This is a genomic window from Leptothoe sp. LEGE 181152 (assembly GCF_032906605.1).
Classification (GTDB): domain Bacteria; phylum Cyanobacteriota; class Cyanobacteriia; order Phormidesmidales; family Phormidesmidaceae; genus Leptothoe; species Leptothoe turfae.
Genome location: NZ_JASATU010000062.1, coordinates 230,686 through 288,356 on the forward strand (window position 1 = coordinate 230,686; position 57,671 = coordinate 288,356).

General features: G+C 47.3%; 48 protein-coding genes and 1 pseudogene (2 of these 49 only partly in view). 34 read left to right on the forward strand and 15 right to left on the reverse strand.

Features of this window, described 5'->3' with window-relative positions:
* The 13 genes from QGP82_RS28515 to QGP82_RS28575 all read left to right on the forward strand — a co-directional run.
* A protein-coding gene (locus QGP82_RS28515; protein ID WP_499061714.1) for a globin family protein crosses the window boundary here: on the forward strand, positions 1-39 show its 3' end. Its footprint begins 537 nt before the window's first position; the window shows 39 of its 576 coding nt (coding positions 538-576); the start codon falls outside the window, past its left edge; it ends in the stop codon at positions 37-39.
* A 13-nt stretch (positions 40-52) separates the two neighbouring features.
* On the forward strand, positions 53-742 hold the full coding sequence (locus QGP82_RS28520; protein ID WP_163670403.1) for an ankyrin repeat domain-containing protein: 690 nt from the start codon (positions 53-55) through the stop codon (positions 740-742).
* A gap of 510 nt (positions 743-1,252) precedes the next feature.
* Entirely contained in the window at positions 1,253-2,113 is an 861-nt protein-coding gene (locus QGP82_RS28525) for a phycobilisome rod-core linker polypeptide (RefSeq protein WP_163670405.1), read from the forward strand.
* 114 nt (positions 2,114-2,227) lie between these two features.
* Positions 2,228-2,968, forward strand: coding sequence for a phycobilisome rod-core linker polypeptide (locus QGP82_RS28530; protein WP_163670406.1), 741 nt, complete (start codon positions 2,228-2,230; stop codon positions 2,966-2,968).
* Positions 2,969-3,118: 150 nt separating this feature from the next.
* Positions 3,119-3,886, forward strand: coding sequence for a phycobilisome rod-core linker polypeptide (locus QGP82_RS28535; RefSeq protein WP_163670408.1), 768 nt, complete (start codon positions 3,119-3,121; stop codon positions 3,884-3,886).
* A 204-nt stretch (positions 3,887-4,090) separates the two neighbouring features.
* A complete protein-coding gene (locus tag QGP82_RS28540; RefSeq protein ID WP_499061715.1) occupies positions 4,091-4,846 on the forward strand; it encodes a phycobilisome rod-core linker polypeptide in 756 nt (251 codons plus the stop codon).
* Between the two features lie 202 nt (positions 4,847-5,048).
* The gene (locus tag QGP82_RS28545; protein WP_163670411.1) at positions 5,049-5,573 is read left to right on the forward strand and encodes a phycobiliprotein lyase; all 525 of its coding nucleotides are present in this window, start codon (positions 5,049-5,051) and stop codon (positions 5,571-5,573) included.
* 209 nt (positions 5,574-5,782) lie between these two features.
* The gene (locus QGP82_RS28550; protein WP_163670413.1) at positions 5,783-6,412 is read left to right on the forward strand and encodes a chromophore lyase CpcT/CpeT; all 630 of its coding nucleotides are present in this window, start codon (positions 5,783-5,785) and stop codon (positions 6,410-6,412) included.
* Positions 6,413-6,461: 49 nt separating this feature from the next.
* Positions 6,462-6,767: a CpeR family transcriptional regulator gene (locus QGP82_RS28555; protein WP_163671845.1), complete on the forward strand. Its 306-nt coding sequence runs from the start codon at positions 6,462-6,464 to the stop codon at positions 6,765-6,767.
* A 200-nt stretch (positions 6,768-6,967) separates the two neighbouring features.
* Positions 6,968-7,522 (forward strand): phycoerythrin subunit beta, encoded by a 555-nt coding sequence (cpeB, locus tag QGP82_RS28560; protein WP_499061716.1) that lies wholly within the window; start codon positions 6,968-6,970, stop codon positions 7,520-7,522.
* A gap of 72 nt (positions 7,523-7,594) precedes the next feature.
* Positions 7,595-8,089, forward strand: a complete 495-nt coding sequence (gene cpeA, locus QGP82_RS28565) for a C-phycoerythrin subunit alpha (RefSeq protein ID WP_006515445.1) — start codon at positions 7,595-7,597, stop codon at positions 8,087-8,089.
* Positions 8,090-8,345: 256 nt separating this feature from the next.
* A complete protein-coding gene (gene cpeY / locus QGP82_RS28570; RefSeq protein ID WP_499061717.1) occupies positions 8,346-9,629 on the forward strand; it encodes a C-phycoerythrin alpha-cysteine-82 phycoerythrobilin lyase CpeY in 1,284 nt (427 codons plus the stop codon).
* A 130-nt stretch (positions 9,630-9,759) separates the two neighbouring features.
* On the forward strand, positions 9,760-10,368 hold the full coding sequence (locus QGP82_RS28575) for a HEAT repeat domain-containing protein (RefSeq protein WP_163703355.1): 609 nt from the start codon (positions 9,760-9,762) through the stop codon (positions 10,366-10,368).
* A 74-nt stretch (positions 10,369-10,442) separates the two neighbouring features.
* Here the strand turns inward: QGP82_RS28575 and QGP82_RS28580 are convergent, their stop codons facing one another.
* Positions 10,443-10,745 carry a hypothetical protein gene (locus tag QGP82_RS28580; protein WP_499061718.1) on the reverse strand — a complete coding sequence of 101 codons (303 nt, stop codon included), beginning with the start codon at positions 10,743-10,745 and terminating at the stop codon, positions 10,443-10,445.
* A 77-nt stretch (positions 10,746-10,822) separates the two neighbouring features.
* A complete protein-coding gene (locus tag QGP82_RS28585; protein WP_163671551.1) occupies positions 10,823-11,068 on the reverse strand; it encodes a DUF8630 family protein in 246 nt (81 codons plus the stop codon).
* A 256-nt stretch (positions 11,069-11,324) separates the two neighbouring features.
* Between QGP82_RS28585 and cpeB (QGP82_RS28590) the strand changes: the two genes are divergently transcribed.
* The 3 genes from cpeB (QGP82_RS28590) to QGP82_RS28600 all read left to right on the forward strand — a co-directional run bounded on the left by cpeB (QGP82_RS28590) (position 11,325) and on the right by QGP82_RS28600 (position 13,226).
* Complete coding sequence (gene cpeB, locus QGP82_RS28590; protein ID WP_499061716.1) at positions 11,325-11,879, forward strand: phycoerythrin subunit beta; 555 nt, start codon at positions 11,325-11,327, stop codon at positions 11,877-11,879.
* A gap of 72 nt (positions 11,880-11,951) precedes the next feature.
* Positions 11,952-12,446 (forward strand): C-phycoerythrin subunit alpha, encoded by a 495-nt coding sequence (gene cpeA / locus QGP82_RS28595; RefSeq protein ID WP_023072362.1) that lies wholly within the window; start codon positions 11,952-11,954, stop codon positions 12,444-12,446.
* A gap of 171 nt (positions 12,447-12,617) precedes the next feature.
* Positions 12,618-13,226, forward strand: a complete 609-nt coding sequence (locus QGP82_RS28600; protein WP_163667232.1) for a HEAT repeat domain-containing protein — start codon at positions 12,618-12,620, stop codon at positions 13,224-13,226.
* Between the two features lie 132 nt (positions 13,227-13,358).
* On the opposite strand, the gene QGP82_RS28605 is transcribed toward QGP82_RS28600, so the two are convergent.
* On the reverse strand, positions 13,359-14,156 hold the full coding sequence (locus QGP82_RS28605) for a phycobilisome rod-core linker polypeptide (protein WP_163667235.1): 798 nt from the start codon (positions 14,154-14,156) through the stop codon (positions 13,359-13,361).
* A gap of 281 nt (positions 14,157-14,437) precedes the next feature.
* On the opposite strand from QGP82_RS28605, the gene QGP82_RS28610 reads away from it, so the two are divergent.
* Positions 14,438-15,733 (forward strand): HEAT repeat domain-containing protein, encoded by a 1,296-nt coding sequence (locus QGP82_RS28610; protein WP_499061719.1) that lies wholly within the window; start codon positions 14,438-14,440, stop codon positions 15,731-15,733.
* Between the two features lie 185 nt (positions 15,734-15,918).
* Here the strand turns inward: QGP82_RS28610 and QGP82_RS28615 are convergent, their stop codons facing one another.
* Positions 15,919-16,638 carry a phycobilisome rod-core linker polypeptide gene (locus QGP82_RS28615; protein WP_163667241.1) on the reverse strand — a complete coding sequence of 240 codons (720 nt, stop codon included), beginning with the start codon at positions 16,636-16,638 and terminating at the stop codon, positions 15,919-15,921.
* 587 nt (positions 16,639-17,225) lie between these two features.
* Between QGP82_RS28615 and cpeB (QGP82_RS28620) the strand changes: the two genes are divergently transcribed.
* Both cpeB (QGP82_RS28620) and cpeA (QGP82_RS28625) read left to right on the forward strand, forming a co-directional pair.
* Entirely contained in the window at positions 17,226-17,780 is a 555-nt protein-coding gene (gene cpeB / locus QGP82_RS28620) for a phycoerythrin subunit beta (protein ID WP_163667244.1), read from the forward strand.
* Positions 17,781-17,963: 183 nt separating this feature from the next.
* On the forward strand, positions 17,964-18,452 hold the full coding sequence (gene cpeA, locus QGP82_RS28625) for a C-phycoerythrin subunit alpha (protein ID WP_163667246.1): 489 nt from the start codon (positions 17,964-17,966) through the stop codon (positions 18,450-18,452).
* Positions 18,453-18,631: 179 nt separating this feature from the next.
* Here cpeA (QGP82_RS28625) and QGP82_RS28630 read toward each other — a convergent pair whose 3' ends face one another.
* The 3 genes from QGP82_RS28630 to QGP82_RS28640 all read right to left on the reverse strand — a co-directional run bounded on the left by QGP82_RS28630 (position 18,632) and on the right by QGP82_RS28640 (position 22,476).
* On the reverse strand, positions 18,632-18,841 hold the full coding sequence (locus QGP82_RS28630; RefSeq protein ID WP_163667249.1) for a hypothetical protein: 210 nt from the start codon (positions 18,839-18,841) through the stop codon (positions 18,632-18,634).
* A 153-nt stretch (positions 18,842-18,994) separates the two neighbouring features.
* Entirely contained in the window at positions 18,995-19,909 is a 915-nt protein-coding gene (locus QGP82_RS28635) for a HEAT repeat domain-containing protein (RefSeq protein ID WP_163667252.1), read from the reverse strand.
* Between the two features lie 227 nt (positions 19,910-20,136).
* Positions 20,137-22,476, reverse strand: a complete 2,340-nt coding sequence (locus tag QGP82_RS28640; protein ID WP_499061720.1) for a phycobilisome rod-core linker polypeptide — start codon at positions 22,474-22,476, stop codon at positions 20,137-20,139.
* A 264-nt stretch (positions 22,477-22,740) separates the two neighbouring features.
* On the opposite strand from QGP82_RS28640, the gene QGP82_RS28645 reads away from it, so the two are divergent.
* The gene (locus QGP82_RS28645) at positions 22,741-23,979 is read left to right on the forward strand and encodes a hypothetical protein (RefSeq protein ID WP_499061721.1); all 1,239 of its coding nucleotides are present in this window, start codon (positions 22,741-22,743) and stop codon (positions 23,977-23,979) included.
* A 29-nt stretch (positions 23,980-24,008) separates the two neighbouring features.
* On the opposite strand, the pseudogene QGP82_RS28650 reads toward QGP82_RS28645, so the two are convergent.
* Positions 24,009-24,251 (reverse strand): annotated as a pseudogene (locus QGP82_RS28650) (Ppx/GppA phosphatase family protein); the annotation flags it as partial.
* 322 nt (positions 24,252-24,573) lie between these two features.
* Between QGP82_RS28650 and glgP the strand changes: the two are divergent.
* The gene (gene glgP, locus QGP82_RS28655) at positions 24,574-27,201 is read left to right on the forward strand and encodes an alpha-glucan family phosphorylase (RefSeq protein WP_499061722.1); all 2,628 of its coding nucleotides are present in this window, start codon (positions 24,574-24,576) and stop codon (positions 27,199-27,201) included.
* A 100-nt stretch (positions 27,202-27,301) separates the two neighbouring features.
* Here glgP and QGP82_RS28660 read toward each other — a convergent pair whose 3' ends face one another.
* Positions 27,302-28,228, reverse strand: a complete 927-nt coding sequence (locus QGP82_RS28660) for a histone deacetylase family protein (protein ID WP_499061723.1) — start codon at positions 28,226-28,228, stop codon at positions 27,302-27,304.
* Between the two features lie 310 nt (positions 28,229-28,538).
* On the opposite strand from QGP82_RS28660, the gene gyrA reads away from it, so the two are divergent.
* From gyrA to QGP82_RS28685, 5 genes are all read left to right on the forward strand, one after another.
* Positions 28,539-31,256: a DNA topoisomerase (ATP-hydrolyzing) subunit A gene (gyrA, locus tag QGP82_RS28665; protein ID WP_499061724.1), complete on the forward strand. Its 2,718-nt coding sequence runs from the start codon at positions 28,539-28,541 to the stop codon at positions 31,254-31,256.
* 310 nt (positions 31,257-31,566) lie between these two features.
* Complete coding sequence (locus tag QGP82_RS28670) at positions 31,567-33,189, forward strand: mechanosensitive ion channel (RefSeq protein ID WP_499061725.1); 1,623 nt, start codon at positions 31,567-31,569, stop codon at positions 33,187-33,189.
* 215 nt (positions 33,190-33,404) lie between these two features.
* Positions 33,405-33,611, forward strand: coding sequence for a hypothetical protein (locus QGP82_RS28675; RefSeq protein WP_163667274.1), 207 nt, complete (start codon positions 33,405-33,407; stop codon positions 33,609-33,611).
* Between the two features lie 35 nt (positions 33,612-33,646).
* The gene (gene ppk1 / locus QGP82_RS28680) at positions 33,647-35,824 is read left to right on the forward strand and encodes a polyphosphate kinase 1 (protein ID WP_163700989.1); all 2,178 of its coding nucleotides are present in this window, start codon (positions 33,647-33,649) and stop codon (positions 35,822-35,824) included.
* 827 nt (positions 35,825-36,651) lie between these two features.
* Positions 36,652-37,743: a response regulator gene (locus QGP82_RS28685; RefSeq protein ID WP_163667279.1), complete on the forward strand. Its 1,092-nt coding sequence runs from the start codon at positions 36,652-36,654 to the stop codon at positions 37,741-37,743.
* Positions 37,744-37,885: 142 nt separating this feature from the next.
* Here QGP82_RS28685 and QGP82_RS28690 read toward each other — a convergent pair whose 3' ends face one another.
* On the reverse strand, positions 37,886-38,836 hold the full coding sequence (locus tag QGP82_RS28690; RefSeq protein WP_250565074.1) for an ion channel: 951 nt from the start codon (positions 38,834-38,836) through the stop codon (positions 37,886-37,888).
* A 563-nt stretch (positions 38,837-39,399) separates the two neighbouring features.
* Here QGP82_RS28690 and QGP82_RS28695 point away from each other — a divergent pair.
* Together QGP82_RS28695 and QGP82_RS28700 are read left to right on the forward strand one after the other, a co-directional pair.
* The gene (locus tag QGP82_RS28695) at positions 39,400-40,257 is read left to right on the forward strand and encodes a peptidoglycan-binding domain-containing protein (protein WP_163667282.1); all 858 of its coding nucleotides are present in this window, start codon (positions 39,400-39,402) and stop codon (positions 40,255-40,257) included.
* 171 nt (positions 40,258-40,428) lie between these two features.
* Positions 40,429-41,037, forward strand: coding sequence for a peptidoglycan-binding domain-containing protein (locus QGP82_RS28700; RefSeq protein ID WP_499061726.1), 609 nt, complete (start codon positions 40,429-40,431; stop codon positions 41,035-41,037).
* A 30-nt stretch (positions 41,038-41,067) separates the two neighbouring features.
* On the opposite strand, the gene QGP82_RS28705 is transcribed toward QGP82_RS28700, so the two are convergent.
* Together QGP82_RS28705 and QGP82_RS28710 are read right to left on the reverse strand one after the other, a co-directional pair.
* Positions 41,068-43,629 carry a DUF3536 domain-containing protein gene (locus QGP82_RS28705; RefSeq protein WP_499061727.1) on the reverse strand — a complete coding sequence of 854 codons (2,562 nt, stop codon included), beginning with the start codon at positions 43,627-43,629 and terminating at the stop codon, positions 41,068-41,070.
* A gap of 435 nt (positions 43,630-44,064) precedes the next feature.
* Complete coding sequence (locus tag QGP82_RS28710; protein WP_163667291.1) at positions 44,065-44,451, reverse strand: Nif11-like leader peptide family natural product precursor; 387 nt, start codon at positions 44,449-44,451, stop codon at positions 44,065-44,067.
* 568 nt (positions 44,452-45,019) lie between these two features.
* On the opposite strand from QGP82_RS28710, the gene QGP82_RS28715 reads away from it, so the two are divergent.
* Complete coding sequence (locus QGP82_RS28715; protein ID WP_163667294.1) at positions 45,020-45,706, forward strand: HEAT repeat domain-containing protein; 687 nt, start codon at positions 45,020-45,022, stop codon at positions 45,704-45,706.
* Between the two features lie 39 nt (positions 45,707-45,745).
* Here the strand turns inward: QGP82_RS28715 and QGP82_RS28720 are convergent, their stop codons facing one another.
* The 3 genes from QGP82_RS28720 to QGP82_RS28730 are packed head-to-tail and all read right to left on the reverse strand — an operon-like array spanning position 45,746 to position 48,752.
* Complete coding sequence (locus QGP82_RS28720) at positions 45,746-47,101, reverse strand: cytosine deaminase (RefSeq protein ID WP_499061728.1); 1,356 nt, start codon at positions 47,099-47,101, stop codon at positions 45,746-45,748.
* Between the two features lie 57 nt (positions 47,102-47,158).
* Positions 47,159-47,962 carry an ABC transporter permease subunit gene (locus QGP82_RS28725; protein WP_163667301.1) on the reverse strand — a complete coding sequence of 268 codons (804 nt, stop codon included), beginning with the start codon at positions 47,960-47,962 and terminating at the stop codon, positions 47,159-47,161.
* Between the two features lie 28 nt (positions 47,963-47,990).
* Positions 47,991-48,752, reverse strand: coding sequence for an ABC transporter ATP-binding protein (locus QGP82_RS28730; protein ID WP_163667304.1), 762 nt, complete (start codon positions 48,750-48,752; stop codon positions 47,991-47,993).
* Positions 48,753-48,931: 179 nt separating this feature from the next.
* Here QGP82_RS28730 and QGP82_RS28735 point away from each other — a divergent pair, with 179 nt between their 5' ends.
* The 5 genes from QGP82_RS28735 to QGP82_RS28755 form a co-directional block, all read left to right on the forward strand.
* Complete coding sequence (locus tag QGP82_RS28735) at positions 48,932-51,604, forward strand: two-partner secretion domain-containing protein (protein ID WP_499061729.1); 2,673 nt, start codon at positions 48,932-48,934, stop codon at positions 51,602-51,604.
* Positions 51,605-51,691: 87 nt separating this feature from the next.
* A complete protein-coding gene (locus QGP82_RS28740; protein WP_499061730.1) occupies positions 51,692-54,265 on the forward strand; it encodes a CHAT domain-containing protein in 2,574 nt (857 codons plus the stop codon).
* Positions 54,240-54,425, forward strand: coding sequence for a hypothetical protein (locus QGP82_RS28745; protein ID WP_163700962.1), 186 nt, complete (start codon positions 54,240-54,242; stop codon positions 54,423-54,425). Before QGP82_RS28740 ends, QGP82_RS28745 begins: the two co-directional genes overlap by 26 nt.
* Before the next feature lie 305 nt (positions 54,426-54,730).
* Positions 54,731-55,627, forward strand: coding sequence for a DUF928 domain-containing protein (locus QGP82_RS28750; protein WP_499061731.1), 897 nt, complete (start codon positions 54,731-54,733; stop codon positions 55,625-55,627).
* Positions 55,628-55,848: 221 nt separating this feature from the next.
* Positions 55,849-57,671: the 5' portion of a CHASE2 domain-containing protein gene (locus tag QGP82_RS28755; RefSeq protein WP_348918717.1), read on the forward strand. Its footprint extends 913 nt past the window's final position; only the first 1,823 of its 2,736 coding nucleotides appear in the window; the start codon lies at positions 55,849-55,851; its stop codon lies beyond the right edge, outside the window.

Below are 57,671 nucleotides of genomic sequence, written 5' to 3' on the forward strand. Positions count from 1 at the left end.
CTAATTCAGGCCCTGAGCCAGTTTCAATCTGCCACTTAGTTTTACGAACGCCATGTCATCTACCCATGAACCCTTGGTTAATGCCTGTATCCGTGGTGATGTGGCAACGATCAAAAGGCTTTTAGTGAAAGGTACCGATATTGAAGGTATCTGGCGGAGTTGCACAGGATTAATGTGGGCGGCAGCTGAAGGACATCTATCTATTGTTGAGCTGTTGCTGGACGTGGGAGCCAATGTCAACGCTCGCAACGAAGTTAACTACACGGCCATTCTGTATGCAGCTGAAGCCGATCAACGAGATATTGTGCTCACGTTGCTTGACCATGGGGCACAAACTGATGCCAGTGTCTGCAATCGCTATCAAGAAACCATCCTGCTGCTCATGGCTCGTCAAGGTCATGCCGATATTGTGGAGCGATTGGCCCAGATCGGGGATGATGTGCACCACACCAACAAGATTGGCGACACGGCATTATATCTGGCCGCTAGTAATGGTCATGCCCCTACCGTGGCGAGTTTAATCCGGTTGGGTGCAGCTGTGAATACTGCCAATGTAGGGGGGTGGACACCTTTGATGATGGCTGCCGCCCGAGGTGACATTGACATTATTGAAATACTTCTGGCAGAAGGTGCTGATGTAACGTCCCAAAACCGTTGGGGAGGTACGGCTCTCAGTGAAGCTCAGCAGTCATTTCGTTCAAGCCAGGCCGTTACTATGCTGCGTAAAGCAGGGGCTGAATAGTGCATTACTGAGGGAATAAATGTAGAAATGTAAACTTTGAAGATCTGAGTTGCTAGAAGGCTTGAAATCTCGTTTGTGAAAATCCCCTGATTTAATGCTTAATATATACTTTTGTATCTTTCGGGCTGCTAGTTAAGTCAAACTGATAGGTCATATCAGGGGGGTGTCAATGGACGTTAAAACGTATATATAAATAGGGTTTTCATCCTCTGTTTGATGGTCGTGATCATCAGTTTTGTATCCCCTGTACCAGTCTGGATGCCGAGTTTATAATTCTTGATGATTAGAGGCTGCTTTTATATACGAAGATGGGTTCTAGTGAGTGTTTATGCCTGGTTTCAGTATGATTTGTCAGAGCTGTCTAAACTAACTTGTTAGAGACTAGTCAGCAGTTCTAACAAGTTACATAGAAGATTCAGCAATGCTTGGAGGGTATTGTTACCCTTAAGCTTCTTAACATTCCGAGATAAAATTATTTAGACCATTGTTGTCGTCTAGGAGATAGCATTAATGGCTTTTGGACCAGCTTCACGATTGGGCGTGAGCCTTTTCGACGAGACCCCTCCAGTCGAGTGGGTTCCTGGCCTTGATAGTGAGGGCCTCGAGTCTATTATCAAAGCCGTCTATAGACAGGTTTTAGGTAACGCATATGTGATGGAGAGCGAGCGCCTTGCGGTGCCCGAGTCCCAGTTTAAGCGTGGTGAGTTGACGGTACGTGAATTTGTCCGCTCAGTGGCTAAGTCTGATATGTATCGTGCGCGCTTTTTTGAGAGCTGCCCTCGTTACCGCAATATTGAGCTTAACTTCCGCCACCTACTTGGCCGAGCTCCCAATAGTTTTGAAGAGATGAAAGCCCATAGTGCCATTCTGGATACTGAGGGCTTTGAGGCTGAGATCGATTCTTATATCGATAGCGATGAGTATCAGGATGTTTTTGGACAAGATTTTGTCCCCTATATTCGTGGCTATAAGACCGAAGCTAGTAATATGGTTGGCTTTACCCACACCTTTGAGCTAGTACGTGGCGCTTCTAGCAGCTCTTTAAAGGGCAGCGTTAATGGTAAGAAACCTCGTCTGAACTCGTTGGTAATCAACGCTATTCCAGCACCTGTTCTATCTCCGTTGTCTGCTGGCGGCACCTTCCAGACTCCCCCCGATTCTTCTCGTACTCGCCACGGTGTTGGTGCCAGTTCTAATGGCAAGATTTATCGTGTTGAGGTTACCAGCTATCGTTCCAATGCCTTCAACCGCGTGTCCAAGTTCCGTCGCGCCAATAAGGTGTATATGGTTCCCTTTGACAAATTGTCTGATGAGTATAAGCGGATCCATAAACAGGGTGGTGTGATTGCCAGTATTACCCTGGTTTCCTAGGTAACGGTTATCTGCAATGGTCAGAAAATGGGTTGTATCAGCCTTTTTCTGATCATTGCTTCGGATGACTTATGTGTTGAGAACGTCTTTTCAAAAAACAGTAGGAGATTTCCAATGACAACGTTTGAGTTGTGGCCTGTTAGCAGCAGCGAAGATAAGCAATCCATCATTCGTGCTGTATACCGCCACGTTTTGGGTAACCCCCATGTGATGGAAAGCGAGCGTTTGGTAAGCGCTGAATCTCAGTTTTGTGATGGCTCTCTCTCTGTTCGGGACTTTGTCCGTGCTGTTGGTAAGTCTGACTTTTACCGCAGCCGTTACTTTGAGTGCTGTGCTCCTTATCGCTTTGTAGAGCTAAACTTCATGCACTTTTTGGGGCGTGCTCCTGAGAGCCAGGCTGAGCTTTCTGAACACATTCGTCGCTGTGTAGAAGAAGGCTACGATGCTGAAATCGATTCCTATATTGATAGTGACGAGTACCAGTCTCGCTTTGGTGAGAATGTAGTGCCGTTCTACAACGCTAGTGTTACTCAGGTGGGGCAATCCCAGGTAAGCTATAACCGCATCTTTGCCATTGATCGTGGTCCTGCTCAGGTTAGCAGTGCTGTGAAGTCCGCTCAACTTGTGTCTCAGGTGGCTGGTGCTGAGAAAGGTAATAAGGTTAAGCGTGCAGCAACTAACTTGAACTCTGGAACAACCAAGCGGTTCAAGATTAAGACCACTGCAGCTAAGTTTGATTCTCCCCGTCGTGTCAGCATGAACGAGTACATCGTGTCAGCTGATAAGATGACGCCTCAGATTCAGCGCATCCATCGCACAGGTGCCAAAATTGTCAGCATCACTGAGATTGTTTAATTCATTCAGCTGTTTTTGAGTAGAGAATTCTCACAGTTAGAGAGGATTCTCTACTCAAGCTGGCGTTTGAAGTATCAACATTTGGGGGTGTTGCAATTTTTGCGGCACTCTGTTCTTAAAAAAATAACTTAATTGTTGGAGGATTTTTTCATGGCACTTTGGGTTGCAGATGCAGCACCGATTGAGCTTCGTCCTAACGCTACTGAGGACGATCTCCAGGTTGTAATCAATGCCGTTTACAGGCAAGTTTTAGGCAATATGCATGTTATGGATAACATGCGTATTGCTAGCGCTGAGTCTTTCTTGCGTGATGGCAAGATTACTGTCAGAGGGTTTGTTCGTGCTGTAGCTAAGTCCGACCTTTATCGCACTGCATTTTTTGAAACGTCATCTCCCTATCAGTTTATTGAGCTGAACTTTAAGCACCTTTTGGGGCGTGCTCCTCAAGATCAGACTGAGATTGCTGAGCATGTTGCCACCTACAACGGTCAGGGCTACGATGCTGAAATTGATTCTTATCTGGATAGTGCCGAGTATCTAGCTAGCTTTGGTGAAGATATTGCTCCCTATGTGCGTGGTGCTCAGAGCTTGCCTGGGTATAAGAACGTAAGCTTCAATCGTACATTTGCTTTGGTGCGTGGTGATGCGACGAGTGATCGCGGTCGTTCTGCTCGTTTGATTGGTTCTGTTGCGGGTAATCTGACTAGCAAAATTGCAGCGCCCCGTGGTGGCTCAGGCACTTACACCAATACTGGTAAGCGTTTCCGTATAGCAGTATCCACATCTGCTGCTGCTGCCGCTATTAACCGCGTTAGCAACCAGGAGTACGTGGTTTCCTACAGCCAAATGTCTAAAACCATTCAAAATGTGTTGAAGCGTGGTGGCAAAATCGTCAGCATTACTGAAGCCGGTTACTAGGCTTCTTTTCAAGGCAGCCCCTGCCTTAGACAAGGGCTGCCTCTTTTATTGACTATTGGCTTTGCTTTTGTCGTTGCTGATTTAGTGAATTCTTCAGTCTATTAAATGTGCTATCGCTCAATCCTTGACTGATAAAATCATCCCGATGATCAGCAACGCTTTGATTTTTAAATTCAATCATCACTAAATAGGAGAATAATAGCCATGGCACTTTGGTTAGAGAGCCTTGAAGCCACTGAGTTGCGTACTAATGCAACTGAAGATGATCTACAGGTTGTCATCAGAGCTGTTTATAAGCAAGTTTTGGGTAATCAGCACGTGATGGACAGTCAGCGTCTGACTAGTGCTGAGTCGATGCTCAGAGATGGTTGTATCACTGTTCGAGGATTTGTTCGTGCAGTAGCTACGTCTGATCTATATCGCTCCCTATTTTTTGAAAATTCTTCTTCGTACCGCTCTATTGAACTGAATTTTCAACATTTGTTGGGTCGTGCTCCTCAAGACCAAACTGAGATTGCTGAGCACGTTGCTATTTACAACACTCAAGGTTTCGAAGCAGAAATTGATTCCTACATCGATAGCGATGAGTATGATGCTGCTTTTGGTGAGAACACTGTGCCCTATGTGCGTGGTAACTCCAGTCAAGCTGGTTTGAAGAATGTTGCGTTTAATCGTACATTTGCTTTAGATCGCGGCTATGCAGCTAGCAATGTCACCAGCACATCTCTGGTTAGCGACATTGCTGGTAACCTGGGTACTAAAATCAAAGTCCCAACGTCAGCTTCTGGTGCTTATAGCAATACCGGTAAGCGTTTTCGCATTACTGTTTCTAAGGCAAACTTTGGGGCACGGGTTACTAAGAGTAATTACAGTGTAGAAGTGGGCTTTGCTCAGCTTTCTAAGCGTATTCAGACTGTACAGCGCTCGGGTGCAAAAATTGTTAACATCTCAGAAATCTAGTTTTGATTTCAGTGACTTTCAGGTGATAGCTAGTGAGCTTTTAAACAAGCTAGCTTAGTTATCTTTGAAGCCTCCAGCAAGATGTGTTGGGTAAACCGGACACATCCTGCTGGAGGTTTTGTTATGGGCTTTTACTTTTGGTGGAGTTAAGGGTTACTTTAGATAAGCAGCAATAAAATTTTTAAGCTTTTGTTCTAACTAAATGGATATTGAAACTTTTGTGCAACGTTCGTTAGGTGAATGGCGATCTCAACGTAGTGCCCATCACCTAGCATTTGCCCATTTTGAAGAAGTGCGTTCTACCATCAATATTGAGCCTCTCACAGTAGATGAGCCAGGGGTATTAGAACTGTGCAAACGCTATGATGTTGCTCCAGAAATTGTAGTGAGCCCTTTCAAAATGAGCTGGGAAGGTGAATCTGACTGGGATGAAGATGAGGTCATGGCAGGGTCTACCATTCTTGTGCCCGTGCCTGATAGTGCAACTACAGGGAAGCTATTGCGAGAGCAGGGGTATGCGGAAACAATGGAAGCCGTTGGTACCTATTCTTTAGGCGAAGATGGCACCTTTGTGCTGACTACCTCCTATGATCGGGCGGCTGCAGAGGAAAAAATTTGGTTTGCCACTCCTAACCTAAGGTTTCGGGTGTCCTTGATTAAGACCAGTAGTGGCAAGGGGGTGACTACTGCTAGTTTTTCATCAGAAGTTCGACGTAATCCTGGGTAAGAAATAAGTAAGGTGAGTCATCGAATGCTGATAACCTGTGGGGCAATATGCTCCTAATGCTGGCACTTTTACCCGTTGCTTGCGTACACTAAATCAAGTGGGTGATATTGGTTGTGTGAGATCTCAAGAGATCGGCAACGCCTCAAAATAAAACTGTTGTCCTAGTTAATCTGTGGGCAACGTTGAAAAAATAAACATTTATTACAAGAATGGTGCTTACTGGCAATGCTGATGTCTCTTCTTCTACAGAGTCTTATTCTCAAGACTTTATAACTCTTGTTCGGTGGATGTCTGGGGATTTTAGCAATCAGCAACAAGCCTTTGACGAACCCACAAAATTTGCCCACATTCGGATTTTTTTTCGACCACTGCCTTACGACTTTTTTTCAGGAGTAGGGCTATATTCAGAACAAACCTATGACTATGACCTGTGGACTCCCTATAGGCAGGGGGTACACCGTCTAGTTGATAAGGGGGATCATGTTTATATCGAGAATTATGGCTTGAAAGATCGCCTGCTTTACGCAGGGGGCGGTCATAATTTGGAGATCCTTAAAACTGTTACTCCTGAGTGTATTGAGCGTCGTGAAGGCTGTTCAATGGTGTTTAGGCGTGAGGGAGATACGTTCATTGGCAGCGTAGAACCTGGTAAGGCTTGCATTATTCCTAAAGAAGGCAAAATTACCTATCTCACTAGTCATGTGGAGCTTACTGAAAGCACATGGATGAGCATCGATCAGGGTATGGATATTGAGACAGATGAATATGTGTGGGGCTCAACAGAGGGGATTTTGAAATTCCGAAAGCGCGCCAGTTTTAATAATGAACTACCTTTCTGAAGAATTTAAAACGAACGTTGATATAGACCTTAGAGCGGTTCAGATTTCCATGCTTCCTCCTCAAGCACAAAAGAAGATGAAGACGTGGATCCGCAGTCGTCACCTGATTCGTTCAGGTAACTTCTTCATTTTTGAAACCGTAGAATACTCGACGATAGAAAAGTTTCAGGACTGCCTTAAGGCTTTGGGGGGCACTTTAATATGTGTTGATCCAGTCAAAAAAATTTGGATTGGGCAGCATCGACGTGTTGTTCTGTATCGGGCTAAGGCCAGTTTGCATACCCCCCACCACGATTTACAGCAATATTGGATCAAGTACGGCAGTTTCCATACTCGATTTGATGAACGAGTTTAAGTAGATTATTTCTTCATTTCCTCTAACCGTTGCCATCAGGCTGTTTTGAATGATTTTGTGCCTTATGTAACGGAATATTGCTTTCTCCTCACTAAATGAGACTTGGGTAACCATGATTCATTATTGTTTCGTTAGTGGTTGAGCCAAACGAAACGGGCTTATCACTAACGAAAAGTTTTTAACAAAACAAGGAGAGCTCAATGCTTGACGCTTTTTCTAGAGCGGTAGTATCCGCTGATGCCAGCACTGCACCTGTCGGTGATCTATCTGCCCTTAAGGCATTTGTTGCAAGTGGCAACCGTCGTCTGGATGCTGTAAATGCCATTGCATCCAACGCAAGCTGCATGGTATCTGATGCTATTGCTGGCATGATTTGTGAGAACCAGGGTCTCATCCAAGCGGGTGGTAACTGCTACCCCAACCGTCGTATGGCTGCCTGCCTACGTGACGGCGAGATCGTATTGCGCTATGTAACTTACGCGCTACTAGCTGGTGATGCATCCGTTCTAGATGATCGTTGCTTGAACGGTCTAAAAGAGACTTACGCTGCTCTAGGCGTACCTGCAACGTCCACTGTACGTGCCGTACAGATCATGAAGGCCCAGGCCACTGCTCACATTAAGGATGAGCCTAGCGAAGCACGCGCTGGTGCACGTCTACGTAAGATGGGCTCTACTGTAACTGACGATCGTTGCGCTTCTTTGGTTGCAGAAGCTGGCAGCTACTTTGATCGCGTTATCTCTGCTCTAGGTTAGTCATTGCTTGACGACTAAGCGAGATTGTTCTGATTGTTCACGATCAATTTAACTACTGGAGAAAATTACGAAATGAAATCTGTTGTTACCACTGTGATCGCTGCAGCTGATGCAGCTGGTCGTTTTCCTTCCACTTCCGACCTAGAGTCTGTACAAGGTAGTCTTCAGCGTGCAGCCGCACGTTTAGAAGCTGCTGAGAAGCTAGCAGGCAACTTGGATAACGTAGCTAAAGAAGCTTACGATGCATGCATCTCCAAGTATCCCTACTTGAACAATGCGGGTGAGGCAAACTCCACTGACACGTTCAAAGCTAAGTGCATGCGTGACATTAAGCACTACATGCGTCTGATCAGCTACAGCCTAGTAGTGGGTGGTACTGGTCCTCTTGATGAGTGGGGTATTGCAGGTCAGCGTGAAGTATACCGTGCGCTAAACCTACCCACCGCACCTTACGTAGCGGCTCTAAGCTTTGCCCGTAACCGTGGTTGTGCTCCTCGTGACATGTCTGCTCAGGCTCTAACTGAGTACAACGCTCTGGTTGACTACGTAATCAACTCCCTTTCTTAAGGGACCCTTTCCTAAGGGACCCTTTCCTAAAGGACTCTTTCCTAGTCATCTGACTACGATTAAGAGCTTGACTGCATTTAGGTAGTCAAAACCTGGAGATTCTTTGGAGTCTCCAGGTTTGTTGTCGTTTGTTGGCTTCGACTGTGCTCAGCCAACGAGATTTATAAAACGATTGCACAATGCTTCGTTTTCCTGGCCATCTTTCCCTGAGCGGAGTCGAAGGGAATGTTCACGATTTTTGTCGCTCAACCGTCCTATGGATAAGCGTTTTGCCAATATTTTCGGTTTAACAGAAGAACAATCGATTGCTCTTCTGGATACGCCTCCTGAACAGGCCGCTGATGAGAGTGAGCGCTATGTTGCGGCGTCTCAATTGGCAAATTATCCATCAGAGGCATCGATTGACGCGCTTATTCGAGCGGTGAATGTTACCCACGACTCGCTGGATAATCGGATTACTCGACGTAAATCGGTTGAGTCTTTGGGTAAGTTGAAGGCGACCCGTGGTTTAGAGGTCATTCGTACCTGTTTGGCAGATGAAGATCGCTACACCGTAGAATCTGCTGTATGGGCGATTGGTGAAATTGGGACAGAAGATGCAGAGATTTTAGAAGAGATTACTCAACTGCTGGCAAAACCAGATCAGACCTATCGAGTGATTATTCATACGTTGGTGAAGTTGGACTATGATGCAGCGGTGGATCGGGTGCGGCCCTTTATGGATCATGGAGATGAGCCGACGGCTAGTGCTGCGATCGCAGCCGTCTGCCGTTTTGCCCGAGATTTTAGCCAAATTGATCGAGTCATCTCATTTCTCCAAAGCGATAACATTAATGCTCGCCGGGCCTGCCTCGAAGATCTGATTAATTCTCAGTATTACGCAGCGATTCCGGCGATTGCGCGTTGTCCTATTTCTCTAATGTTTCGCTTAAGGGCTGTTCGCACATTAGCAGAGAGCGGTATGGCCTCTGGCGAGGTGGGCATTGATGATGCGTTACCCGTGATTGAGCAGATTTTGCGAGATCATCCCCAAGATTTGGAGCTAGTGCACGAATATGATCAGCCCCCTGCCCTAGACTTTCTTATTCGGGAGCTGTACCACACTGACTTTGGCCGCACTTATTTGGCGATTCAAACCTTTATTGATCAGCAGCTTGACACTGCGCCAGCGGCTCTGTTTGCCACCTATGAGGATGAGGCCCATAACGACTATGGTGCTCACTACCATGTGATGAAGCTCATGGGCTGGCTTAAGCATCAACCGGCTTACGATTTACTGCTTGAGGCTTTGAACAATACATCTCCCCAATTTATGAAATCTCGAGCTGGAGCTGCTCTATCTTTGGGAGAACTGGGCGATCAGCGAGCGATTACCCCATTACAAACCAGTGCCCACAGTAAAATTTGGATGCTTCAATATGCTTCTTTAATGGCCTTAGAAAAATTAGGCGATTACAGTCAGCATAAACTGTTATTAGAAGCAAATGATTGGGCTGTAAGAGCCAAGGCCCATCGTTCGATTCAAATGGCGCAGGCTTAAGCTGGTGCAGAAAATCTGTTGACTTCGACTTCACTCAGGCAACGGATTTTTTGCCAGTGTGCCCCGAGCGGAGTCGAAGGGTACGTCTACAATCTATTCTTCTTTAGTTAAAAATTCTTGTTACCAACCCATGGACGCTTTTTTTGAACAGCTTAAGCACCCGAATCCCAATATGCGCAATCGCGCCATGGTGGATATTATCGACAATCGTGATGAGACTACGATTCCCCGCCTGATGAGTGCCTTGGATGCCGAAGACACTACTTACCGCCGGGCGGCTGTCAAAACGTTAGGAGCTGTTGGCTTAGATGCCGTACCTGCTATTGTTGAGGCCCTGGCTAATAGTGAAAATGTCACTGTGCGGGGTAGCTGTGCTAAAGCTCTAGCACAAGTAGCCTTAAACTATCCTGATGAGCCATTTCCAGAGTTAGGGCTACAGGGTCTAAAACAATCTCTCAATGATCCGAATCCAGTGGTTCATATCGCCTCGGCTATGGCCCTAGGGGAGATTGGTAATGCAGCTCTGGATATCTTGCTAGAGAGCCTGCAAACTACCGATAATCTTGCTCTATCGGTTTCTATTGTGAATGCGTTAGCCTCTGTCGGTGGAGATCAGGCTTCAGAGGTGCTGGCCAACCTGGCCGACGATGACTCGGTGGATGGCTATGTGAAGGAAACAGCCATCAGCGCTTTATCACGTATGGAAATGGTACAAAATTTCTCTCGTCCTAAAGAGTAATGCTGCTGTGATTTCGCAAACGAGTGAAGGGTGCTTGGAACTGTCAAAAACTTTTGACAGTTCCAAGCACAACTTTAACCCTTTAAAATAAGGGGTTCTTGGTCGGCCTGTACCAAGGTAATACGGTCCGCATAGCTTGCTATGGCAATAATTTTGGATCGCTGTGCTTTGAGTCGTTCTTCAATCTCCATCGAAGGACAGTGAATAATTAACCCATTGCTACCTGTATCCCATTTAAGGTCACAGGCGGAAATATCAGCAATATCAGCTTTTAAGGTGTGCAGTAATTGGTTGATAGCCTTGAACTTTTGTAGCCATTCTGAGCTGTTGAGCTCATCTTCTAGCTGACTACGCAACGGATTTTGATTATCCAACATGACTGTGCCTGTGACGTTTTACTGAGGTCAAGACCTGCAGTTATGGCTGGCTAGGCTGGACCTCAGAAATTTGAAGACTATTCGGCTGTAGTGTCAGGTGTGAGGGCTGCTAGCTGTGCATTGAGTTGAGCCAGGGCCGCATCAATTTTGGCAAGCTCGGGCTCTAACTTGGCCATGGTCTCTTTCTTCGACATTTTTGCTTTTTTAGCAGCATCCAAAGTTTCGTTGGTTAAACGCTCACGATACTTCTCAAACTCAGTGATGAGTTCAGTGATTTCTTCAACGGTAACTTGGGGGGTGGCAGTATCAGTCGAGCTAGTCATGATGAGGGTCCTTTCAGTTTTTCAAAAAAATAGTTCATCTATATAGCTATATTTTTACGGCTGAGCTGTCGTTTGTCATTAGTTGCTGCCATCTAATATGAATTAAATGAGGCATATGTAACGGAATATTGCTTTGTTGTTGATATTAAGGACTTAGGTAAGGTCTGTTGCATATGGTTAGTTCGTGGCACACCGAACTGCTGTGGCGGTTGCCCGAAGAATTTGCCCAATGTGTTTTTGAAGTAAGGAGAGCTCAATGCTTGACGCTTTTTCTAGAGCGGTAGTATCCGCTGATGCCAGCACTGCACCTGTCGGTGATCTATCTGCCCTTAAGGCATTTGTTGCAAGTGGCAACCGTCGTCTGGATGCTGTAAATGCCATTGCATCCAACGCAAGCTGCATGGTATCTGATGCTATTGCTGGCATGATTTGTGAGAACCAGGGTCTCATCCAAGCGGGTGGTAACTGCTACCCCAACCGTCGCATGGCTGCCTGCCTACGTGATGGTGAGATCGTTCTTCGCTATGTAACTTACGCGCTACTAGCTGGTGATGCATCCGTTCTAGATGATCGTTGCTTGAACGGTCTAAAAGAGACTTACGCTGCTCTAGGCGTACCTGCAACGTCCACTGTACGTGCCGTACAGATCATGAAGGCCCAGGCCACTGCTCACATTAAGGATGAGCCTAGCGAAGCACGCGCCGGTGCACGTCTACGTAAGATGGGCTCTACTGTAACTGACGATCGTTGCGCTTCTTTGGTTGCAGAAGCTGGCAGCTACTTTGATCGCGTTATCTCTGCTCTAGGTTAGTCATTGCTTGACGACTAAGCGAGATTGTTCTGATTGTTCACGATCAATTTAACTACTGGAGAAAATTACGAAATGAAATCTGTTGTTACCACTGTGATCGCTGCAGCTGATGCAGCTGGTCGTTTTCCTTCCACTTCCGACCTAGAGTCTGTACAAGGTAGTCTTCAGCGTGCAGCAGCGCGTCTTGAAGCTGCTGAGAAGCTAGCAGGCAACTTGGATAACGTAGCTAAAGAAGCTTACGATGCATGCATCTCCAAGTATCCCTACTTGAACAATGCGGGTGAGGCAAACTCCACTGATACGTTCAAAGCTAAGTGTCTTCGTGACGTTAAGCATTACATGCGTCTGATCAGCTACAGCCTAGTAGTGGGTGGTACTGGTCCTCTTGATGAGTGGGGTATTGCAGGTCAGCGTGAAGTATACCGTGCGCTTAACCTACCCACTGCACCTTACGTAGCTGCTCTAAGCTTTGCCCGTAACCGTGGTTGTGCTCCTCGTGACATGTCTGCTCAGGCTCTAACTGAGTACAACGCTCTGGTTGACTACGTAATCAACTCCCTTTCTTAAGGGACCCGTTCCTAAGGGTTTGATGCGATTCAGAGCTTGACTGCATTTAGGTAGTCTAAACCTGGAGATTCTTCGGAGTCTCCAGGTTTGTTTATAGGAGAGACTGATCTATCCGTCCTGTCTCTAGATATTGTCATAACAACATACTTCCCTAAATCTGCTAAAACTACGATGACAGTCGATTCTCTCTTTGAGCAACTCAAACATCCTAATCCCAATCTGCGTGAACGAGCCATAGTAGAGTTGGCCGAGTCCTATGATGAGCAGACGATTGCTCGATTGATGGCTAATTTGCTTGAAGACGATGTTGTTTATCGGAGAGCATCGGTTAAAGCCTTGGGTTATATTGGCCCAGACTCTGTACCTAGTTTGGTGCAAAGATTGCAGAGTAGTGAGAGTCCAACTGAACGGGCAAGCTGTACTAAAGCCTTGACGCAAGTGGCTGTACGTCATACTGATACACCATTCCCAGAAGAAGGATTGCAGGCATTGCAACAGGCCCTTGAAGATCCTGCCCCAGTGGTTAATATCTCTGCGGTGATGGCATTGGGACAGGTGGGTGAGCCTGCTTTAGATATTTTGCTTAATGCTCTCAAAACTACAGAGAATATAGCAATATCAGTTGCTATTCTCAATGCACTAGGGTCTGTTGATAGTGAGAAAGTTGTGACTGTGTTGACTGAGTTTAGTCAGAATGCTGATGTGGATACGTACCTGCGCGAGTCAGCTACTAGTGCCTTATCTCGACTAGAGCTAGTTAAACAGTATTCTCCTGACTAAAGGCATTACCTTTATCAAAGACTAATGTCAAAGACTAAGAAAAACACAGTATCGAATGAGCGTTTGCTGTTCAATACTGCGTTTAAGTAGTGCTACCCAGATTTAATACCAAGACATTTTGAATTAGCTTAATTAGGATGCTAATTCAGTAATGCTTGAAATTTTGCCCCCAGACGTATGAATGTTCTGTACAGCTTGGGACATTTGAGCGTAGGTCACCACAATGGTTTGCTTGCTGAATCGCTTGAGGCGTGAAGCTGCTGCACCGCTAGAAAATGCAATCTTGAAGCTCTTGCCAAGATTGCTATAGCCAGAAGCATTTCCCTTGGCTAGAGGCTTGATCGGAGTGGCAATATTAGCAGCTAAGGAGGAAATTAGCTGAGCACCTTTATTGCGATCGCTAGTGGCGGAACCCCGTAGAAGGGAAAACATCCGGTTAAACCCTTCATTCTTAACGCCTGCTTGGGAACGAATACTCCGGTGATAGGGCACTGTCGCCTCACCAAAGTTATCGATATATTCGTTGCTGTCGAGATATGAGTTGATTTCGGCGGCGTAGCCCTGCTCATTGTAGAGAGTGACATGCTCTCTAATCTCTGCTTGATCGCGTGGGGCACGACCCAGGAGATGCTTGAAGTTTAATTCGATAAATCGGTACTGAGAATTGCCATCAAAGAAGAGAGAACTGTATAGCGCTGATTGAGCTACAGCCCGGACAAACCCTCGTACAGTGATATCACCATTGCGTAACATAGCTTCGGCACTGGCTAGCCGATCATTATCGAGGATATGAACATTCCCCAACACTTGGCGATACGCAGCACGGATCACCTCCTGTAGGTCTTCTTCATTGGCAAAAGAGCGCAGTTCTACCGGTGCGCCTTCAAACGCATCCAAGCCCAGGGATGCGGAAGCTGTTAAATTTCCCATTAATATGGTCTCCTGACAATCTCAAACAGAGTTTTCGATATATTTTTCTGGTGTTGCTGATCCTTGGAAGGATTTAATCTATAAAATCCTGACAAATGGCATTGAGTCTAGCTCAAGTACAAATCAGCAACGACGTTTCTTTTGGGTCAAGAATCTGGGTAGGTACTTTGGACAGTAGGTGAAAATGAAAGGGGAGATCTTGTATATGAGGAAGAAGTTAACAAATGTTCAATGTTTTGTGTCGTGTTAGTTACAACCTGGGGACCTAAGAACCGCTAGTCATGAAAAAAACGTCGTTTAGTATTTTTCATCTCACCGAAGAGCAAGCTATTGCGCTTTTACATACGCCATCTGATCAGCTTGAGGAGCCGTCAGATCGATATATTGCGGCCTCTCGATTGGTGGAGCACCCATCGGAACGTACGATACAAGCCTTGATCCAGGCTATTCATCAGCCAGGCGATGATCTTGATAATCGGATTGTGCGCCGCAAGTCGGTAGAGACGTTAGGGCATTTGCGCGCTGCCCAGGCACTGCCATCCATTCGTTCTTGTTTAGGGGATGACGACTGCTACACCGTGGAGAACGCAGTGTGGGCCATTGGTGAGATTGCTAGTGGAAAAGATGAGCGGCATATCTCGCTGGACGAGGCGATTCTAGAAGAGATAACAAATGTTCTCACTCGGCCTGGGCAAAATTATCGAGTCGTTATTCAGACGCTGGGTAAACTTGGCTATAAAGCGGCGGCTGATCGGATTCGACCTTGGATGCAAGCGGATAATCTAATGGTGGCAAGTGCTGCGATCGCAACACTATATCGTTTTGGCGACGATATCTCGGCTATGGCTCGCGTTGTCGACATGCTGCAAGATGCCAATGTCAACGTACGTCGCAGCTGTCTACAGGACCTGATCGATACCCATTACTACTCGGCCATTCCTAAAATTGCCCAGTCCCCTATTTCCATGGTGTTCCGTTTGCGGGCAATTCAATCCTTGGCCCTGGTAGGCATAGACGATCAAGCCATCACCTTTACTAAGGATGTCGAACCTTATCTAGACCAAGTCATAGCCGATCATCCCGACACCATAGAACTGGTTCATGAATATGACCAAACACCCACCCTTGAGTTTGCCGTTAATGAACTGTATGAGACAGACTTTGGCCGCTGTTATTTAGCTACCAAAACATTATTGGATGTGTATCCTCAAAAAGCTCCTGAGGCCCTGATGACAGCCTACGAGGATAAAGCCCACCATGATTATGGCGGCTATTACCATGTTATGCGTTTATTTGGTTGGCTGGACTATGAGCCTGCCTACAAGCTTTTGGTCAAGGCACTGCACAACCCAGAAGCTCAGTTTAAGAAAGCGCGGGTAGCGGGTGCGATCGCCCTTGGTAGATTAGGTAACCCTTATGCCATTGATGAGCTGCAGTTGGCGTGGGATACAGCTACCTGGGAACTGCAATACGCCATTCTCATTGCTTTGAATCATTTAGATGGTCTTAACCAGAGCGAGTTGTTGCAGTCAGAGCATCCATTGGTGCAGGCTAAGCTGTCGAGTTTAAAGGGATGAGGTGTAGAGGATTACAAGAGACTGTTGATAGCTTTGATTCTTGAAAATATTGGCTTTGAGACAATCCTCTCGGAGGCCCCCCTTTCCAGAAATAACTACGTTTTCTCAGTTAGGCATACTGGGGGTTTCCCAAATTCTGGGGGCCTCCGGAAACTTCGCCAGGTTCCAAAATACTTTGCCAAAGCCTACATATGACCGCCAGTAATAGCCTGTAGTGCAACAGTCAGCACCACACGACCTACTTCGATAGCACCTGCCACTGTGACTACAGCACCAATCTTGCGAATGATGGCTGGGGGCATATTGCCTTCCCAGAGCGGGTTAATCGAACCGATAAACTTATATTGATTCTCATTGCCTTCTCCTTGATAGCGTTTAATGCTCAGCTCCTTAGGGAGGGCAGGCATATTTTGGTCGCTGGAGAATAGCTTGATGGAACGGCGATGAGGAACTTGGTGAAAACCAAAGGCAGCTACATACTCATCACAGGTTGTTAGCTTTTCAGCAAAAGAGATAATGCCTTCAGAGGCTAAGAGAGAACTCCACTTAAAGACCTCTGATTGAATCGCAGGACGACCCAGTACCCGCTCAAAGCAAAGCTGCACAAATCGATAGTTGCTATTGGTAGCCAAAATAAAGTTAATGAACATGTCGGAGCAAATTAGCTCACGCACCAAATCCTGTGTGGTGATCTCATTGTTGAGATAGGCAGAATCAAGGGCTTCATTGTGGTGAAAATCAATATTACGATTGTCTTTAAAGATGGCACGATATACGGCCTGCAAACAATCTCGCTTATCCATGGCAGATAATGCTTTAGCCTGACCCGACTCAACATTTGCGAGAGAATAGTAACCGTTTTGAGCTGCAGGGATGAATTGATTATCAGTTGCCAGTGTTTGCATGTTTGTTTGTGAGTATTGATTTTATTAAATAGCCTAAGGCTTTAGCATTGATTTACCTAAGCTATGGCCATTCTAGGAAACTCTGCGAAGTAATCAAGAAAAGCGATAAGTATATTTACTTATTTCATTGCGCTGTGTTGCAAAGTTCTCAGAAATGGCCAATTTGGAGAGGTTTAAGATATTAACCCTTTGTCTAGAAACCTTGCTGGGTATGGAGTTTCTAGATCTGAGATGGTTTAGCTGTCTGTCTGTGTAACTCGTAAAGTCATGTAACATGTGATGCTTTTTTGCGTAGGCAAATCAGCAGGAAATACTGGTTTTTATGTTGTGGAGAAAACGCTAAAAGTGCACTTGGCTATAAGGCTCAATCATCTTCGTCCATACTCTACTTTGCACTTTTAGTCGGTAATCAAAGGGCTCAATTTTCTTCTTTGAAAGATGAAGCTTTGTAACTTTGTTTTTCATAAACAGGGTGCTAAGTACATTGCTTCCTGTACTTTAATTCTTGGTTGGTCGCCCTTGATGACGTCAGGGTGTGATCAATCACATAGTAATCAGTCCTTAATTAATAAAGTAAGGAGAGTCTAATGCTTGACGCTTTTTCAAGAGCTGTAGCCTCTGCGGATGCAGGTGGTAAGTTTGTTGGCGGTGGTGACCTCGACGCTCTTAAGTCGTTTGTCGCAGAAGGTAACAAGCGTCTCGATGCTGTTAACGCTATTGCGTCTAACGCTAGCTGCATCGTGACTGATGCTGTTGCCGGTATTGTTTGTGAGAGTCCTGGTCTAACCGCTCCTGGTGGTGGTGTTTACACCAACCGTAAGATGGCTGCTTGCCTACGCGATGGTGAAATCGTTCTACGTTACATCACTTACGCTGTATTGACTGGTGATGCTTCCGTACTTAACGACCGTTGCTTGAACGGCCTCAAGGAGACTTACTCCGCACTGGGTGTACCCATTGGTAACACTACCCGCGCTGTAGCAATCATGAAGGCTTGTGCCGTTGCCCACGTTAACGACACTAACACTGAAGCTCAAGCTGGTAGCAAGTTCCGTACAATGGGCGCTACTAAGGGCGACTGTGCTGCTCTAACTGCTGAAGTTGCTGGCTACTTCGATGCTGTAGGTGCTGCTATCAGCTAGTTAGATGCGTTCTTGCCAGTCCACTGAGACTTGGTGCGCATTTTCTGAATTGAATTTGTTCAAAGTCGTTGCTGATTTGAGCAATCAACCTGTCTGACCAATTTGTCATTCATCTGTGACTAATATTTGGCCTTTGTAGGGGATCAGCAACGCCAAATCAAATAATAGGAGATAACATTAGCTATGAAATCCGTTGTAACTACGGTTGTTGCTGCTGCTGATCAGGGCGCTCGTTTCCCCAGTAGCTCCGACCTTGAGTCCGTACAAGGTAGCCTTCAGCGTGCTGCTGCTCGTATGGAAGCTGCTGAGAAGCTAGCTGGCAACTATGATGCAGTTGCTCAAGAAGCTGTTGACGCTATCTACAAGAAGTATCCTAGCGGCCAGGGCCGTGACATGGATGCTGGTACTCAGAAAGAGAAGTGCAAGCGTGACATCGTTCACTACCTACGTCTTGTTAACTACTCTTTAATCGTTGGTGGTACTGGCCCCATTGATGAGTGGGCTATCTCTGGTGCTCGTGAAGTTTACGGTGCTCTAGGTATCGGTACTGATACCTATGTTGCTGGTCTTAGTGCTCTGCGTTCTCGTGGTTGTGCTCCTCGTGACATGTCTGCTCAGGCTCTTGTTGAGTACAACGGTCTGCTCAGCTACTTGATCAACTCTATGTCCTAGATTTTTAGCGTCGCTCCAGGGGAATATCCTCTGGGGCAATGCTAATCACTAGCAAAGCCATAGTTAACGTCTGACTGTCAAGCCTTACTGGGAAAGACAGTCAGACGTTTTATTGTGTGAGAATTTTTCTTTTTAAGAATCATATTGGAGAGCTTCAATTGCGGTTAAAAGGCCTCTGGTTAATTGGCTTCCAGAGTGTCAAGAACAAACTGTGTATCTGCTAGGACTTTTTTCCATCTAAAAAATGGGGTAATGAGTAAATTCCTCAACCTACGGGCACGTTTGGCTTTTTGAATGAGTTGGTTAACTTGATAGGTATGATGAAAACCAACATTGTTGAGTTGTTTTTGTTGTAAGAGGTCTTCAACCTCTTGACGCCAGTTACTCATGGTAGAACTCAGTATTTTTACTGATGATTGATGCCTTGATTTTAAACGACTCTGTGCCAACCTTGTCAGCATTGCATACAACACTTACAAGACTATGTCTATGAACTGGATGTTAGAGCAACAATGCATCAATTGCTCTCTGGAAAAGATTAACTAATCCCAATCGTTAGCACCCTGCTGTTGTTTTTCCAGTTGTCCAATGGCAAGGGTATAAATGGCTCCACTGCTAGCTTCAGAATCTTTTTCTTTGGAGGCTTTCAACGTTTCAAGAACACTAGCATCGCCAATTTTCATCAAGGATAGAATAGCGGATTTTCGAGTTCCCCATACTGGATGCTCTAAAAGCTGTAGTAACGTAGGTATTGCGGGTTTATGGGCAAGATTTCCAAGTACTGCTGCCGCTTCACTGCGAACGGTTTCTGCTTCGTCGTTGAGGGCATTGATCAGGATAGCAAAGTTGTTTGCATTGGGGTCTTCTTGGGTGACTTTTGCGATCGCAGCCACCACTGCCGCCCTGACCTCTACGTTATCTGTTTCCAACGCCTGATACAGAAGATCCTTAGCTTCAGCCCCAATAAAGGCTAACGCCCAGGCCGCATGACCCTTCATACTTTCAGTAGTATCAGATGATTCTAAGATCTTAATAAGTTCTGGAGCAGCAGCTTCTCCTGTACGGGCCAAGGCTCCCACCGAAGAACCTTTAACAACAGTATCTTCATCGTGGAGAATGGCGTTAATTAATATGGGAATTGCCGTTGGATCACCAATCAATGTCAAACTTTTCGCACAGGCCCGACGCACTACGGGATTTTCATGACTAGATAGAGCCTTTGTCAGGAAAGGTGTGGCGGGTTCCCCAATTTGTCCCAGGGTTTCCGCAATGCGTAGTCGTACCATGCCACGCTTATCGGCAAACCCTTCCACTAGCTCTGTCAGTAATTCACCATCGTTGGGGTCAAACGTGAGGGTATCAATCTGCTCAGTCACCTTGCGAATAATATTATCCACATGGGCCTGGGCTAGAGCAAGCTCAGCTTCAGTTTGGGCGTCTAGGGTGTTGTCAACCATAGTGTGTTAAGACAGAACCAGTGCAGTTCACTTTTTATTCCTTCACTACTTTAGTACGACTGTAGAGCATACGCATAGGGGAGTTGGATCAAGCTGACAGCTTTGGACAGAGTAGTAAGTGATCAGTAGTAAATGGTGAGTGGAGTCTGCCCTCACTACCTGCTCCCCAAACTACACTTGCTATCCAAAACTCCCTATCCAAAGGCTGTCATAGCATCACCTAACTTTTAACGAAAGTTGCGCTGTTGCCATTTATTCAGGCGAGACGCACCGACAGCAGCCAAGGCTTGAGCTTCCATTAGTTCACCCCGCAAGCGTTCGATCAGGGCAGCTTTTTCGTCAGCTTGTTTTGAAGAAATACCCCCACTAAGGACTGCTTTTGGTTGTGCTCCTTTGCGCAGAACAGATTCCCCAACGCTTGCGGTAGAACGTAAGTCGGCCAGCTGTTGTTGAAGCTTGGCGATGAGTATATCTTGTTCGCTTTCCTTGGGCTCTGGGATAACCGGTGTTGCAGCTGGCGTGAAGTTAAAGATTTCTGCCAGAATCTCTTGAGCATCGCGGGGCTTGCTCACTTTGATCGGTTGATAGGGCAACATCGCGTTAGTTACGCGGGGGCGATTATCCGTTAGATCCTTATCACTGCCAGAGGCTCCCTTGAGCAGGTGCAACATATTGGTGAATTCCACCATGGTCTGGCCTGGCGCACTGTTATAGCCGCGATAGTAGGGCACAATGTTCTCGCCAAAGGCATTTTGATATTCATCGCTGTTGATATAACTATCGATGTCGGCTTCATAGCCTTCGGTATCTAGAATGGCACTGTGGGCCTTCATTTCGGCAAAGTTTTGGGGGGCACGACCTAAGAGATGTTTGAAGTGCAGCTCCATGGCCCGATAGCGATAGCAGTTTGTAAACCGAGACTGATAAAGTTCAGACTTAGCAACTTGACGAACAAATTCGCGAACGCTCAAATTACCATTTTTGAGCTGAGATTCAGGGACCACTAAACGCTCACTCTCCATAATGTGAGCATTGCCCATCACCTGACGATAGATGGCCCGGATAACCACTTCACTTTCCTCTGTTGATGCACCCGGCAATAGTTCTATTGGTGATGTTTGACGGAAAGGTGCGTAACCCTGGAATGTTTGCTGGGCAATTTTTTCTTGCTCAGTTAGACGTCTCTCGGGTTCTATCACAGTCAGCTGGCGATTAGCGGGACTATTAACCGCTTCGATTTCGCCAATCTTATTGGTCATGGTGGCCTGGATTAGCCGTGCTTGGGAGAGATAATAAGCCGGGTTGCTATCATTGCTCGCTCTGCCCCGCAGTAATTTTAGTAGGTTCGCAAATCCGGCTACTTTTTGTCCGATAGGAGACTGGTGTCCTCGATAATAAGGCACTGTGTTTTCCCCAAACACCTGGAGATATTCATCGCTACCGAGGTAAGCGTCGATTTCGGTTTCATACCCTGCTGAATCTAGGATCTGGCTATGGTCAGCAATATCACTGTAGTTATTGGGAGCACGGCCTAACAGGTGCTTAAAGTTCAATTCAATGAACCGACTGCGGGAGCAGGGTTCAAAAAAGCGAGACCGATATAGATCTGATTTGGCGACTCTGCGAATAAACTCGCGCACGGTGATGGTTTGACTTTGTAGCTGTGCTTCTGCATCCGCAACGGCAGCCCGCTCACTTTCCATCACATGGGCATTGCCCAAAACCTGTCGGTAGACTGCCTGAATCACCACCTCAACGGCTGCCAATGAATCGTTGGGGCGTAGTTCAACTGGGGCTGTTTCATCAAAGGCTTGAGTCCCTAACTCGATGGCAGGTCTATCGGGTGAGATCTGTGCAGCAGCATAGGCCGCATAACGTGCCTCTAACTCCTGGGTGGCTGGAGATTTCCAGAGTGTGGTGGGACGAGTGACAGGGGCGATCTTACCAATTTGATTTGCCATGAGGGCCTGATTTAACCGGGACTGTTGATTGTGGGCTAAGTTGTTGTCATGGCTAGCCGCGCCGCGCAGTAGTTTTAGTAGATTGGGAAATCCGGATACCTGCTGGCCTGTCGGGGATTTGTGCCCCCGATAGTAGGGCACTATGCTTTCACCAAAGGTTTGTTGGTACTCATCGCTATCTAGGTAGGAGTCAATGTCTGCTTCAAATCCTTGTGCCTCTAAGAGATAACTATGGTCAGCAATATCGCTATAACTATTGGGTGCTCGCCCTAATAAATGTTTAAAGTTAAGTTCAATAAAACGATTGCGAGAACAAGGCTCAAAAAACCGAGACCGATACAGTTCTGATTTAGCAATCTGGCGAATAAATTCTCGGACGGTGATAGCATGACTTCGTAATTGTGATTCTGCGTCTGCCACGGTGGCCCGCTCACTCTCCATCACATGGGTATTGCCCAAAACCTGCCGGTAAACAGCACGAATAACGACCTCGACGGTTTCTAAAGAGTCATTGGGCCATAGTTGAACGGGATCTGTTTCATCAAAGGCTTGGGTGCCCAAACTAATGGCAGAATTAACAACAGGATTTGCAAATGTGCTGACCATTCACCGTCTCCAATTTTTATAGCTGTATAAGTTGAACCGGGTCTGTGAGCCGTTTTGCTCAACAAAGGCAGAAATCCAGCCCATTTTAAACAGTGTGTATTGTTACCATTTTATTAAGATTAGGGTCTGTAAACTTTGAGGAATTGTTACAACTCAATGGCAACTCCCAGCGCTGGCGCTTCACATCTGTTTGCAAGACGTTTCATAATGTATTGGGTGGTCTGATTGGGTATTCCTTCAATCAGCTTTTGTGAGGCTAGCAGCATGAATGTGCAGAACAGAAACATAGAGACGCTATGGGATCACAGGATAGAGCTGCCGAGTGTGGATACTGGGGGTGCCTTACCCCAAAAGAAAACGCCAGGTGGTCGGACAACGGTTTTGCATATGAACTTTACGCGAGGCCAAACCGAGGTATCTGCCGAAACTGAAAGAGAATATTTGAGATTCTTTGCGAAAATAGCCAATGAGCTGGGGGTATACCTGGAAATCTTGACGGACGGTGGCTGTCGAGAAGAGATTCAGCAGGAATTCGCAAAAGATTGCTATAAGGCGCTTAACTATACAATTACCGAAAACCTAAAGCCTGTATCAAAGTGGGCTGAGGATAGTGTGGAATATCTGGCAAATGGTTGTGTGGCCGTGCTGAGACAGTTTGATGATGATCTTCTGGCAAAGGCGATGACCGCAGGGCGACGACAACGGTGGCAAGGAAAACTGACCCCAGATATTTTGGAGGAAGTGCTACAGGATGACCACTTGTGGATTCCCTTGGGAATCAGGGTGAATGAATTCAAAATGGCGGTGGAACGAGAGCTGGTTGCCCAGGTAAGGGGACAAACTGTCGGTCACATTCGAGCCTATATAGAAGGGGGAAATATGATTACGGGGGAGGATGCCACTGGCAAACCCGTGATTTTGGTTGGCAAAGATGCGATCGCAACCACAGCCCATCTCTATCAGCTCAATGATCATGAGGTGCGCCATGTGATCTGTGAGGATTTTGGACTAGCCAGTATTGATCAGCTGGTCTGTGTGGAGCAGCCCGGACAATTCCACTTAGATATGGGCATGCTGTTTATTGGTAAGGGAGTTGTCATTGTCAATGACAACAGCCAAGCGCTTAAAGACGCCATTGAGATGGCAGAAATGGTGCCTTGTATGACAACAAAAACCATGGCAGCGAAGCTGAAACTGCAATGCAGTTTAGAAGAAGATGCAGCCCAAGACCTATTAGAAGCAGGGATGGAGGTACGACGAGAGAATCTAGAGAAGGCCATGCTCTATAACTTCTTCAATGGAGAGTTTGTGGAGGGGGCGGATGGCTGTTGTTACTACATTACCAATGGTGGACCCAACGAGCAAGAGATGTTGTTTGAAATGTTGATGGTAAGAGACTGGCAGATTGTAGAAAAAGTGTTCTTTAGCCCTCAAGAAGTCGCCCAAACAAGTCTCCAAGATCGAGGAGGCGTCGGCTGCCGACTGAAAGGTGCGAGTAAGTGATTTTAGTTCTTGGTTATTGGTTCTTAGTATTAGAAGCCTTTTGTTATCAAGTGTTTTACTTTCTTTTGTAGGGCTACTACTTCTGATGTAGAAATCTTTTTCGTCAGCTGAAACTTTTCTTTGGCAACAACTGTACCTGTCGGGAAAGTTTGTTGATACTCAATGGTATTGTTGGCTCCATAAACAATTTTGGTGCTGCCACCACCAATGTCGATGACTAAGGTGGTGTTCTGTTGTATGGAGGGCACAAGGGAACTAACGGCTCCTTGAAGCGTGTAATAAGCTTATAGAATTGGTGTCGATATCGATTGCAAATCGATTGCAATATGAGTGGTTGCGTTGGCCATGATCGATTTCTATCATTAATGTTGCGTCTAAACATAAAATGCAATAAAAGGCAATTGAACGCAATCAAAATATACGGGTCTTGTTGAAATGAAGAAAAATTTTAGCTTTCGGGCGATGCCTTGATTCTGGTTGGTTTGTCCGCAGACAAGCCAAGCTGGGGAGCGAAAACAGTGTTAAGGGTTTGGTGCCAAACTAAATTTCAGGGCCAGAATGTTCGTGGACTTGAAGCATTCGCATCAAAAATCTATGCGCCCGATTCGTACCTTTAACGTTACACCCACACTACCCGCTTCGTTAGCTCCTTTGCGTCAGCTTGCTGAAAATATCCATTGGGATTGGGATGTGGGGACGATTGACCTGTTTAAACGTCTGGATCCCGACCTTTGGGCATCTAGTCGCTACAACCCCATCTTAATGCTCAGCACCATTAGTCAGGATCGGCTCCATGCCGTTGCTGAGGATGGTGGATTTATTGCCCAGATGAACCACGCTGTAGAGCGTTTAGAGCACTATTTGAATGCCCAGTCATGGTACGACGTAAATCGGGCAAATCCTGTGGATAACGAGTGTTACGCCTACTTCTCTATGGAGTTTGGTTTGACGACGTGTCTGCCGGTGTATTCGGGAGGTTTGGGCGTTCTAGCGGGTGATCACTTAAAGACGGCTAGCGATTTAGGGCTGCCCTTAGTTGGCGTTGGTTTGCTCTATCAAGAAGGCTACTTTGCCCAGTATCTCAATGCTGATGGCTGGCAGCAGGAACGCTATCCTATCAACGATTTTTACAATATGCCCCTGGCTCTGGAGCGGGACAGTGAGGGGAATGAATTGCGCATTTCTGTAGATTATCCGGGGCGTAAAGTCTATGCACGTATCTGGCGGGTGACCGTAGGGCGTGTGCCTCTGTATCTGTTGGATACCAACATTGAGCCGAATGCCCCCCACGATCAGGACATTTGCGATCGCTTGTACGGTGGCGACATTGATATGCGAATCCAGCAGGAGATGATGCTGGGTATTGGCGGTGTCCGTATGCTCCAGGCCTTGGGGTTAAAGCCATCGGCCTATCACCTCAATGAAGGTCACTCAGCCTTTTTGGCTTTAGAGCGCATTCGTATGCTGATGGATGCCCAGGAACTCAGCTTTAGTGAAGCGCAGCAGATGGCCCAGGCAACTCAGCTATTTACTACCCACACCCCTGTCCCGGCAGGTATTGACCTCTTCCCCCCAGAAAAAATATTCCATTACTTAGGTCATTATGCCGCGCGCTTTGGTCTGTCCCATGAGCATTTCTTGGGGCTGGGACGAGAGGATGACGTCGATCATGATGCTCCGTTCAGTATGGCGGTGTTGGCCATTAAGATGGCCTCATTTGTCAACGGTGTGAGCAAGCTCCACGGTGCTGTATCCCGTAAGATGTTTGGTGGTCTATGGCCCAGTCTGCCAGTGGATGAAGTGCCGATTACGTCCATCACCAATGGCGTCCATGCCCGCAGCTGTGTGGCTAAATCTACCCAGGAGCTTTACGACCGTTACTTAGGACCGAACTGGGATAGCGTCGGTGTGGATGATCCGTTATGGGACAAAGTGGCTGCCATTCCCGATGAAGAGATCTGGCGCAACCACGAAAGTTGTCGTTCTCACCTGGTTGTGTCTGTTAGAGACCGGCTACACAAAGCGGTGAAGGAGCGAGGCGGTTCTCATTTAGAAATGGAACGGGCCCAAGAAGTGTTAGACCCGGGTACTCTTACCATTGGTTTTGCTCGCCGATTTGCCACCTACAAGCGCGCCACACTCTTTTTGAGAGATGTTGAACGTCTGCGGAAGATTGTTTCTAACACCTTGGGGCGGCGGGTGCAGTTTGTGATTGCCGGTAAAGCTCACCCTAAGGATATTCCAGGCAAAGAGCTGATTCGCAACATTATTCACTTTACCCGTGATGAAGGCTTAGATCGCTCCATTGTGTTTGTTCCTAACTATGACATTCACGTCGCCCGCTGGATGGTATCAGGCTGTGATGTCTGGTTGAATAACCCCCGTCGTCCTCGGGAAGCATCGGGAACCAGTGGGATGAAAGCGGCAATGAATGGTCTTCCCAACCTGAGTGTGTTAGATGGATGGTGGGATGAGGCGGATTATGTACGCACAGGCTGGCCCATCGGTTCTGGTGAAGACTACGATGATCAAGACTATCAGGATGAAGTGGAGGCCAATGACCTCTATGAGCTGTTAGAGACCGCCGTTGTCCCTCTCTTCTACGATCGGAATAGCCATGGCATTCCCCGTGGGTGGGTGGCGAAGATGAAGAATGCTATCCGGTTGAATACCCCGACCTTCAATACGGCCCGCATGCTACAGGACTATGCCAACCAAGGATATTTTGCAGCGTCGGATCGAGGGCGGCAGTTGGTCGCCGAGAGCTATGCTCCAGCTAAGGCTCTAGCCCAGTGGCAGTCAGACTTGTACCAGCACTGGCAACAGATTTCTATCGCCGAAATCTATCTATCCCATGATGTTGGTTTGCAGGTGAATGAACCGCTACAGGTAAATGCTCGCGTTTATTTGGGGCAATTGAAGGCCTCGGATGTTTCGGTGGAGTTTTACCAAGGGGGGATCGACATTGATGGTGAGTTGCAAGGTGGCCAAGCAACAGAGATGGTTTATCGCGGTCAAGATGCCGATGGCAGCAGCTTGTATAACCTCAATGTTGCGTACACCCAAAGTGGTCTTCAGGGCTTCTCTCTAAGGGTGTTACCTAAGCATGAATATCTGAGTAGTTCCTATATGCCGCGCCTCATTCTTTGGGCCGATCCAGACAATGTAAGCATTGTCATTGGCTATTTAGAGGCTATGGAAGCTACCCAGGTAACTGCCTAGCTGGATAAGAGGAGAAGGCAGGCAAACCCCTGTCTCTCTCCTCACGTTTTCGTTGAAGCATGCTCTTCTAGGGCGTTTAGCTGGCCCTGAGATTTCTCGTCTATAGGACTGCTTCAATGGTGGCAATCACTGATTGGCTCAGGGCCTGATAATCGTAGCCCCCCTCCAGTCCAAATAGGACTCGGGGGGCTACTTTGTGACAGGCTGCTGCCAAAAAGCCATAGTCTGCGGGCATTAAATCGATGCCTGCCAGGGGATCAGAGGCGTTGGCATCGTATCCCGCACTGACGAGTAATAAATCTGGCTGAAACTGTTGCAAAAATGGGACCACTTGCTGTTCAAACCGGTGTTTATAATCCTCGACGGTACTACCTGAGGCCATGGGAATGTTGAGCACATTGCTGTGCATCCCTGTTTCCCCTGCTTGACCAGTGCCGGGGTAGGCGGGCATTTGATGTAAGGAGCAGTAAACGATCTGACGTTGATTGCTGATTAGCTGCTGGGTGCCATTGCCATGGTGCACATCCCAGTCAAGAATGGCAACTCGCTCAATGCCAGGTTTTTCTAGGGCGTAGCGGGCCGCGATCGCAACATTGCTGAGCAGACAAAACCCCATACCCTGACCATATTCAGCATGGTGACCCGGGGGACGGGCGAGGACAAACCCAGAGGTACCATGGTTGTCCGTAACATAGTCCACCCCGTCTAACCAAGCAGATACCGCCAGTAGGGCGGTTTGGTAGCTGGCGGTTGACACCGGAGTATCGGCATCCAATCGCCCGCCACCCCGTTCAGCAATGCGTTGCAGGGTCAGGACATAGGCCGGATCATGGACAGCATTAATCCAGTCTAGGGGGTTGCGATCGCAGGGTTCTACCCACTCCAACTGGTTGCCCATGGCATGGGCTTTCAAGGCTGTGACCACCGCCGTTAATCGGCCGGCATTTTCAGGATGGCCCGGTCCTGTATCGTGGTCCAAAAAACGGTCGGAATAGATGATGCGAAAGGGGGCAGTGGTGGGTATCACTAATTTTCTCTCCAGAGTCTTTAAAGGCCATTGCAAATTACTTTTTTCGAGAACTCCTTTTATCGGAACATCCCCATGGATAATTCGTGGGGCTAGACAGTGACATAGGATCCACCTCAAACCCCCTTTTTTATTGGGTTACGGTGACCATCAAGAATGCCAGTAATGTGCTAAAATTTTATGCATTCTTAGTGAAAATTTCCCAGGAAAACTTTCCTAAATATCCCTAAATTTGGGACCTTAAAAAACCTGCTAAGAATTTATCAAGTTAGGTATTGTTTTTCCGGCATTTTTGGAGTCTCTTTTCCGTATGAGTAATCCCCAAGAGCGGATTGTATCCACTGATCTGCGCAACGAGATGTCCCGGTCCTACTTAGAATACGCCATGAGCGTCATTGTAGGGCGGGCCTTGCCGGACGCTAGGGATGGTCTAAAGCCCGTACATCGTCGCATTCTCTACGCTATGCACGAATTGGGCTTAACTGCGGATAGACCTTTCCGAAAATGTGCTCGTGTTGTTGGTGAAGTTTTAGGTAAATACCATCCCCACGGTGACACCGCTGTGTACGATGCCCTGGTGCGGATGGCTCAAGACTTTTCCATGCGGGCCCCGTTGATTGATGGCCATGGAAATTTTGGTTCCATCGACAATGATCCGCCAGCGGCCATGCGATATACCGAGTCAAGGTTGCATGCGCTGACCAGTAATGCACTGCTACAAGATATCGAATCCGAGACTGTTGACTTTGCAGATAATTTTGACGGTTCTCAGCAAGAACCCACCGTCATGCCTGCACGGATACCTCAGTTATTGCTAAACGGGTCTTCTGGAATTGCCGTGGGGATGGCGACTAATATTCCTCCCCATAATCTTGGTGAGCTGGTCGATGGCGTGATTGCCCTGATTCAAAATCCTGAAATCACTAGTCAGGAACTGATGCTGAATCATATCCCTGGACCCGATTTCCCCACAGGGGCTCAGATTATTGGCAGCAATGGCATTCGCGATGCTTATTTGACAGGTCGTGGTTCTGTCACCATGCGTGCTGTGGCCACCATTGAGACCATTGAATACCCAGGTCGTCCTGATCGGGAAGCCATTATTGTTACGGAACTGCCCTATCAAACTAACAAGGCTGGTCTGATTGAGAAGATTGCTGAACTCGTTAACGATCGTCGATTAGACGGCATTTCCGATATCCGTGATGAGAGCGATCGCGACGGCATGCGTATCGTCATCGAACTCAAGCGAGACGCCTATCCTAAGGTGGTGCTCAACAATCTCTATAAGCAAACGCCGTTACAGAACAACTTTGGCGTCAACATGTTGGCCTTGGTCAATGGTGAGCCTCAGTTGTTAACACTGCGACAATTTTTAGAGGTCTTTTTAGAGTTTCGAGTAGAGACAATTACCCGACGGACTCGGTATGAGCTACGTAAGGCTGAAGAGAGAGACCATATTTTACAGGGATATCTGATTGCCCTGGATAATCTGGATGCGGTGATTGCGCTGATTCGCCATGCCGCCGATGTGGGCACTGCGAAACAGGAACTAATGGAATCCTATGAGCTATCGTCTGCCCAGGCCGATGCCATCTTGCAGATGCAACTGCGTCGTTTGACCGCATTGGAAGCTGACAAAATTCAACAGGAGCATGAAGCTCTCCAGGAGAAAATCGCCGATTTGCGTGATATTTTGGCTCGTCGTGAACGCATTCTGGCCATTATTGAGGAAGAATTACAGCAGCTGCGTAATAGCCATGCCAATGAACGGCGCACTGTAATTGAAGCAGCTGAAGACGAGCTGACGGATATTTCGTTAATTGCCAATGAGCAGGTTGTCATTCTGGTGACCGAGCAAGGCTACATCAAGCGTATGCCTGTGTCTACATTTGAGGCGCAGAATCGAGCGACTCGTGGTAAGTCAGGTACCCGGATGAAGGACAATGATGCCATTGAACACTTCATTACCTGTTGCACCCACGACCATATGCTGTTCTTTACCGATCGGGGTGTGGCCTATACGCTGCGGGCTTATCAGATTCCGGAGGGGTCTCGAGTAGCACGGGGTAACCCAATTGTGCAAATGTTGCCCATTCCTCGGGAAGAGAAAGTGACGTCAGTGCTGGGTGTGCAAGAGTTTGCCGAAGATGTGTACCTGGTTATGCTCACCCAGGGGGGCTTTATCAAAAAGACGGCCCTATCTGCCTTTGGCAATATTCGGGCCAATGGTCTGATTGCTATTTCTCTAGAAGAGGGCGACCAGCTGCGATGGGTCCGCTTAGCCCGCGCTGAAGACAGCATTATTATTGGTTCTCAGCAGGGGATGACAATTCACTTTAGGGCTGACAACGATCAGCTTAGACCCTTGGGACGCCCCACCCGTGGTGTGAAGTCAATGTCTCTGCGGAATGGTGATCGGCTGATTAGCATGGATATCTTGCCTGCGGCGGTTACCGCTCAGGTGGCAGCGTCTGATGCGGATGCGGATGAGAATGATGAGGCGACTGTGGCCGAAGGAGATTGTGGTCCCTGGGTATTGATTATTGCGGCTGGTGGCTTGGGTAAACGGGTGCCTGTGGATAATTTCCGCCTGCAAAATCGGGCTGGTATGGGCTTGGTGGGTATGAAATTCCGCAAGGAAAATGATGAGCTAGTCGCCCTTCGAATTGTAAACTCCAAGGATGAGCTCATGTTAGTTACCCAACGCGGCATCATCATTCGTCAGGCAATTGATGCCATTTCAATCCAGTCAAGAATGGCAACGGGCGTGCAACTGCAGCGTTTGGATGGCGATGATGCGATCGCGGCGGTAGCTGTTGTGCCTGAGCTAGAGATTGCGGATGATGTCACAGAGGCTGTGATCGCAGAAGATGACGTCCCAGAGGCTGTGATCACAGCGGAGGTTCAAACGGATGAGTCCCCCGAGCCTGGAGATGAGTCTGTAGCTGATGCGGCTGTTAACGATGAATTAGAAGATGCTAATGGCGATGACGCATCTGGTGATGACGCATCTGGTGATGAATAGTCTGAGGAGTCAGTGTCTGGGGATCAGCAATGCCCGGAATAGCCCATGGACTGAGTAGTCTTCTGCATACGTGAAGTAGCAAAAAATGCCTAAAATCGGCTAATTGTTGCTTGACAACCCCAGGAAATCATGAATTATGGGCGGTTGTACCTAGAAATACAGGGGATTTATTACAAAGTCTGCTATTAATGTAGCTTCCGGGAAAAAAAATTGATATTAGGCGCTAACCTATGGGCAAACATGATTTTTTTTGCCCATAGGTTAGCGCCATGTTCGGCACATGTAGATGTTCAGTAGGCAATAGAGAACAATGACTCAACTCCACGGGGTGGTTGGGTTTGACTGGTTAAGTTTGAACCCTACATTCAATCTTGCTCAGACAAATTCGATTACTGAATTTACGAGTAGCATTAGTAATCAGCTGGGTACGTTTTTGCCTGGTTTGTTCGGTGCATTCTTGCTTTTAATTGTGGGCCTGGTGGTTGCCACAATTGCGAAAGCATTTGTTAAGTTTTTGCTCAGTAAAACAAATCTCGACAATCAGCTAGCTAGTAAGGCTGGGTTAGGGAATGATGTCTCTGTCGAGAGCACGGTCGGTAGCGTCGTGTTCTGGGTGGTGATGCTTTTCTTCTTGATCGCCATTTTGAATGCGCTCAAATTGGATTCGGTTTCACAGCCCATTAGCGGTTTATTGCAAACTGTCTTTGAGTATGTGCCTCGTCTTGCAGGTGCAGCTGTCATCCTATTTGTTACTTGGGTGATTGCTAAGGTAGTTAAGTCCGCTGTTGTTAACGGTCTTGGTCGCTTTAACCTGGATGAGCGGTTGTCTGAACAGACGGGCGTTGATTCTGAAGGCAATTCTTTCCAGGTAAATGACACCCTAGGGAATGTCGTTTACTGGTTTATTTTCCTCCTATCTTTGCCGCTGGTACTGAGTGCTCTACAGCTGCCCGGTTTATTAGGTCCTGTTGAAGAGCTGCTCAGCAATTTCCTATCGGCCATTCCTCAGATCATTACCGCCGGTATTGTCTTTGGCATTGGTTGGTTGGTTGCCAATATTGTTAAAGGAATCGTCACCAATCTGCTGATGGCAACGGGAGCTGATAACTTTGGCGCTCGTTTTGGTCTGGCCTCTCGCCCTGATGATGGCACGTCTATTTCTAGCCTGGCGGGTGTTTTGGTTTACACCTTGATCTTGATCCCAGCTGCGATCGCAGCCCTAAATGAGCTTAACATTGAGGCAATTTCTGGGCCTGCCGTGGAGATGTTGGAGCGAGTGCTCTTTATCATTCCTCAGGTACTTGCTGCTGGTGTAGTATTGGTGGTCTTCTACTTCATTGGTCAATTTGTGTCCGATTTAGTGGTGGGTTTACTATCGGGTATCGGCTTTGACAATGTTACTAGCCTGCTTGGTTTCCCTGAACTCACTGAGACTGAACCTGAAGTGTCTACCTTGGCTGAAGGTGAGCCCATGCCTGCCGTAGAGCCACCTCAAAAAACCCCTTCTGAGATTGTTGGGATAATTGCTCTAGTGGGCATTGTTCTACTCGGTGCAGTGACTGCTACTGAAATTCTTGGTTTTCCCGTTCTAACTGAAATTGTTAGCAATATTCTGGCCGTCTCAGCCCGAGTGCTAACCGGTGTTCTTATCTTTGCCGTTGGCCTATATGCGGCGAACTTAGCCTTCCGTTTGGTTAGCGGTATGGGCATGTCTTCGTCGAATACCCTGGCCCAGACTGCTCGGATTGCCATTATTGCTTTAGTTGGCTCGATGGCTCTACAGCACATTGGTTTGGCCACTAGCATCGTTAATCTGGCCTTTGGTTTATTGTTGGGGGCTGTGGCTGTGGCAATTGCGATCGCCTTTGGTTTGGGTGGACGTGATGTGGCTGCTGAAAACCTGCGTGATTGGGTAAATACCCTGAAGCGTTAATCTGCTCAGGGATACAAGCATCCAAAATACTTGATAGGATGCTAACTTAATTAAAAACCCGCAGAGAGAAGCTAAAGTGCTTCCCCTTCTGCGGGTTTACTCATTAGGACGGTTCACCATAACGAGTCTGGATTTTTCAGTAAGGTAAAGATGGTGTGAAAAAAATATACCTCTGTCAGTGACCTTACCTTACTATTTGCGAGGGCAACAATCCTATGAACAGCCATGAGTTAGCAAAATATATTGAAGCAACTGACGGTATGAGTAAACCTTGGCTGCTTATACAATTACGGCTCAAAAAGCTTCAAGAACGTCGTCATGAGCTATCGGCGGATGACTATGCTAAGCAGGTGGCAGATATCCATGACGACCTCATGAAATTGGGCGAGTGGTGGGTCGGTCGTGAGCGTGATGTTTTCTAGAACAAGTCAGAAATAGACTAGGGATATCTACAAAAATGTTGGATAAAAGCGCTGAGAAAACGGCACCTAAGAGGTCGAAAGATGATGATGTTAATGGCCAAGCTAAAGCAGTATCCTCTGATATTGACTTAACCTCGCCTAACTATTACATCAGTCGAGAATTAAGCTGGCTCTCGTTCAATGAACGAGTGCTCCACGAAGCGCTAGATCCACGTACACCCATGCTAGAGCGGCTAAAGTTCTTAGCGATTTTTAGCAATAATCTAGACGAATTTTTTATGGTGCGCGTGGCGGGGATCAAAAAACAAATTGAAGCCCAGGTCAGTCGTCGTACTGCTGATGGTCGTACCCCTATGGAACATCTGCAAGCCATTGGCAGTAAGCTCAGGCCAACATTTGCTCGGCAACAAGATTGCTTTTTGCAAGTCAGAACTCAGCTCCATGAACACGGCATCTATCTGCTGGACTATGACGATCTCAGCAGCAAGCAAGTGGCTTACCTACAAGCCTATTTCGAAGATCAGATATTTCCGGTATTGACACCACTGGCCGTAGATCCGGGCCATCCCTTTCCCTATATTTCTAATCTGAGTCTCAATCTAGCGGTTGTGGTGCGGGAGGCAGATTCTGAAGAAACTCACTTTGCCCGGATCAAAGTACCTAGGGTTTTACCAAGATTTATCCAACTGCCTAAGTCACAACAACCGAAGGGCGCACTCTGGGCTGCTATACCCCTAGAACAAGTGATTGGCCAAAACCTCGCGTTCCTTTTCCCTGGCATGGTAATCGAAGACTATTACACGTTTCGCATTACCCGTAATGCCGATTTGTTCGTGGAAGAGGATGATGCTGATGATTTAATGTTGGCGCTGGAGCAAGAACTGCGTAAGCGTCGTCTGGGAGGTTCCTTAGTACGTATAGAACTCCAGGTAAATACGTCTCCTGAGGTACGTGCCACCTTGCTTTCAGAGATGGATTTGACCGAGGACGATATTTATGACGTCGAAGGTCTTATTGGTCTAGGTGATTTGATGAAATTAATTGGATTACCTCTGCCAGAGTTGAAAGATCCTGACTGGAATGCTGTGATTCCTTTGCCATGGCACCGCATCAACCATGATGAGACCGACGGTGAAGGCGATGATGTATTTTCAATTATTCGCCGTCGCGATCGTCTAGTTCATCATCCCTATACTTCATTTGCGGCCACCGTTCAGCAATTTATTACTCAGGCGGCAACTGATCCGGATGTGCTAACGATTAAAATGACGCTTTATCGCACATCCGGAGATTCTCCCATAATCAATGCGCTGATTTCAGCAGCTGAAAATGGGAAACAAGTTGTTGCCTTAGTAGAGCTAAAAGCTCGTTTTGATGAAGAAAACAACATTAACTGGGCTCGTACCCTAGAAAAAGCGGGAGTACATGTGGTTTATGGGCTCTTAGGTCTGAAAACCCACACTAAAGTTGCCCTTGTTGTGCGTAAAGAACACGATGGCATCCGTCGTTATGTTCATATCGGCACTGGCAATTACAACCCTAAGACCGCCCGGATGTACACAGATCTGGGCCTGCTGAGCTGTAGTGAAGATCTGGGTGCAGACTTAACCGATCTCTTTAACTACCTGACGGGATACTCGCGACAAAAAGCGTATCGTCAGCTGCTGATTGCACCCATTACTTTGCGAGAGCGCATGCTGGCATTAATTCATCAGGAAACTGCCCATGGTGATAAGGGGCGCATCATTGCCAAGATGAATTCTCTTGTAGACCCCGGTATTATCCAGGCTCTCTACCAGGCATCTCAAACGGGGGTAAGTATCGACCTGATTGTGCGGGGTGTCTGTTGTTTAACGCCTGGTGTCAAAGCTGTGAGCGAAAATATTCGAGTCATTAGTATTATTGGACGATTTTTAGAGCACTCTCGTATTTTTTACTTTCAGAATGATGGCAATGAGCAGTTTTACATTGGTAGTGCCGATTGGATGCCCCGCAACTTAGATCGCCGAGTTGAAGCTGTGACACCGATTCTAGCCCCGCATTTACGCCGAGAGCTGAGCAATATTTTGGATATTTGTCTTGCCGACAATCGTCAGGCTTGGGAGATGCAGTCAGACGGGACCTATGTGCAGCGTCAGCCGCAACCCAAGGAGGTAGAAAAGAGTACCCATCAATGTTTGATGGAGCAGGCTAGAGGTGTCAAGGTCTACTAAGATTCTCTGCGGAGTTGTTCTCCTTGGTCAAATATACCGATGTTTGTGAGACAGTTCGGCGGACACTTTCATGGCTGTTGAAGGAATATGTCCATGACACCTTGCTAGAAATGCACTTTTATCAGCAAAAGTGCGTATAAATATGGACTGAAAAGACCTGGTTGGTGGCTGGGTATTCTGTTAGAAAAGAGCCATCTACCTACGTATGTTTGGAAGTCTGTATATGAGGTTTACTGTAATTTTAAGGAACCGTTCAAATGCCTGAGCCTTCTAAAAACTAAGTCTTACATTGGATGTGATCTAAGCATGGCATCATTAAAAATACGATTTACGTACATATCCGGAAGGTGCATCAATTGAAACATCAAATTTTAAAATTTGATTTATATAAACTGCTAAGGCAAAACATATAAACTTTCGACCAGTTCCTACGAAAATACTTGCATTTCTAAAACAGTTGATTGAAATTAGTCAACATAACCGTGAAATGAATCGTTCAAGCTTGTGTTCTTCGATTGTCGTTAAGTTCAATTTGAAAGAAACTCTAGGAAAATACAGATTCTGTGCCTGGATCAGCTTGAGCTTAATTTCAATATAGGTGTATCTACTTAGTTGTTAATTACTTCTCATCTTTATTTATATCAAGAGAGTGCAAGGCAATTAATTTCTTTTTAATTGCTTGGATAACGACACCAGGAAGAGACTGCAATTTCGATATTGTCACGACTGTATCGAATCTGTTTCCACTAGTCCTTAAGTCATCATCCATCGCTGCTCTATCTGATTTTTACCCCTTCGAATACCGTTCTTTGACCGGAACTCTTCCCATGGTTTTAGCAGGCACTATTACACAAAAAACATTACATCCGCTCACGTTGCTAGCTCAGCTTGTCGGGCGTCAAGTGAGTGGCGAACTCTTGGTGGTTTCCAATGATGTTCGTTGGTCTCTATGGCTACAGCGGGGTAAGCTCCTGTTTGCAACGAGTTCTCAGAATGGATTCGATGCACTGAGATTTGAAGGACGCCAGCTGTTTCCTGACGCAATTTCCGATTTGGTTCTAGCCCAGCTGCAGCTCTACCATCGGCAATATACGCACCAGGGCAATGATTTGACTGCTGACTATCGAGCTATTCGTTGGCTCGTAGAGCAAGAGCACATCACTTTTGACCAAGCAGGGCAGTTTATTCGTGCTTTGGCAGTGACTACAGTCACATCGCTACTAAGGGTTAGCCGAGGCAGCTATGAGGTTAATAACTTTAGCAATATTGTTGATTACCCAGCTTTTTGTACGCTAGATATTCGTACATTGGTTGAGCAATGTCATCAAGAGGCAGAAACCTTTTCATCCAAGCGGAATACGCCACCTCCTGTTAAACAACAGGAGGTCGTTATGCCTGAGCCAGGAAACGTTATTGATCAACTGGTTCAGCCAAAGAGTGATATTGATACCCTGCTCAATCAGGCGTCGTCTTCCAGCACATTTGGGTCCTCTTTACAGGTACTGAGCCCTGATACGTTTAATCCTGCTCAAATGGTTGCAGGGGGTGGATCTCCTTCGTATCAGCTCGTTTGTATTGATTCTGATAGCCAATCCTTGCGGGAGCTGAGAGAGTTTCTAGAAGACACGGTCTTTTCCATTACATCAGTGGATGACGTGGCTACAGCCGTAGCAGACCTGGCAAAGTGTCAGCCTGATTTGATTATGCTGACCACCGCGATGGAAGGTTTGGACGGATTTGACCTATGCTCTCACCTGCGTCGGCATCCCCAGTATAAGGATGTACCGATTATTCTGATGGCTAGGAAAGCCAACCTTATTGGCCGTATTCGCGCCAAACTGTGTGGTGCTTCCTTTTATATCAGTAAGCCTATCAATCGTACAAAGCTGATGGTGAAGCTTTTCACCCTGCTGGTTTAGGCAAAAGCGTTGTAATGGAACCATAAGGGGGTCCCAGGTTAAAAATCAGAGTATTAAGGCCAGAGGGCATCAACAACAATGATGTCCTCTGGCCCTTTACTGTGAGGGGGCAAATCTTCAGGTATCAGGGGCACCTATTGGTTTAATGGGATGTCCAGCTGGTGAGTTGCTCTTGAGGATTTCGATGGGCTGTACTATGTTGTTCCACGGGCTCAATCGAGTGAAAATGATTGTAGTCCACGACAGAGCGACCTTTATCATTGGTTGAAATAATATCTACGAACTTATGATTCCAGTAGATGTCGTATGCACTGAAAGAGTGGCGTGCGTGGATTGTCTGGGATAAAGTTTCATCTAAACCGGTGAGGGTAACAATAATCTCAGCTCGGTTTTGGCGTAATGTTTCTGGGGTTTCACCATAGAATGGGCTATCGCTGGTCAGGCGGTGCATGGCGGTCCAGGAGAGGCTAAATACGGGTGTATGGGAACGGACCAGGGGGAGATCGTGGAAGCGGCGAATGTACTCACCTTCTTCAGTGGTTTCATCCCGAACGAGGGTAACCCACAGCTGCGCCTCTAGTATGTAGTTACGGCGCTCATTGGCAGTGCGAAACATCAATGTGGGGACGCCATTAAAGGGGGCTACCACTGCGACACGACTATATAGAATTCGAGCGGTGGGCAGGGAGAAGCGGGCAAATACCAGCCCCGTAGTGACCGCGATGAAAAACACACCAAAAATTGCCTCGATCACCACTAGCCAGTGGGTGTATGTACTGGTGGGGTACATGGCACCGTAGCCGATGGAGGCCATGGTCTGAACGCTGAAGAAAAATAAGTCCTGAAAGTGACCATCTCGAATGTTTGCGATCGCATTCGCATCCAGACCATAGGCCATGGCAAACAGACTATTCACCAGTAGATAGCAACCGCTGACCAGCATGATAAAAGCCGGCCAGGAAATGGTCAGTAAGATGTGATAGAGGTCTCCCCAATGGGAATGGGTTACCCCAATCCGCTCAATATTGGGGTAACGTTGTTCTCGGTACAGCAGTAGCCGTCTTGAGGCACGACGAAGTCGAGGTTTTAGCATACGGTCTTAGCGAGATAGGACTAGGAGGACATCAGGATTTGTTACAGCCAGATACGACAAACATAGGGCATGGGACAACTACAGCCACATGTCGCAGGTTGAACAATATGGGTTAGCCCTATTTGCTGTAAGAATGCCAGGCTGGAACCAGGTTTTATTAGAGGTAACAGCTGGAAAATATGAGCATTGATGGCAAGCGCTTAAGCCAATTAAAATAGCTCAATCCGGAATGTGTTACAAATTTTCACGCTTTGTTTCCGCTTATTGTAGCTAAAACCGATTGCTTTCCCAGTATTCGTTTATCGATTGGTTCTAATCTTAGGACAAAACACCTGAAACCATAGGTGGGTGTCCAAGGATCACGCCAAGGCAAAGTTGCCCCCATACCAGCTTTAAATAGCTGATATTTTTACGTAATTATGCGTGCTGATATTGACGAAGGCTTATATTCCTTAGGCAGGTGATTTAATAGACATATCGCGCATATCGGAGAAAATCTGGGCGTAATTTCACTTAGCCGGATGTTGTATTTGTTAGAAATGATGACATTAGGACAACAAGCCATGAGCGTTTCGGTTTTTTTGCCCACCATTCGTCATACTGCTCGCCTCAGTGTCAAGCTGCTTGTGGGTGTCTGGTTGTTAAGCTGTGTGCCTGCTATGGCGCAGATTCCAACCCGATTTGATGGGTCTGTTTTAATTGCCCAAAGTCGGCTCCGTCTTCGGGAAGGCGATCGGGGCCCTGCTGTGCTAGAGCTACAGCGACAGCTAGACAGTATCGGGTTGTTTCCTGTTGCCATCAATGGCGTATATGGTCCAGCCACTACCCAAGCAGTACGACAGTTCCAACGTATTCGCCGTCTCGATGTGACCGGCATTGCTGATGCGGAAACCTTAGATTTGCTCGGGGTTGACCTGTCGCGTTTACCTGTCGGCCTATCCCATCCTGTGCACGGGGCAATTAGTTCTGATCGCATTACGCCTGCTTCCAGTCGAGACGATGTGCGAATTCTACAGCGAGTACTCAGAACCTTTGGCTTCAATCTGGAGGCAGATGGTGTTTATGGCGCTCAGACTGAGCAAGCGATCAGAACCTACGAGCGAACAGCAGATCTACCGGTTGATGGCATTGCCGATCGAACCACCTTGATCGATATGGGATTTAGCGCCGGTACTACTGGGGACAGCTCTATTCGTGATGCTGACAGTAGTCGGTCTCCTCGGGGACGTTATGTTGCCGCGATTATTGCCGGTCCATCTCAGCTAAGTAAGGTTCAAGAAGATTTTCCCAATGCCACGGTGGAGCGGAATAATCTAGGCGAATATATCAGCATTGGACGCTTTTTCGACCAGTCCGATGCTGGTACTTGGGCTGATTTCGCCAGTGACCTTGGTTATGACGCACGGGTGCTGCGGGATTAAATGGGAGTGATTGCCACGCTAATCAGTACAATTTCGGTGATCATCCGCTAATATATACGCCATCCAGCTGAGCGGGACTGATATCCACTGAGCTGGCATGAGCGTATATGGCTGAGCAGCTGTTTGTACGCTGAGTTAGCATCTGTCGCATTATAGTCAGGGATTATTGTGATGCCTAAGTTACTGACAGCTGTCGTCGTTAGCAGTATTTTTCTACTTCTAGGGTCGTCTGGTAATGCTCAGCAGCGCTTACCACCCCCACCAGGACCACCGCCACTGCCTAGTCCTAGTGGGGTGCCTCGGTCCGTGACGACACCTTCCCTTGGGCCGGGTGATTCGGGCGAGGCCGTCGCTGCATTGCAACAAGCTTTGAATCGTAACGGGATTGAAACAGGTCCGGTCGATGGTGCCTATGGCCCCATGACCCAGGCTGCTGTGGCAGAGTTTCAGCAGCTGTACGATTTGCCGGTGACCGGTGTGGCTGGCCCACAAACCCTCGATATCCTGGGGCTCAACCCCAATACAGTTGATGTGGTCGTAGAAGATGGTCGCAATGGCGGCAATGAGCAGGGAGATGATACGCCCTATGTGGCTGCCGTTATCGAGTCACGTAGAAAGTTAGGACAAGTTCAACAATCCTTTGGCAATGCCACCATAGACTATGTACGTCAGGGTGAGTTTATTAACATTGGGCGTTATGGCAGTCATGCTGATGCGGTTGCCCGAGTGCGGGAAGCTCGCCGATTAGGATTTGAAGCTCGCGTGCTTTATCAGCGATAAAGGCTGGGTAAGCTCCCTCCGGGCTTGATTCTACGCTGATTCTACGATGCCCAGTGCCTGTCCTAGGCTGGGTATGGACGGGCATTGTTGTACGTAGTTGTAATACACCTCCTGGGATCGCTCTAAATTGAGATTGAGTCCCAAGTTAGTTCCCAAGACAATTAATCGTTTAATGCCTTGAATAGCAATTGGATTGACGGCGAGGGTACAGGCTTGATGCGTCGCATCAGTTTCAATCTGCAATGTTTGACGTAGAGCTTGTAAGATTAAGCCCTCTAAAATCGGTGTCGCTTGGGGTAGGGTGAGGTGACATCGCAAATGATTGGCTTCAATAGCGATACCCTCTAGCTCCCCTAGATAGCCTGTGCTGATGGCTAAAATGTGTTCGTCAATATCACTAAGGTCTTGTTCTAAACGTCGTAAAACGTCGATAACACGGTGGCTAAGGGTGATTTCGGCAGCTACCTGTAGTTCTCGGGGAACATCCATGCTTTCTCGATGAAAAGCCATGAGCACGCCATAGTTTTCCCGATAAATTTGGGTATACAGCTGGTTAAGCTGATCCAAGGTATTTTGGCTCAGCAGCTGCATAATGTGCTGTCGTTCTTCACTAAACAGCTGTTGTAAGTTAAAGGTGTACTCTCCAAACTGAGTCTGGATGGCATCAATTGTCTGGACAATGCTGCCCTGGGCAAAAATTCTGAGTACGGCTTCTTTAGCCCGGGCATAGGCAATTCGATTTTTGAAGGGGCGAATGCCACACAGGAATTCTTGGCCCCCTAGATGACATACGGCAAAGGTATAACAGCCCTTTGCCTGGGTGATTTCTGACACAATGGTCACCTGACCCAGGGCTAGGGTGAGGGCTCCCATGGTCTGTTTTTGATAGTCCTGGTGCGTTAGCGTATGGCAGTACAGACGCTGTTCGCGGTGATAGGTGTGAAACAAGGAGGACATTGCGTAGTGGGCCACCACCTGCTCGACACTGATGCGGGCAGGGCGTACCTGGGCTCGATAAACCCCAGCACCATCCCTAAATAGGGGGATATTACTGGGGGCCAGGGCTAGCTTGGCAATAAAGTCTTCTTCTAGCGACTCACCGCAGATTTCTTCCGCTAGTTCAATGGCACGGGCTGCGTAACGGAGCACCTGGGTGCCTTCTGGACGGGAAATTTCTTCAAAGAACCAACCACAGCTGGTATACATCAGCATGGCATGGCGCTGCATCTCTAAGAGAGACAAAGCATCTGTGCGTTCAACCTGTGTCAGCTCATGGTGCTGATGTTTGGCGAAAAATTGTTCGATGGTGAGGGGGGTGCGATCGCAAATAATATTGATATAGCTATCCCGTGCCGCCCAAGCATCCTTAAACAGATCTTCCCCAGTAATTTCGTAAATCTCGATCAGCTCATCCCTCAGCCAATCTAAGGCCTGACGCAATGGGGCACGCCACTGTTGGTGCCACTCACCACCGCCACCGCAGCCACAGTCACTTTGCCAGCGCTCTACACCGTGGGCACAGCTCCAAGCCGTGACCGGTTTCAGTTCCAACTCCCAGGTGGGGGGAAATAGGCTGAGATACCGGGCATAGCTAATGACATTCCAACCCCGATCCATAAACTCATGTTGCAGAGCATAGGCTAAGGCACGTTCTGCCCCACCACGGTGGTGACCAAAGGTTTCTCCATCGGTGGCGACGGAAATTAACTGAGCCCCTTTGCGCTCGCCACGGATAGCCTGGCCGATGCGGTCAGCAAAGGACTGGGACGATTGCAAAATATCACTAAAGCCCATGTCCCCAGAAATCGGCCCGTCGTAGACAAAAATATCAATGTAGTTTTGCCCTGCCGGTAAACCTGGCACAAAACAGCGATAGGGACGGGTGGGATCAATCTGGCCGCCACCCACCTGATGCCATTCTCCGGTGGCCTGATCCCCAGTTGCCATCTGACGGCAACGCTGTACCTGGGACGGAGCCACAATGGTGAACTTAATGCCCTCTTGGATTAAGACCCGCAGTGTATCTTGGTCAATCGCTGTCTCCGCCAGCCACATGCCTTCGGGATCACGATTAAATCGCTTACGAAAATCTGCAATGCCCCATCGCACCTGGGTGAGCTTGTCACGCTCGTTGGCCAGGGGCAGAATGATGTGGTTATAGACTTGGGCAATGGCATTACCGTGGCCGTTATTGCGATCGCAACTGCGTTTATCAGCAGCCAAAATTTGTCGGTATGTTTCAATATCGTGGCGAGCTAGCCAGCTCATCAGCGTAGGGCCAATATTAAAACTAATAAACTCATAGTTGTTGATAATTTGCAGTATCTGGCCCTGGTGATCCATGATGCGGGCAAATGCATTAGGGCGATAGGACTCACGCAAAATCCGTTCATTCCAATCATGGAAAGGGGCTGCACCTGACTGTCGCTCAACTACTTCTAGTGAGGGATTCTCTCGAGGCGGCTGATAAAAGTGCCCATGAACACATACATATACTTCAGACGAGGGCACCTCAGATGAAAGTACCTCAGACGACGGCATCAACCCTTGATTATCAGAGAATGATGTCGTCACAGAATGGGAATTAACCATGTTATGTGACACTGCACTATAGACAAAAATCTTCTAAAAAGAGACTGGCGATAGACTTTCCCTGGGATTCACCATATCCAGAGTGATTAGCCTTGAAAACTCAGCCTACATACACTAGCTAGAGTAATCGCCTGCTACGATATCAGGACCATGTATAGTCCAATGACACTCTAACGAAGGTAGGATTTCTGATCCAGCGTCGTTACGTTTCTCAAGGCAGTGTTACGTAAAAAAATATTCTCTATGCCTAATTTTTTCTGTTGTTCATTTTGTTGTGACGACATAACACTTTTTTCATGAGAGTGAGAATTGTTTAGGCATTATTGAGGCTACATGACGGTTCCATTCCTTATTTAAACCAATAAAGAAACCTGAGCTTTCAACCGTTGCTTTTGAAAACCCAGGCGATTTGGACAGTGCTGATGGGATGCATCGTTAAGACAGATGTACACCCAAGTAAGTTTTAGATAGATAGTTGGCAAGACGCTTCACGTTATTCTGCACGGCTGGGCGTACACTTTCTCCTGATCTGATCCCTAGAAAATTGGCAAAATCTTCATCAGACAGGGTGCCATTTTGATGCTGTCTAAATGCATCAATAACTGACAGTAGCTCATCGTTAGAAAACTGGTAGCCCATGGATGCGGCTAATTCAATCACTTTAGGAGCCCGCTGGCTAAGGGCTAACGATTCTTCGGGATCAAGGTTGACGCTGGAACTAATGTCGCCGTCCCCGCAGCCAAGCAATTGCTCAAGCTGCTTCTGGAGTGCGGTATTGCCAGCGGTTTTCTGCATAAACTGCAGAACATTATGGGTAGTCATGGTTAGCATTAGGGTAGGTTGTTCAATTGATCTAGTGAAAAGTCCCCCACGAGTTAATACTCCAAAAGGTCTATTCACATCACTAGCTATAACAACTCTGCCCCGCAGCTAATGTTAACAAAAACAGAAATTTTACCGAGCACCGCCAGAACGTGTACGTCTTGGCTTGCCATTGGGCGCAGGAGCAAAGCGATGGCGGTTACGACGTTTGTTACGTTTGTTGTGAGCCAAATAAGCCATGGTGCAGAGTCCTTTAACTAATATTACAGGTGCTGTCAGAAAGCCAATGGCCAACGTGGGTATAAAACGCTGGTTGTGATTTCTCTGTATTGGTTTCTTCAGAGACCCTGTTCGGAATTCCGCACTTTTCTAATCAAATTCCCCTTAACCTTAAACAGTGAACTCGCTGCTTCACCCTAATATTTTTTTAGGATATGTAGGTGTGCATTGGGCTCACCGCAGCCCTATAAAATGTGATGGGATCAAACCCAGTGCCTAGCATTAATGGTTCCACACACTTAAAATCCTATCTATAATTAATTTCGTATAAGACCCTACTAACGATGTCATGCTCGATCTCGTCGTTCTTGCTGAGAAACTTAAAACTGGCGATCTCAAAGATAAAAAGCTATCGCTGGCAGCTTTGCGAGACGTACCGGGGCCGGATGCATTAGAGCTGATTAAGTTGGTTCTGGATGATGATAATCAGCAGGTTCGCTCAATGGCAATTTTTGCGTTGGGTGTGAAGCAGACTGACGAAAGTTTTCCCCTTTTAGTCAAAATCTTAGAGTCTGATCCAGACTATGGAATCCGTGCAGATGCCGCAGGTGCCTTGGGCTATTTGGAAGATCCCCGCGCATTTGAACCCCTGATTCATTCGTTCTATGAAGACACCGATTGGCTGGTACGTTTTAGTGCAGCGGTATCCTTGGGCAATCTCAAAGATCCCCGTGCCCATGATGCTTTGATTCAGGCTCTCCACAGTCCAGAGGTGATTTTGCAGCAAGCGGCCATTGCTGCCTTTGGTGAAATCGGTGACCTGGAAGCCCTGGATGAAATTTTGGCGTTTGCTCAATCCGACGATTGGCTCGTACGCCAGCGATTAGCCGAAGCCTTAGGCAATATGCCTAGCGAGAAGGGGACATCAGCCTTACGATATTTGGCCAAGGATAGCCATCCGCAAGTGGCTGAAGCAGCAGAAATTTCATTAGATCGTCTAGCTGGACGTATTGTGGGCTTGGAAGGCCGCATCTAGATTCGACGTTGAGCCTAGTTATGCTCATGTTGGTCATGCTCATGTGAACAAGGTATCTAGCTCGCTGTAGTCGGGTAACGTTGTATCAATTTGTTTCCCTTGGTGGAGTACTACTCGATCCCACTGGGCCCTGGCTACTAATTCATTCAACGTCCGGGCCTTAAAGCAAATTAGACTGGCCCAATTGCCGGGGGCTAACGTTCCCATATTGGCTAGACCCATGAGTTGGGCAGGGCGACTGGCTAGACTTTTGGGCCAGTGGGTAAATGGACGATCGAGGTGACCAATGCGAGCTGATTGTTTAAACACCTCTAACCCATCATGATCGCCATAGGCATAGAACGGATCTCGGCAGTTATCGCTAGCAAGTGCTACGGGTATGCCGTAGTGATGCAGTTCATGCAGGATGGTCACCCCACGGTAGCGAGGCGTGTAAGCAGGCCGGCGATCTTGCAGATACAGATTACACATGGGCAGGCTAACAATGCCGATATTGGCAGCTTTGACCAGTGAGAGGGTTTTTTCGACGACTTCAGGGGGCTGAACCGATAGGCTACAGCAGTGACCACAGGTAATTGAGCCTTGAAAGTCATGGCGTAATGCGGCTTCTGCCACATAGCGCAGGGTTATATCCTCTGGGTCGAGGCTTTCATCTGTATGGAAATCGAGATTTAAACCATAGCGTTGGGCCAGGGTAAAGACCTGATCTAATTGGGCGATGATGTCTTTATTCATGTAGGCTACGCCGCCGAGGATGCCGCCAAAATTGGCCACTAGCTGAGCTAAAGGCTCACCGTCGGGGGTAAGGAAATAATCGAGGGATACGAGGCAGACAGCTTGTAAGGTGAGCCGATCGCTCCACTGACGTCGCAGCTGGTCAAATACGGTGAAATTGGTTTTGCCCAGGGGACCAAAGCTGTCTAAATGGGTGCGAATAGCCTGGGTGCCGTGGGCATAGCTGCACTTCAAACCAAATTCCATGCGCTGATACAGTTCGTCAGGGTGCCAGTTGCCATGGTCCTGTCGTACAGTTTCTAGGGCTCCCATAAATGTGCCGTTGGGGTTAGGGCAGCGTGGCCAGATATGTCCCTTGTCCAAATGGGTGTGCATATCAACAAAGCCAGGCCAAATTAAACCTTGTTGTAGATCTACTTGTCGTTCTATGGTCGGTTGGGGGGATAAATCTGCTGTGCCCGTTGGCCTGATACTTGCGATCGCTCCCCCCCGCACCTCGACATCCACTGCCACTAGGTCTTCTTGATGCGGCACTGCCTGTAAAGATGGCATCGGCTTGAGGTCCGTATCATTCTCCAAAAAACAAGCGGGTATTCGACCATTGGCTAACCAATAATGGTCTTCATCAGGAATAGCAATAAATCCAGTTTTAGGCATCATTCCGTATTCCGGTCTCCACTCCCTATTCCCCATTTTCAGTAGCTAATGTCGTTTACGTTAATTTTCGCGCCGAACCGCGCTCTCATGCCAATGCCGGAGCAGGCGATCAGACAGAACCGTTAACCCAACAAAAATAGCCACCCCTAGCACTGTCGTCATTAACAGAGCGGCAAACATGCGAGGAATTTGCAGGTTAAAGCTAGAAATTAGGATTTGATAGGCAATGCCAGAACGGCTACCGCCAGTGCCCGCCACAAATTCAGCGACGACTGCCCCAATTAGGGCGAGACCGCCGCTGATGCGCAAACCCCCTAGAAAATAGGGTAAAGCACTGGGTAAACGCAGATGAATTAGGGTTTGCCAGCGAGATGCTCCATAGATTTCAAACAGATTCTGGAGGTTGTGGTCAGCGCTGTTGAGACCCAGGGTGGTGTTGGACACAATGGGAAAAAAGGCCACAATCCAGGCGCATACCACCAGGGCCATAAAGGTGTTGTTTTGTAGCCAAATAATAATTAGGGGTGCGATCGCAACAATTGGCGTTGTCTGCAAGATCACCGCATAGGGAAAAAAACTGCGCTCTACCCACTTGCTTTGGGCAAATAAAACAGAAATCAACAAGCCTGAAATCACAGCAGCTAAAAAAGCCATCACGGTGATTTGAACTGTGATCAACAGTGATGGGAACAAATCTCCCCATTCTTCTATGAGAGTTTTGATCACTAGCCCTGGCCCTGGTAAGAGATAGGGTGGAGTATGGGTGGCGCGGACAAAAATATCCCAACCAATGACGGCTGTAATGCCTACCAATGCTGGAGCTAGCCAATTCCACACAGCTGCTGGTTTTCTCTGCTTAAACACCTGTTTTTGATTCCCTCTCTGATGTACGCTATCCTACACTCACACCTTCTTCTTGCGATAGAGCGGCCATAATCTCGCGACAATAATGATTAAACTGTGACGATGTGCGAAACGAATCTGTTCTGGGATAGGCTGCTTCAATGGGAATATCTGCCACAATTCGTCCAGGGCAAGCGGCCATAACGATAACCCGTGTGGAGAGATAGACTGCTTCATAAATATTGTGGGTGACAAATAAGACGGTCCAATGTTTGGCTTCCCATAGATGCAGCAGGTCACTGTTCAAACGGCTACGGGTCATTTCATCCAGGGCACCAAAGGGTTCATCCATTAGCAGTATTTGAGGTTTAGTGATCAGTGCTCGGGCAATGGATACGCGCATTTTCATCCCCCCTGATAGCTGGCGAGGATATCTGTGTTCGCAGCCGCAGAGGTCAACGGTGTTGATGGTTTCTTGAATGCTTGCCCGCACAGAACGTAATGACTGCCCCTTTAGCTTGAGAGGGAGATGAATATTGTCCACAACGCTGGCCCAGGGCATGAGGGCGGGATCTTGAAATACAAAGGCTAGATGCCGCTGCTGGCTAGGGTCTTGCCAGTCTATAATGCCGCCTGTGGGGGCACCCAACCCGGCCACTAAACGCAGCACGGTGCTTTTTCCACAGCCCGATGGCCCCACCAGGCTAATGAATTCCCCCGGTTTGACATCTAGATTGAGCCCCTGCAAAGCGACTGTACCGTTTTGATAAACTTTATCGATATCCTTAAGGGAGAGCAGGGAGGCCGGCATAGGGGTTGTCGTGAATCGTCGAATTCTAGGGTAACGGCTTTGGTGCGATCGCATCGCTATTTTTGCTACTCTACAGAGGGAATGGGTGCAAACTTGAACCCTAGCCCCTGATTAATCATTGAGACAGCGGGTATTATGGGCCTAGAATTAAGCTGCTATATGGGTACTGACCTGTAGATATGAGCAATGGACTATTTGCCTGGCGTGTGGGTTTGCTGGGTATGCTCGGGTTTTTGGTATATGTTAGTCCTAGCTATGGCCAAAACGTAGTTTCCGATGGAACGGTGGGTACGACCGTTTCAGGCAATGCTTCTTTTATAGTCACTGGAGGTAGCCAGCAACTGACCACACTGTTCCATAGTTTTCAAGAATTTTCACCGAATACAGCTGATGTTCTATTTCAGTTAGATGGCACTCAGAGTACTGTAGATGTTGTTATTAGTCGCGTAACCGGTACAAATCTCTCTTTAATAGATGGACGATTACAGCTAACTGGTGGTAACAATCCGGATTTCTTTCTGATTAATCCCAACGGCATTACCTTTGGCGCTAATGTCGATTTGTTGTTGCCAGGCTCATTTTTTGCCAGTACAGCAGAAAGTGTTTTATTCAATGGTGGTCTGAGTTTTAGCAGCCGTGAGCCTGGAGATGCTCCTTTGTTGTCAATGAGTGTGCCAGTAGGCCTACAGTTTGGAACTGTTGCCAGGCCAATTACTGTGGAGCAAGGAAGTCTCATGGTTAATCCAGGAGAATCCCTAGGATTTTTAGGGGGAGATCTTCAGTTTACAGAAAGTATCTTGAGTGCCCCTGAAGGCATGTTATCTCTAGGTAGCGTAGCCTCCGGTAGTCAAGTTGGTCTGGATTTAGATACTTTTTTGCTGGCCTACACCCAAGCAAACTCTTTTCAGGATATTACCCTCGACCAAGGCACCGATGCTGATGTCAGTGGTGATGGCGGTGGTAGATTCCAAATACAGGGGCGTAATGTGAGGTTACTTGGTAATGCTACTTTGGAAGCCTCTAATCTGGGACCAATCGATGGTGGAACGGTGACCATTCGAGCGTCTGAACAGTTAGAGGTGACGGGTACAAATAGCCGTGATATTACCAGTGCTATCTTCGTGAATGTTTTTGATGGGGGACGAGGTAACCATTTGGTACTTGATGTCAGCCAGTTATTACTGAGTCAAGCCGCCTGGATCATCACCGATACTGAGGCTTCAGGTGTTAGTGGGGGTATGACCATCAACGCAAACGAGATTTTTCTTTTGGGTAATCCTGACGGAAATGAAGCTGCAACTGTTCTTAGTTCAGGCACGTTTGGCACTGGACGAGGAGGAGACATTGAAATTACTGCTGAGCAATTAATTGCTCAGGGTATTTCACGGTTGACTAATGATGTGTTTGGAGTAGGCTCTGATGCTGGAAATGGGGGTGATTTAAAACTGAATGTTGGATCTTTAGTCCTACGTGATGGAGCCCAGATAGGCACAGGGCCGCTTCAAGGGGCAGGTGGTGATGCTGGTGAGTTAGTCGTGGTGGCAACAGACTTCGTGGAAATCACTGGATTTAACACATCTGTAGCGGGACCTTTGTCAAGTGGTCTATTTTCTACGGCTGAACCTGACTCCACTGGTAATGCTGGCAACTTGAGTATCACCACGCCGCGATTAAGTGTTGTGCAGGGGGGTAAAGTCGCTGTCAACACAGTTGGAGATGGGGATGGGGGAAATATTACTATTCGAGCAGATGAAATAGACGTTGCTGATCCGATTATAGATTTTACTGGGGCAGTCAGTGGTTTAGTGGCCAATGCAGTGACTGGTTCGACGGGCAATGGTGGGTCGTTAGATATTGAAGCAAATCGCTTAACTGTGTATAACGGTGGGCAAATTACAGCGTCTACGGATGGAACTGGTAATGCAGGAAGCGTAACGATTCGTGCCGATGACATTGAGGTCATAGGACAATCGACAAATGATTTCCTGGGTAGCGCCATTATGTCTGGTTCGAGAACCAGTGCCGATGCGGGTTCAGTTAATCTCATCGGTAACCAGATTACGGTTCGTGATGGGGGCAGTGTCTCAGTCAATAGTCTTGATGGCGGTGCTGCGGGTAACTTAACGATTTCTACTGAGAGACTCTCTCTGAACAATGGCACCCTTCAAGCTAAGGTAACTGGAGGTAATGAAGGGGATCTCAACATCATGGCAACTGACGTTATCTTGCTGCGTCAGAATAGTCAAATTATTACCAGTGCCACGGGCATGGCAACCGGGGGAAACATTACCCTAACGGCTCCCGTGATAGTTGGTTTAGAGAACAGTGACATTGTTGCCAATGCAGTATTTGGGAGTGGTGGCAACATTGATATTACGACCAAGGGGCTGTTTGGGTTAGTGTTCCGTGGGCAACTCACCCCAAATAACGACATTACCGCAAGTTCTGAGTTTGGTCTTAGTGGTACGGTTGCCATTAGTAACTTTGATGTCCAACCAGATGCCGGTTTGGTAGAATTGCCTGCAAGCTTGGCTGATACGAGTAACCAGGTTGCTCAAGGATGTACGGGGGGGAGTAATCGGTTTGTTGCCACGGGGCGAGGGGGCGTTCCTGTGGTTCCGACTGAGAATATGAGTCAAGCTCTCAGCTGGACTGATACCCGCGACCTCACTGCTTTTCTCAACCCCACCCAGGGTGACGTGCAGGTTGAGGTACCGGATGTGTCCACTGATGCGACATTAGCGGAGGCCAATGTCTGGTACAAGAATGAGCTGGGTCAAGTTGAGCTAGTTACAGCTAATGCCACTGTTCCACCCAATTTCAGGGCTACCTGTTCATTATCGCCTCGTTAAATTATGGGAGAAAAAGGATGCTTTTATCTGCTTAACGCTATTGTTGCTTTAGGAAAATTCTGGTTGCATTAGGGCAAAAGTCAGGCTATGGCGCGTTTGTCTTTCTACTTTAAAGGACTCCGTTGGTTTGGGATTGGGGTATTGGGATTTTTGGGGGCAGTTGCGATCGCCCTTGGCCCCCTTGTTTTACCTGTTCCAGCCGTTACCGAAGATGTACCCGCTGCGTTGCAGATTGCCCCTGAGACAGACCCCCTGGCTGCCGGACGCACTTACTACCGCTCAGGACAGTTCGCCACTGCTGTTACACAATGGCAAATGGCAGTCCAGCAGGCTGCTCAACAGGGAGATCTAGCCCGTCAAGTCATGGGCTGGAATGGGATTGCCTCTGCCCATCAAGCGCTCAATCACTGGGACCAGGCCCATCAAGCAATTGAAAATAGTCGCACGTTGCTAGAGAGCGCCTCCCTTGCAGAACCCATTCTTTGGGCTCAAACTCTGAATACGCAAGCCAGCCTTCTCCTTAACCATAGTGGGCAGGCTAAAGCGGCTCTAGATCTGTGGCAAAAGGCGGAGACGTACTATCTCCAAGTCGGTGACACAGCAGGTGTGTTGGGGGCTCGCATTAATCAGGCCCAGGCATTACAAACGTTAGGGTTTTACCGACGTGCCAAACAACAGTTGCAAACCATTACGCAACAGTTGGATACGATGCCTGATGGTGAGTTAAAAATTGCAGCACTGCGCAGTTTGGGGCAAGCGTTACAGCTAATTGGTTCTCCCCAGCAGAGTTATAACGCTCTGGCCCAAAGTCTTGAAATTGCCCGCGATTTAGAGGCATCTCAATCTGAACTCAGTTCTATTTTCTTAAGTATTGGTAAATTGGTCGCCAGGATAGAGTCACCCCATAAGGCACTAGAGTACTTCCAGGCTGCAGAGGACGCGGCGCTCACTCCCCTCGATCAGCTCCAGGCTCGTTTAGATAAACTCTCCACCTATATTGAACTTAACGACACCATCGCGATTCCAAAAATCACAGAGCAAATTCAAACACAGCTTGTTACCCTGCCCCTGAGCCGGACAACCATATACAGTACGGTGAACCTGGCTCACCACCTGGCCCGCCTCCCCCGCGATGCTCAGCCCCTATCTGCATCTCAAATACATCAGCTATTGAACAATGGTGCTCAGGCCGCAAACGCACTCAAAGATCAGCGTGCAGAAGCGTATTCTCTCTTTCAGTTGGGACAGCTTTATCGTCAGAACCAACAATCTACCGATGCCCTTAATCTGACCCAAAAATCCCTTGCTATAGCCGAATCAATTCAGTCAGTAGACATCATTGCTCAGTCAGCCTGGCAACTGGGAAAGCTATTTGAGCAGCAGGGAGAATTACAATCATCAATCGAAGCTTATACCAAGGCTGTGGAAGCCCTTCAGCTTTTAAGAGGAGATCTACTAGCGATCAATCAAGATATTCAATTTTCTTATCGAGAGCAGGTCGAGCCCGTTTATCGAGATCTTGTTTCCCAACTCCTAATAGAAGGTAGTCAGGACTCTTTAGAAAAAGCACGACTCGTTTTAGAAAACCTGCAGATAGCTGCATTAGATAATTTCTTCCGGGAAGCTTGTATCGACATCGAGAGTAGTAACGTGGAGCAAATTGATCCCAACGCTACAGTTGTTTATGCCATCATTCTGGATGATCGATTGGCGGTCATTTACTCTCAGTTCGAGCAGCCGCTGCAAGTTTACGAAACCAAGATTGAATACACGACTCTTGAGGTAACACTGCGTTCATTTTTGGCGAGCTTGCATCCATCTACCGATTTCCAGGAACAGTTAAGCTATGCTCAAACCCTGTATAGCTGGTTGATCCGTCCGGCAGAAGACGCTGGTATCCTCAAGTCGGATCAAACACTGGTATTTGTTTTAGACGGTCTGCTACGCAATTTGCCCATGGCCGCTCTCCACGATGGACAGCAGTACCTAATTGAAAAATATGCTGTTGCCCTATCCCCTGGTTTAAAGCTTCTACCTGCTAATGCATTAGATAGCCAAGATGCTAGGGGGATTGTTGCTGGTATTAGTCAAGCTCGTGGCCGTTTTGCTGCATTGCCTGCAGTTAAAGAAGAGGTGGCCAATATCAGTAAGCTATTTCCGTCATCTCAGCTATTAGATCAACAGTTTACGCGTCAAGCCTTACGCGAAAGCTTGGCCGCTCGCCAAGTCAATATTCTTCACTTGGCAAGTCATGGTCAGTTTAGCTCTGATTTTAGCCAAACTTTTTTCCTGACCTGGGATGGGGCGATCAATATCAATGAACTGTCAGAACTCCTGGAACGTAGAGAAGCAGATCGTAGTCAGGCGATTGAGCTATTAACCTTGAGTGCCTGTGAAACTGCTACAGGGGATGATCGGGCCTTGCTAGGTTTGGCTGGATTAGCGGTGCGCTCGGGGGCCCGTTCCACGTTGGCCACACTTTGGTCTGTTAAGGATGAAGTGGCTAAGCAGCTGATGATCGATGTGTATAAAAATTTAGGACAATCTGGACTAACTAAAGCAGAAGCCCTGCGCCAGGCACAATTAAACCTTTTAAACAAAAAAGACTTTGCTGATCCCTTTTTCTGGTCAGCCTATGTACTCATTGGTAATTGGCTCTGAGGTCAGTCTGTTAAAAGAAGACGAGAAACTTCCGTGGATTTACGGAAAAACTGCCCATGCTTTTTCACAACAGTCTTTCCGTGGATTTACGGGGAAAGCCCATGGCAAAGGTTTTTCTGATAATCTTTTTATTACTTTGCGCCGTAAGGTGCTGAAATAAATAAGGGTAAATGGTTTCTTTTTTATTAAAATTGACAAAGACCTGTCATGGATGACAGCGATATTGTTGCTAAATAGTTACAATTCCCATTAGAAATCTGTTTATTAAAGAATTACTCTATCTCTAGTTGACGTCTTGGTGCTTGCATATAATGCATATTTTTTGAAAGGAACCTTGAGCCTTCAATTTTGATGCGGTGTGCCGAAGGTCAGTCATGCTTTTGGTGCTTTCAGAAGGGGCATCTGCAAGATTGTGTTCCTATGGATCATTACTTCAGAAATCTTACTGGGGGTTGAGTGAGGCTGATGACTATGAAGTGTGGCGTTTCGATACGTTTGGTCAGATTTGCTGGGACGGTTCTAGGTGTCTGGCTAGTCACCCTAGCGCCTGGCTTAGCCGTGACCTTTATTCCTCCAAGTGATAACACCGCCCCCCCTCAAGCTGATGGGGGAGCTTCCCGCGGTAGTCGTATTCGGTTTATTCCGCCTCAAGATAATTCAGCGCCTGCAAGTGCAGATGGCGGTGCGACGCGCATTGGCTTTATTCCACCGCCAGAAAACTCTGCCCCTGACCAAGCTGCGAGTGGCGCGTCTAGAGTAGGGGATGCTGAAGATATTGCACTACTATTCTTGCCAAATGGTGGCACAGTAGATGAATTCGCCCATAACAACAATGGGACTGCTATGTTGGCGGTAACCCCATCAAGTCTTTATGGCCTCACTGTTTCAGCGCGACCTACAATCATGGCTTATTTGCCTGAAACTGAGGCTCATACTGCAATTTTTAGTCTTAAAGATGAGACGCAATCCGTCATTTATCGTCAGGTTGTTCCTCTGAATGAGGCTGATGGCATTTTAAGGATTACTCTGCCAGAGGGGGCTCCAGAATTATCCATTGGTGAATATTATCAATGGTATGTAACGTTGCAAACGGGCAACTATATTAATCCAGGTAGTCCCTACGTGACAGCTTGGATTAAGCGAGTTGATATGGCCTTGGTGCTGGCTCAGGCAGATTGTCCTACGCAAGATGGTTTAGCTAAAGCTAAGGCATTAGCCCAGGCTGGTATTTGGTACGATGCTGCTGAGCAACTGGCTGCACTACAAATCAACTCTCAAACCCAGGCTGATACGGCTACTAATTGGACTGAATTCCTTGGATCGGTTGGTTTAGATGTACTGTTAGAGCATTCTTTTCTTTAATTAACCCGCAGCGTATATTATCTGTTAAAAATGAAGTCTAAACTTTGCTGGTGAAGGGTGTGTGTCGATCATCATTGACTGATTTAGACAGCAAATCTTGAATACTTCATAACGTCTGCATGGAGTGTAATTTTGACAGATAGATTAATCAGTACGTGTTTTTAATTGCCCTGAGACAATTTATTCAACAAGCTAAGCCCATTTGGCTTGTGGCACCCAGCGTGGCAGCTATTGTGATGTTTGCTAATGGGTTTGGTCTATTAAATTTGCTGGAATGGACTATACGCGATGAGTTCTATCGTCGTCGTTGGTTAGGGCCTACTGACGAGCGGGTAGTGGTGGTCACAATAGATGAGCCAGATATCCAGGCGTTGGGGCACTGGCCGATTACTGATGAAGCCTTGGCCCAGGTGTTGAACAATATTCGAGCTCAACAGCCTCGAGTGATTGGGTTAGATCTTTATCGAGATTTACCAGAAGAACCAGGGCACCAACAATTATTGGATGTTTTTAAGACAACGCCTCAACTCATCGGTGTTGAAAAGGTGTTTGGTACGCAGGTAGCCCCTCCACCGATCTTGGCAGACTCTGGCCAGGTGGCTGTTGCCGATTTTGTGGTAGACAAGGATCAAACAATTCGACGTATTTTAATCGTTGCTGAAGATAAACGAACGTCTGTTATTAAAACTGGGTTGGGTACTCAAGTCGCCCTTAATTATTTAGAAAAGGATAATATTTTTCTTGAAGCTATAAATGCTGAGCGCCAGCACTTTCGGTTAGGGCAGGCTGATTTTTTGCCAATGGTGCGACGGACGGCAGGCTATACCCATAGTGAACTCGGGGGCTATCAAATTTTGATGGGTTGGCATGGTCCCAGTCAGCGATATCAGCAAATTTCAATTATGGATGTGCTGGCTGGTAAGATTCCTGAGAATTTGATGCGCGATCGCATTGTCTATATCGGTTCAGTGGCAGCCAGTACTAAGGACTTTTTTGGTACTCCCTACAGTAATAGCTTCATGCCTACGGATCAGCGTATGGCTGGTGTGCTTGTCCATGCCAACATTACCAGTTATCTATTAAACATTGCCCTGGGACAGCGACCTTTATTGAAGGGATGGACATGGGAGTATCAATGGGCCTGGATTATCCTATGGTCCTTATTTGGAACCGTGGGCAACTGGTTTTTGGAAACCTATAATCATCAAGAAAATCGTCAGCAGCGCTGGTTTTTAATGCCAAGCATTGTCACGGCAATGGGTACTATGTTGTTGCTGGGGGGAAGTTATGTCAGCTTTCTGCTGGGATGGGTAGCCCCTGTGGTATCACCGATGGCTGCTTTGGTGGGTAGCGCGATCGCAACGACTAGTCGCTTTAAAAAGCATCGGTTACAGCTCACAAATCAACAATTAGAATTTTCTAACCAACAGCTTTTGGATTATTCGCTCACCCTGGAAACAAGAGTAAAGGAGCGCACCCAAGAACTGGCTCAAGCTAAACAGGCTGCTGATAGTGCTAATCAAGCAAAAAGTGAGTTTCTAGCCAACATGAGCCATGAGTTGCGTACTCCCCTTAATGGCATTTTGGGATATGCCCAAATTTTGCAAAACTCACGGACGTTAACGAACGAAGAACACAATAAAATTTCAGTTATTCATCAATGTGGCAATCATTTGCTTACTTTGATTAACGATATTTTGGACCTTGCAAAAATTGAGGCACGTAAGCTTGAACTGTTTCCCAAAGATGTGTATCTAGAACCACTTTTATCTGGTGTGGCTGAGATGTGTCAAATTCGGGCCAGTGCCAAGCAGCTGGCTTTTAACGTTGACTTTGATTACCCCCTGCCTCAGATCGTGCGGATTGATGAAAAACGATTTCGCCAAGTCTTAATCAATTTGATGGGCAATGCGATCAAATTCACCGATCAAGGCAGCGTTACTTTCAGAGTAGAACAATTGGATAATCTCCATTCTGGTCATTCACCAGAGCTACCTCACAGTTGTCGGTTACGCATATCGGTTGAAGATACGGGAATTGGCAT

Coding starts and splice junctions, on each gene's coding strand:
- QGP82_RS28520 (WP_163670403.1), top strand. CDS start 53: ATGTCATCTACCCATGAACCCTTGGTTAATGCCTGTATCCGTGGTGAT.
- QGP82_RS28525 (WP_163670405.1), top strand. CDS start 1,253: ATGGCTTTTGGACCAGCTTCACGATTGGGCGTGAGCCTTTTCGACGAG.
- QGP82_RS28530 (WP_163670406.1), top strand. CDS start 2,228: ATGACAACGTTTGAGTTGTGGCCTGTTAGCAGCAGCGAAGATAAGCAA.
- QGP82_RS28535 (WP_163670408.1), top strand. CDS start 3,119: ATGGCACTTTGGGTTGCAGATGCAGCACCGATTGAGCTTCGTCCTAAC.
- QGP82_RS28540 (WP_499061715.1), top strand. CDS start 4,091: ATGGCACTTTGGTTAGAGAGCCTTGAAGCCACTGAGTTGCGTACTAAT.
- QGP82_RS28545 (WP_163670411.1), top strand. CDS start 5,049: ATGGATATTGAAACTTTTGTGCAACGTTCGTTAGGTGAATGGCGATCT.
- QGP82_RS28550 (WP_163670413.1), top strand. CDS start 5,783: ATGGTGCTTACTGGCAATGCTGATGTCTCTTCTTCTACAGAGTCTTAT.
- QGP82_RS28555 (WP_163671845.1), top strand. CDS start 6,462: ATGCTTCCTCCTCAAGCACAAAAGAAGATGAAGACGTGGATCCGCAGT.
- cpeB (WP_499061716.1), top strand. CDS start 6,968: ATGCTTGACGCTTTTTCTAGAGCGGTAGTATCCGCTGATGCCAGCACT.
- cpeA (WP_006515445.1), top strand. CDS start 7,595: ATGAAATCTGTTGTTACCACTGTGATCGCTGCAGCTGATGCAGCTGGT.
- cpeY (WP_499061717.1), top strand. CDS start 8,346: ATGGATAAGCGTTTTGCCAATATTTTCGGTTTAACAGAAGAACAATCG.
- QGP82_RS28575 (WP_163703355.1), top strand. CDS start 9,760: ATGGACGCTTTTTTTGAACAGCTTAAGCACCCGAATCCCAATATGCGC.
- QGP82_RS28580 (WP_499061718.1), bottom strand. CDS start 10,745: ATGTTGGATAATCAAAATCCGTTGCGTAGTCAGCTAGAAGATGAGCTC.
- QGP82_RS28585 (WP_163671551.1), bottom strand. CDS start 11,068: ATGACTAGCTCGACTGATACTGCCACCCCCCAAGTTACCGTTGAAGAA.
- cpeB (WP_499061716.1), top strand. CDS start 11,325: ATGCTTGACGCTTTTTCTAGAGCGGTAGTATCCGCTGATGCCAGCACT.
- cpeA (WP_023072362.1), top strand. CDS start 11,952: ATGAAATCTGTTGTTACCACTGTGATCGCTGCAGCTGATGCAGCTGGT.
- QGP82_RS28600 (WP_163667232.1), top strand. CDS start 12,618: ATGACAGTCGATTCTCTCTTTGAGCAACTCAAACATCCTAATCCCAAT.
- QGP82_RS28605 (WP_163667235.1), bottom strand. CDS start 14,156: ATGGGAAATTTAACAGCTTCCGCATCCCTGGGCTTGGATGCGTTTGAA.
- QGP82_RS28610 (WP_499061719.1), top strand. CDS start 14,438: ATGAAAAAAACGTCGTTTAGTATTTTTCATCTCACCGAAGAGCAAGCT.
- QGP82_RS28615 (WP_163667241.1), bottom strand. CDS start 16,638: ATGCAAACACTGGCAACTGATAATCAATTCATCCCTGCAGCTCAAAAC.
- cpeB (WP_163667244.1), top strand. CDS start 17,226: ATGCTTGACGCTTTTTCAAGAGCTGTAGCCTCTGCGGATGCAGGTGGT.
- cpeA (WP_163667246.1), top strand. CDS start 17,964: ATGAAATCCGTTGTAACTACGGTTGTTGCTGCTGCTGATCAGGGCGCT.
- QGP82_RS28630 (WP_163667249.1), bottom strand. CDS start 18,841: ATGAGTAACTGGCGTCAAGAGGTTGAAGACCTCTTACAACAAAAACAA.
- QGP82_RS28635 (WP_163667252.1), bottom strand. CDS start 19,909: ATGGTTGACAACACCCTAGACGCCCAAACTGAAGCTGAGCTTGCTCTA.
- QGP82_RS28640 (WP_499061720.1), bottom strand. CDS start 22,476: ATGGTCAGCACATTTGCAAATCCTGTTGTTAATTCTGCCATTAGTTTG.
- QGP82_RS28645 (WP_499061721.1), top strand. CDS start 22,741: ATGAATGTGCAGAACAGAAACATAGAGACGCTATGGGATCACAGGATA.
- glgP (WP_499061722.1), top strand. CDS start 24,574: ATGCGCCCGATTCGTACCTTTAACGTTACACCCACACTACCCGCTTCG.
- gyrA (WP_499061724.1), top strand. CDS start 28,539: ATGAGTAATCCCCAAGAGCGGATTGTATCCACTGATCTGCGCAACGAG.
- QGP82_RS28670 (WP_499061725.1), top strand. CDS start 31,567: ATGACTCAACTCCACGGGGTGGTTGGGTTTGACTGGTTAAGTTTGAAC.
- QGP82_RS28675 (WP_163667274.1), top strand. CDS start 33,405: ATGAACAGCCATGAGTTAGCAAAATATATTGAAGCAACTGACGGTATG.
- ppk1 (WP_163700989.1), top strand. CDS start 33,647: ATGTTGGATAAAAGCGCTGAGAAAACGGCACCTAAGAGGTCGAAAGAT.
- QGP82_RS28685 (WP_163667279.1), top strand. CDS start 36,652: ATGGTTTTAGCAGGCACTATTACACAAAAAACATTACATCCGCTCACG.
- QGP82_RS28690 (WP_250565074.1), bottom strand. CDS start 38,836: ATGCTAAAACCTCGACTTCGTCGTGCCTCAAGACGGCTACTGCTGTAC.
- QGP82_RS28695 (WP_163667282.1), top strand. CDS start 39,400: ATGAGCGTTTCGGTTTTTTTGCCCACCATTCGTCATACTGCTCGCCTC.
- QGP82_RS28700 (WP_499061726.1), top strand. CDS start 40,429: ATGCCTAAGTTACTGACAGCTGTCGTCGTTAGCAGTATTTTTCTACTT.
- QGP82_RS28705 (WP_499061727.1), bottom strand. CDS start 43,629: ATGGTTAATTCCCATTCTGTGACGACATCATTCTCTGATAATCAAGGG.
- QGP82_RS28710 (WP_163667291.1), bottom strand. CDS start 44,451: ATGACTACCCATAATGTTCTGCAGTTTATGCAGAAAACCGCTGGCAAT.
- QGP82_RS28715 (WP_163667294.1), top strand. CDS start 45,020: ATGCTCGATCTCGTCGTTCTTGCTGAGAAACTTAAAACTGGCGATCTC.
- QGP82_RS28720 (WP_499061728.1), bottom strand. CDS start 47,101: ATGATGCCTAAAACTGGATTTATTGCTATTCCTGATGAAGACCATTAT.
- QGP82_RS28730 (WP_163667304.1), bottom strand. CDS start 48,752: ATGCCGGCCTCCCTGCTCTCCCTTAAGGATATCGATAAAGTTTATCAA.
- QGP82_RS28735 (WP_499061729.1), top strand. CDS start 48,932: ATGAGCAATGGACTATTTGCCTGGCGTGTGGGTTTGCTGGGTATGCTC.
- QGP82_RS28740 (WP_499061730.1), top strand. CDS start 51,692: ATGGCGCGTTTGTCTTTCTACTTTAAAGGACTCCGTTGGTTTGGGATT.
- QGP82_RS28745 (WP_163700962.1), top strand. CDS start 54,240: ATGTACTCATTGGTAATTGGCTCTGAGGTCAGTCTGTTAAAAGAAGAC.
- QGP82_RS28750 (WP_499061731.1), top strand. CDS start 54,731: ATGACTATGAAGTGTGGCGTTTCGATACGTTTGGTCAGATTTGCTGGG.